The 56,430-nt window shown below is 71.2% G+C and carries 52 protein-coding genes, 3 pseudogenes and 1 riboswitch (2 of these 56 running past the window's edge); of the genes and pseudogenes, 27 read left to right on the top strand and 28 right to left on the bottom strand.

Features of this window, described 5'->3' with window-relative positions; all coding sequences use genetic code 11:
- Together OH809_RS32515 and OH809_RS32510 are read left to right on the top strand one after the other, a co-directional pair.
- Nucleotides 1–329, top strand: the 3' portion of a protein-coding gene (locus OH809_RS32515) for a DUF3099 domain-containing protein (protein WP_406424853.1). Its footprint begins 46 nt before the window's first position; the window shows 329 of its 375 coding nt (coding positions 47–375); the start codon falls outside the window, past its left edge; the stop codon is at nucleotides 327–329.
- Between the two features lie 200 nt (nucleotides 330–529).
- A complete protein-coding gene (locus tag OH809_RS32510) occupies nucleotides 530–778 on the top strand; it encodes a hypothetical protein (RefSeq protein ID WP_406418211.1) in 249 nt (82 codons plus the stop codon).
- Between the two features lie 34 nt (nucleotides 779–812).
- Here the strand turns inward: OH809_RS32510 and moaA are convergent, their stop codons facing one another.
- The 3 genes from moaA to OH809_RS32495 all read right to left on the bottom strand — a co-directional run bounded on the left by moaA (nucleotide 813) and on the right by OH809_RS32495 (nucleotide 3,984).
- Nucleotides 813–1,802: a GTP 3',8-cyclase MoaA gene (gene moaA, locus OH809_RS32505; RefSeq protein ID WP_406418213.1), complete on the bottom strand. Its 990-nt coding sequence runs from the start codon at nucleotides 1,800–1,802 to the stop codon at nucleotides 813–815.
- Between the two features lie 179 nt (nucleotides 1,803–1,981).
- On the bottom strand, nucleotides 1,982–3,622 hold the full coding sequence (locus OH809_RS32500; RefSeq protein ID WP_406418215.1) for a cation acetate symporter: 1,641 nt from the start codon (nucleotides 3,620–3,622) through the stop codon (nucleotides 1,982–1,984).
- A complete protein-coding gene (locus OH809_RS32495; protein WP_393303414.1) occupies nucleotides 3,619–3,984 on the bottom strand; it encodes a DUF485 domain-containing protein in 366 nt (121 codons plus the stop codon). The genes OH809_RS32500 and OH809_RS32495 overlap by 4 nt, the downstream gene beginning before the upstream one ends.
- 288 nt (nucleotides 3,985–4,272) lie before the next feature.
- Here OH809_RS32495 and OH809_RS32490 point away from each other — a divergent pair, with 288 nt between their 5' ends.
- Both OH809_RS32490 and OH809_RS32485 read left to right on the top strand, forming a co-directional pair.
- Nucleotides 4,273–5,802, top strand: a complete 1,530-nt coding sequence (locus OH809_RS32490) for a S8 family peptidase (protein WP_406418217.1) — start codon at nucleotides 4,273–4,275, stop codon at nucleotides 5,800–5,802.
- Nucleotides 5,803–5,973: 171 nt separating this feature from the next.
- Nucleotides 5,974–7,413 (top strand): CoA transferase, encoded by a 1,440-nt coding sequence (locus tag OH809_RS32485; RefSeq protein ID WP_406418219.1) that lies wholly within the window; start codon nucleotides 5,974–5,976, stop codon nucleotides 7,411–7,413.
- Between the two features lie 63 nt (nucleotides 7,414–7,476).
- Here the strand turns inward: OH809_RS32485 and OH809_RS32480 are convergent, their stop codons facing one another.
- From OH809_RS32480 to OH809_RS32455, 6 genes and pseudogenes are all read right to left on the bottom strand, one after another.
- Entirely contained in the window at nucleotides 7,477–8,520 is a 1,044-nt protein-coding gene (locus OH809_RS32480) for a zinc-dependent alcohol dehydrogenase family protein (RefSeq protein ID WP_406418221.1), read from the bottom strand.
- A gap of 21 nt (nucleotides 8,521–8,541) precedes the next feature.
- Complete coding sequence (locus tag OH809_RS32475; RefSeq protein WP_406418223.1) at nucleotides 8,542–9,231, bottom strand: lysoplasmalogenase; 690 nt, start codon at nucleotides 9,229–9,231, stop codon at nucleotides 8,542–8,544.
- Entirely contained in the window at nucleotides 9,228–10,106 is an 879-nt protein-coding gene (locus OH809_RS32470; protein WP_406418225.1) for a sterol desaturase family protein, read from the bottom strand. The genes OH809_RS32475 and OH809_RS32470 overlap by 4 nt, the downstream gene beginning before the upstream one ends.
- A gap of 119 nt (nucleotides 10,107–10,225) precedes the next feature.
- On the bottom strand, nucleotides 10,226–10,612 hold the full coding sequence (locus OH809_RS32465; RefSeq protein ID WP_406418227.1) for a DUF4440 domain-containing protein: 387 nt from the start codon (nucleotides 10,610–10,612) through the stop codon (nucleotides 10,226–10,228).
- A 214-nt stretch (nucleotides 10,613–10,826) separates the two neighbouring features.
- Nucleotides 10,827–11,540, bottom strand: a complete 714-nt coding sequence (locus OH809_RS32460) for a VIT family protein (RefSeq protein WP_406418229.1) — start codon at nucleotides 11,538–11,540, stop codon at nucleotides 10,827–10,829.
- Between the two features lie 25 nt (nucleotides 11,541–11,565).
- Nucleotides 11,566–12,336: pseudogene (locus OH809_RS32455) on the bottom strand (amidohydrolase family protein); the annotation flags it as partial.
- A gap of 105 nt (nucleotides 12,337–12,441) precedes the next feature.
- Here OH809_RS32455 and OH809_RS32450 point away from each other — a divergent pair.
- The 6 genes from OH809_RS32450 to OH809_RS32425 all read left to right on the top strand — a co-directional run bounded on the left by OH809_RS32450 (nucleotide 12,442) and on the right by OH809_RS32425 (nucleotide 17,529).
- On the top strand, nucleotides 12,442–12,567 hold the full coding sequence (locus OH809_RS32450; protein ID WP_406418231.1) for a hypothetical protein: 126 nt from the start codon (nucleotides 12,442–12,444) through the stop codon (nucleotides 12,565–12,567).
- 72 nt (nucleotides 12,568–12,639) lie between these two features.
- Nucleotides 12,640–13,665: a DEDDh family exonuclease gene (locus tag OH809_RS32445; protein ID WP_406418233.1), complete on the top strand. Its 1,026-nt coding sequence runs from the start codon at nucleotides 12,640–12,642 to the stop codon at nucleotides 13,663–13,665.
- 64 nt (nucleotides 13,666–13,729) lie between these two features.
- Nucleotides 13,730–13,963 (top strand): hypothetical protein, encoded by a 234-nt coding sequence (locus OH809_RS32440; RefSeq protein WP_384949146.1) that lies wholly within the window; start codon nucleotides 13,730–13,732, stop codon nucleotides 13,961–13,963.
- Between the two features lie 71 nt (nucleotides 13,964–14,034).
- Entirely contained in the window at nucleotides 14,035–14,853 is an 819-nt protein-coding gene (locus tag OH809_RS32435; RefSeq protein ID WP_406424855.1) for an SURF1 family protein, read from the top strand.
- 115 nt (nucleotides 14,854–14,968) lie between these two features.
- On the top strand, nucleotides 14,969–16,768 hold the full coding sequence (locus OH809_RS32430; RefSeq protein ID WP_406418235.1) for a glycoside hydrolase family 15 protein: 1,800 nt from the start codon (nucleotides 14,969–14,971) through the stop codon (nucleotides 16,766–16,768).
- Between the two features lie 5 nt (nucleotides 16,769–16,773).
- Nucleotides 16,774–17,529, top strand: coding sequence for an SDR family oxidoreductase (locus tag OH809_RS32425; RefSeq protein ID WP_406418237.1), 756 nt, complete (start codon nucleotides 16,774–16,776; stop codon nucleotides 17,527–17,529).
- A gap of 121 nt (nucleotides 17,530–17,650) precedes the next feature.
- Here OH809_RS32425 and amaP read toward each other — a convergent pair whose 3' ends face one another.
- From amaP to OH809_RS32400, 5 genes are read right to left on the bottom strand one after another with little or no spacing between them, the layout of a single operon-like run.
- A complete protein-coding gene (gene amaP, locus OH809_RS32420) occupies nucleotides 17,651–18,238 on the bottom strand; it encodes an alkaline shock response membrane anchor protein AmaP (protein WP_406418239.1) in 588 nt (195 codons plus the stop codon).
- Nucleotides 18,235–18,921: a DUF6286 domain-containing protein gene (locus OH809_RS32415; protein ID WP_406418241.1), complete on the bottom strand. Its 687-nt coding sequence runs from the start codon at nucleotides 18,919–18,921 to the stop codon at nucleotides 18,235–18,237. Before OH809_RS32415 ends, amaP begins: the two co-directional genes overlap by 4 nt.
- Nucleotides 18,918–19,271 carry an Asp23/Gls24 family envelope stress response protein gene (locus tag OH809_RS32410; RefSeq protein ID WP_406424857.1) on the bottom strand — a complete coding sequence of 118 codons (354 nt, stop codon included), beginning with the start codon at nucleotides 19,269–19,271 and terminating at the stop codon, nucleotides 18,918–18,920. The genes OH809_RS32415 and OH809_RS32410 overlap by 4 nt, the downstream gene beginning before the upstream one ends.
- Before the next feature lie 5 nt (nucleotides 19,272–19,276).
- On the bottom strand, nucleotides 19,277–19,468 hold the full coding sequence (locus OH809_RS32405; RefSeq protein ID WP_406418243.1) for a hypothetical protein: 192 nt from the start codon (nucleotides 19,466–19,468) through the stop codon (nucleotides 19,277–19,279).
- A gap of 32 nt (nucleotides 19,469–19,500) precedes the next feature.
- Nucleotides 19,501–19,989 carry an Asp23/Gls24 family envelope stress response protein gene (locus OH809_RS32400; RefSeq protein ID WP_406418244.1) on the bottom strand — a complete coding sequence of 163 codons (489 nt, stop codon included), beginning with the start codon at nucleotides 19,987–19,989 and terminating at the stop codon, nucleotides 19,501–19,503.
- Nucleotides 19,990–20,082: 93 nt separating this feature from the next.
- Here OH809_RS32400 and OH809_RS32395 point away from each other — a divergent pair, with 93 nt between their 5' ends.
- Nucleotides 20,083–20,784, top strand: coding sequence for a hypothetical protein (locus OH809_RS32395; protein ID WP_406418246.1), 702 nt, complete (start codon nucleotides 20,083–20,085; stop codon nucleotides 20,782–20,784).
- Nucleotides 20,785–21,130: 346 nt separating this feature from the next.
- Here OH809_RS32395 and OH809_RS32390 read toward each other — a convergent pair whose 3' ends face one another.
- The 3 genes from OH809_RS32390 to OH809_RS32380 form a co-directional block, all read right to left on the bottom strand.
- Entirely contained in the window at nucleotides 21,131–21,922 is a 792-nt protein-coding gene (locus OH809_RS32390; protein WP_406418248.1) for an enoyl-CoA hydratase/isomerase family protein, read from the bottom strand.
- Between the two features lie 225 nt (nucleotides 21,923–22,147).
- Nucleotides 22,148–22,369 (bottom strand): helix-turn-helix domain-containing protein, encoded by a 222-nt coding sequence (locus OH809_RS32385; RefSeq protein ID WP_037691626.1) that lies wholly within the window; start codon nucleotides 22,367–22,369, stop codon nucleotides 22,148–22,150.
- A 361-nt stretch (nucleotides 22,370–22,730) separates the two neighbouring features.
- Nucleotides 22,731–24,329 (bottom strand): ABC-F family ATP-binding cassette domain-containing protein, encoded by a 1,599-nt coding sequence (locus OH809_RS32380; protein ID WP_406418250.1) that lies wholly within the window; start codon nucleotides 24,327–24,329, stop codon nucleotides 22,731–22,733.
- A 389-nt stretch (nucleotides 24,330–24,718) separates the two neighbouring features.
- Between OH809_RS32380 and OH809_RS32375 the strand changes: the two are divergent.
- Nucleotides 24,719–25,131, top strand: a pseudogene (locus OH809_RS32375) (VOC family protein).
- A gap of 30 nt (nucleotides 25,132–25,161) precedes the next feature.
- Here the strand turns inward: OH809_RS32375 and OH809_RS32370 are convergent.
- From OH809_RS32370 to OH809_RS32360, 3 genes are all read right to left on the bottom strand, one after another.
- Nucleotides 25,162–26,472: a hypothetical protein gene (locus tag OH809_RS32370; protein WP_406424859.1), complete on the bottom strand. Its 1,311-nt coding sequence runs from the start codon at nucleotides 26,470–26,472 to the stop codon at nucleotides 25,162–25,164.
- Between the two features lie 185 nt (nucleotides 26,473–26,657).
- The gene (locus OH809_RS32365) at nucleotides 26,658–27,785 is read right to left on the bottom strand and encodes an alpha/beta hydrolase (RefSeq protein ID WP_406418252.1); all 1,128 of its coding nucleotides are present in this window, start codon (nucleotides 27,783–27,785) and stop codon (nucleotides 26,658–26,660) included.
- A 74-nt stretch (nucleotides 27,786–27,859) separates the two neighbouring features.
- Nucleotides 27,860–28,564 carry a class II aldolase/adducin family protein gene (locus OH809_RS32360; protein ID WP_406418254.1) on the bottom strand — a complete coding sequence of 235 codons (705 nt, stop codon included), beginning with the start codon at nucleotides 28,562–28,564 and terminating at the stop codon, nucleotides 27,860–27,862.
- A gap of 282 nt (nucleotides 28,565–28,846) precedes the next feature.
- On the opposite strand from OH809_RS32360, the gene OH809_RS32355 reads away from it, so the two are divergent.
- From OH809_RS32355 to cobC, 8 genes and pseudogenes are all read left to right on the top strand, one after another.
- Complete coding sequence (locus OH809_RS32355; protein ID WP_406418256.1) at nucleotides 28,847–30,196, top strand: anion permease; 1,350 nt, start codon at nucleotides 28,847–28,849, stop codon at nucleotides 30,194–30,196.
- A gap of 12 nt (nucleotides 30,197–30,208) precedes the next feature.
- Nucleotides 30,209–30,442: a hypothetical protein gene (locus OH809_RS32350; RefSeq protein WP_406418258.1), complete on the top strand. Its 234-nt coding sequence runs from the start codon at nucleotides 30,209–30,211 to the stop codon at nucleotides 30,440–30,442.
- Nucleotides 30,443–30,594: 152 nt separating this feature from the next.
- Nucleotides 30,595–30,726: riboswitch (cobalamin riboswitch) on the top strand.
- Between the two features lie 147 nt (nucleotides 30,727–30,873).
- Complete coding sequence (locus OH809_RS32345; protein ID WP_406418260.1) at nucleotides 30,874–31,854, top strand: cobalamin biosynthesis protein; 981 nt, start codon at nucleotides 30,874–30,876, stop codon at nucleotides 31,852–31,854.
- Nucleotides 31,851–33,410 (top strand): cobyric acid synthase, encoded by a 1,560-nt coding sequence (locus OH809_RS32340; RefSeq protein ID WP_406418261.1) that lies wholly within the window; start codon nucleotides 31,851–31,853, stop codon nucleotides 33,408–33,410. Before OH809_RS32345 ends, OH809_RS32340 begins: the two co-directional genes overlap by 4 nt.
- A gap of 196 nt (nucleotides 33,411–33,606) precedes the next feature.
- Nucleotides 33,607–35,622 (top strand): putative cobaltochelatase, encoded by a 2,016-nt coding sequence (locus OH809_RS32335; protein ID WP_406418263.1) that lies wholly within the window; start codon nucleotides 33,607–33,609, stop codon nucleotides 35,620–35,622.
- On the top strand, nucleotides 35,622–36,230 hold the full coding sequence (cobO, locus tag OH809_RS32330; protein ID WP_030920034.1) for a cob(I)yrinic acid a,c-diamide adenosyltransferase: 609 nt from the start codon (nucleotides 35,622–35,624) through the stop codon (nucleotides 36,228–36,230). The genes OH809_RS32335 and cobO overlap by 1 nt, the downstream gene beginning before the upstream one ends.
- Entirely contained in the window at nucleotides 36,224–37,678 is a 1,455-nt protein-coding gene (locus OH809_RS32325) for a cobyrinate a,c-diamide synthase (RefSeq protein ID WP_406418265.1), read from the top strand. The genes cobO and OH809_RS32325 overlap by 7 nt, the downstream gene beginning before the upstream one ends.
- A gap of 17 nt (nucleotides 37,679–37,695) precedes the next feature.
- Nucleotides 37,696–39,278 (top strand): annotated as a pseudogene (gene cobC / locus OH809_RS32320) (Rv2231c family pyridoxal phosphate-dependent protein CobC); the annotation flags it as partial.
- Nucleotides 39,279–39,364: 86 nt separating this feature from the next.
- Here the strand turns inward: cobC and OH809_RS32315 are convergent.
- Nucleotides 39,365–40,318 (bottom strand): SCO1860 family LAETG-anchored protein, encoded by a 954-nt coding sequence (locus tag OH809_RS32315; RefSeq protein ID WP_406418266.1) that lies wholly within the window; start codon nucleotides 40,316–40,318, stop codon nucleotides 39,365–39,367.
- A gap of 313 nt (nucleotides 40,319–40,631) precedes the next feature.
- Nucleotides 40,632–41,708: an amidohydrolase family protein gene (locus tag OH809_RS32310; RefSeq protein ID WP_406424861.1), complete on the bottom strand. Its 1,077-nt coding sequence runs from the start codon at nucleotides 41,706–41,708 to the stop codon at nucleotides 40,632–40,634.
- A 127-nt stretch (nucleotides 41,709–41,835) separates the two neighbouring features.
- Here OH809_RS32310 and OH809_RS32305 point away from each other — a divergent pair, with 127 nt between their 5' ends.
- The 6 genes from OH809_RS32305 (at nucleotide 41,836) to OH809_RS32280 (ending at nucleotide 47,624) form a co-directional block, all read left to right on the top strand.
- Complete coding sequence (locus OH809_RS32305; protein WP_406424863.1) at nucleotides 41,836–42,942, top strand: pyridoxal-phosphate-dependent aminotransferase family protein; 1,107 nt, start codon at nucleotides 41,836–41,838, stop codon at nucleotides 42,940–42,942.
- 354 nt (nucleotides 42,943–43,296) lie between these two features.
- Nucleotides 43,297–43,827: a diaminobutyrate acetyltransferase gene (gene ectA / locus OH809_RS32300; RefSeq protein WP_406418268.1), complete on the top strand. Its 531-nt coding sequence runs from the start codon at nucleotides 43,297–43,299 to the stop codon at nucleotides 43,825–43,827.
- 54 nt (nucleotides 43,828–43,881) lie between these two features.
- Nucleotides 43,882–45,150, top strand: a complete 1,269-nt coding sequence (gene ectB, locus OH809_RS32295) for a diaminobutyrate--2-oxoglutarate transaminase (protein WP_406515990.1) — start codon at nucleotides 43,882–43,884, stop codon at nucleotides 45,148–45,150.
- Nucleotides 45,151–45,205: 55 nt separating this feature from the next.
- Nucleotides 45,206–45,604 carry an ectoine synthase gene (locus OH809_RS32290; RefSeq protein WP_037691652.1) on the top strand — a complete coding sequence of 133 codons (399 nt, stop codon included), beginning with the start codon at nucleotides 45,206–45,208 and terminating at the stop codon, nucleotides 45,602–45,604.
- A 3-nt stretch (nucleotides 45,605–45,607) separates the two neighbouring features.
- A complete protein-coding gene (gene thpD / locus OH809_RS32285) occupies nucleotides 45,608–46,501 on the top strand; it encodes an ectoine hydroxylase (RefSeq protein ID WP_406418272.1) in 894 nt (297 codons plus the stop codon).
- A 94-nt stretch (nucleotides 46,502–46,595) separates the two neighbouring features.
- Nucleotides 46,596–47,624: a VOC family protein gene (locus tag OH809_RS32280; RefSeq protein WP_406418274.1), complete on the top strand. Its 1,029-nt coding sequence runs from the start codon at nucleotides 46,596–46,598 to the stop codon at nucleotides 47,622–47,624.
- 164 nt (nucleotides 47,625–47,788) lie between these two features.
- Here OH809_RS32280 and OH809_RS32275 read toward each other — a convergent pair whose 3' ends face one another.
- From OH809_RS32275 to OH809_RS32265, 3 genes are all read right to left on the bottom strand, one after another.
- On the bottom strand, nucleotides 47,789–50,524 hold the full coding sequence (locus OH809_RS32275; RefSeq protein ID WP_406418276.1) for a SpoIIE family protein phosphatase: 2,736 nt from the start codon (nucleotides 50,522–50,524) through the stop codon (nucleotides 47,789–47,791).
- 123 nt (nucleotides 50,525–50,647) lie between these two features.
- Nucleotides 50,648–51,709 (bottom strand): aminotransferase class V-fold PLP-dependent enzyme, encoded by a 1,062-nt coding sequence (locus tag OH809_RS32270; protein WP_406418278.1) that lies wholly within the window; start codon nucleotides 51,707–51,709, stop codon nucleotides 50,648–50,650.
- Nucleotides 51,710–51,809: 100 nt separating this feature from the next.
- A complete protein-coding gene (locus OH809_RS32265) occupies nucleotides 51,810–52,529 on the bottom strand; it encodes a DsbA family oxidoreductase (protein WP_406418280.1) in 720 nt (239 codons plus the stop codon).
- A gap of 233 nt (nucleotides 52,530–52,762) precedes the next feature.
- Between OH809_RS32265 and OH809_RS32260 the strand changes: the two genes are divergently transcribed.
- A complete protein-coding gene (locus OH809_RS32260; protein ID WP_406515989.1) occupies nucleotides 52,763–53,917 on the top strand; it encodes a type II toxin-antitoxin system HipA family toxin in 1,155 nt (384 codons plus the stop codon).
- Between the two features lie 80 nt (nucleotides 53,918–53,997).
- On the opposite strand, the gene OH809_RS32255 is transcribed toward OH809_RS32260, so the two are convergent.
- The 3 genes from OH809_RS32255 to OH809_RS32245 form a co-directional block, all read right to left on the bottom strand.
- A complete protein-coding gene (locus OH809_RS32255; protein WP_406418283.1) occupies nucleotides 53,998–54,708 on the bottom strand; it encodes an Imm52 family immunity protein in 711 nt (236 codons plus the stop codon).
- A 71-nt stretch (nucleotides 54,709–54,779) separates the two neighbouring features.
- A complete protein-coding gene (locus tag OH809_RS32250; protein WP_406418285.1) occupies nucleotides 54,780–55,253 on the bottom strand; it encodes a GNAT family N-acetyltransferase in 474 nt (157 codons plus the stop codon).
- Nucleotides 55,254–55,796: 543 nt separating this feature from the next.
- On the bottom strand, nucleotides 55,797–56,430 hold the final stretch of the coding sequence (locus OH809_RS32245) for an aldehyde dehydrogenase (NADP(+)) (protein ID WP_406418286.1). Its footprint extends 887 nt past the window's final position; the window shows 634 of its 1,521 coding nt (coding positions 888–1,521); its start codon lies beyond the right edge, outside the window — the gene reads right to left on this strand; the stop codon is at nucleotides 55,797–55,799.

Genomic DNA, 56,430 nt, shown 5'->3' with positions numbered 1-56,430 from the left:
GGCAGAGCCTCGCGGACGATGTGCGCGGCAGGCAGCGCCGTTATGTGATCTCGATGTCCGTACGGACGGTCTCGGTGATCCTGGCCGCAGTGCTGTGGAACATCGAGAAACCTGTGGCCATCGTGGCGCTCGCCCTGGGTGCGCTGCTTCCGTACGTCGCCGTCGTCATCGCCAACGCGGGCCGGGAAACGCCCCCTTCGCTGCCCTCGACCTTCGTTTCGCCGCCCGCGCGGCCGATGCTCGACGCCGCCCCGGTGGCCGGTCCCGCGGAATCCGGACCGGCGGCCGACCGGGCCCGCGGTGGAGCGGAACCGCAAGAGCACAGTTGAGCGCACGGCACACCCGAAGCCTCAAAAAAAGCATCAGATCAATCATGTAGTTCAGGTGCACCGCACCCCGGTCCGCGTGACATACTGCCTACGCGCTCCGCATCCCCCGTCGGAGCGACAGACCGACGCCGGGCAGCTCCCCCCGTGGCTGCTCGGCGTCGTTTTTTCTCCGGCTCTCGCAGGGCCCTAGGGTTGAGTCCGTGAACTCCCCCGAACATGCCGCCGAGAGCGCCGCCACCGCACCGATCTGTTCCGCCAAGGGCTGCCGTACGGCCGCCGTATGGGTGCTGGCCTGGAACAATCCGAAGCTGCACACTCCCGAGCGCCGTAAGACCTGGCTGGCCTGCGACGAGCACCGGGAGCATCTCTCCTCGTTCCTGGGGGTTCGGGGTTTCCTGAAGGATGTCGTGACGCTGGCGGAGTGGGAGTCCTCGGCCGAGGGGCTCTGAGGCCCGTTCACCGCTGCGGCGGGGCTGGGCGGGGCTAGCCGCCGATCGCCGACATCGGGCGGTCGGGCTGCAGGAACGACGGGTCGTCCAGACCGGATCCGGCCTTTTTTCCCCACATCGCGAGACGCCAGATCCGGGCGATCTCCTCGTCCGGGGCCTCGGACCGCAGCGCGCCGCGCAGATCGGTCTCCTCGCGGGCGAACAGGCAGGTCCGCACCTGGCCGTCCGCGGTGAGCCGGGTGCGGTCGCAGGCCTGGCAGAACGGGCGGGTGACGGAGGCGATGACGCCGACCCGGTGGGGTCCGCCGTCGACGAGCCAGCGCTCGGCGGGGGCGGAGCCGCGCTCGTCCTCGCCCTCGGCGGTGAGGGCGAAGCGGGTGCGCAGCGAGGCGAGGATGTCGTCTGCCGTGATCATGCCGTCGCGCTTCCAGCCGTGCTGGGCGTCGAGCGGCATCTGCTCGATGAAGCGGAGCTCGTATCCGTGCTCCACGGCCCAGGCGAGCAGGTCGGGTGCCTCGTCCTCGTTGAGCCCCGGCATCAGCACGGTGTTGACCTTGACCGGGGTGAGGCCTGCGCCGTGGGCGGCTTCGAGGCCTGCCAGCACGTCGTGGTGGCGGTCGCGGCGGGTGAGGGTCTTGAAGACGTCGGGGCGCAGGGTGTCCAGGGAGACGTTGACCCGGTCCAGTCCGGCGGCCCTGAGGGCGGCTGCCGTGCGCTTCAGCCCGATGCCGTTGGTGGTCAGGGACATCTTGGGGCGGGGGGTCAGCGCCGCGCACTGCTCGACGATGGAGACGAGGCCGGGGCGCAGCAGCGGTTCGCCGCCGGTGAAGCGGACTTCCGTGATCCCCAGCTGGGTCACGGCGATTCGGACGAGCCGGACGATCTCGTCGTCGCTCAGCAGGTCCGGCTTGGCCAGCCACTGCAGTCCCTCTTCGGGCATGCAGTAGGTGCACCGCAGGTTGCAGCGGTCGGTCAGCGAGACACGCAGGTCGGTGGCGACCCGGCCGTAGGTGTCGATGAGCATGATGGGCCCCCTCCCCCGGTGGATCCCGGTTGCGGATCTGACTCCTTCGAGACTACGCGAGACCTGCGACACGCAGGTGGCCCGATTGCTCCGAGGTGCGGCGCGGCCGCGTCGTAGGACTCTACGACGCGGCCGCGGGAACAGCGTGGTGCGTGGCTCGAACTTCTCATTCCTTCTCGTCAGTGGGCGCCGACGCCGGTGAGGGACTTGACCTCCAGCTCGGCGTACTTGCCCTTGTCCGGCTCCTCCTTCGAGAGGAGGGAGCCGAGCCAGCCGAGCAGGAAGCCCAGCGGGATGGAGATCAGGCCCGGGTTCTCCAGCGGGAACCAGGCGAAGTCGACGCCCTTGAACATCGATGTCTTCGCGTTGCCGGAGACGACCGGTGAGAACAGCACCAGGATCACCGCGCTCGTCAGACCGCCGTAGATCGACCAGAGGGCGCCCTGGGTGGTGAACCGCTTCCAGAAGAGGCTGTAGAGGAGGGTCGGGAGGTTGGCGGAGGCGGCGACCGCGAAGGCGAGAGCCACCAGGCCGGCGACGTTCATGTCGCGGGCGAAGGCGCCGAGGATGATCGCGACCGCGCCGATGAGGACGGTGGCCCAGCGGGCGGCCCGCATCTCCTCCTTCTCGGTGGCCTTCCCCTTGCGGATGACGTTGGCGTAGATGTCGTGGGCGAAGGAGGACGAGGAGGCGAGGGTCAGACCCGCGACGACGGCGAGGATCGTGGCGAAGGCGACGGCCGAGATCACGGCGAGCAGCACCGCTCCGCCCGTCGTGCCGACCCCGCCGAGGTATTCGGCGAGCTGCGGAGCCGCGGCGTTGCCGGCCGGGTTCTTCGCCCTGATCTCGTCCGGGCCGATGAGCGCCGCGGCGCCGAATCCGAGCGCGATCGTCATCAGGTAGAAGGCGCCGATGATGCCGATCGCCCAGTTCACCGACTTACGGGCGGCCTTGGCCGTCGGGACGGTGTAGAAGCGGATCAGGATGTGCGGGAGTCCGGCGGTGCCGAGGACCAGGGCGATGCCGAGGGAGAGGAAGTCCAGCTTCGAGGTGCCGGTGGCGCCGTACTTGAGGCCGGGCTCCAGGAACGCCGCTCCGTGGCCGCTCTTCTCGGCGGCTGTGCCCAGCAGGTCGGAGATGTTGAAGTCGAACTTGAGCAGCACCAGGAAGGTCATCAGGAGGGCACCGGCGATGAGCAGGACGGCCTTGACCATCTGCACCCAGGTGGTGCCCTTCATGCCGCCGATGGTGACGTACACGATCATCAGGACGCCGACCAGGGCGACGATGAGGATCTTTCCGGCGTCGCTGGTGATGCCGAGGAGCAGCGAGACGAGCACGCCCGCGCCCGCCATCTGCGCCAGCAGGTAGAAGATCGAGACGACGATGGTGGAGACGCCCGCGGCGGTACGGACCGGACGCTGCCGCATCCGGTAGGCGAGGACGTCACCCATCGTGTAGCGGCCGGAGTTGCGCAGCGGTTCCGCGACCAGCAGCAGGGCCACCAGCCAGGCGACGAGGAAGCCGATCGAGTAGAGGAAGCCGTCGTAGCCGAAGAGGGCGATGGCACCGGCGATACCGAGGAACGAGGCGGCGGACATGTAGTCGCCGGAGACCGCGAGCCCGTTCTGGAAGGCGGTGAACTGGCGGCCGCCCGCATAGAAGTCGGAGGCGCTCCTGGTCTGCCGTCCGGCCCAGACGGTGATGCCCAGGGTCGCGGCGACGAAGACCGCGAACAGCGTGATGATCAGCGGCCGGTGCTCGGCGGTGGACGAGGCGGCGAGCTGGATCGCGGGGTGCGAGTGGTACGCGGCGCTCATGCGTCGGCCTCCATACGGGACTTGATGGCCTCGGCCTTCGGGTCGAGCTTCGTCGCGGCGTGCCGCGCGTAGAACCAGGCGATGAGGAAGGTGGTGACGAACTGGGCGAGACCGAAGACGAAGGCCACGTTGATGTTGCTGTACACCTTGGTGCCCATGAAGCCGCCGGCGTAGTTCGACAGCAGCACGTAGAGCAGGTACCAGAGCACGAACGCGATGGTCAGCGGGAAGGCGAACGAACGGTGCGCGTGGCGCAGTTCGGCGAACTCCGGGCTCTCCTGGACCTCGACGAACCGTTCTGTCGTGGGCTGGGCAGGGCCGGTGTCCGGACCGGCCTTGGGCGGCGATGCATCGGTAGCCACGGATTCTCCTCGCGACGCGGGTGCGGTGGTGGGGGTGGTGGGTTTCACAACAGAACCTCGATGTCGGGGGGTTGGTGGTGCGACTCCCCTGACAACGGCACGTGGGGCGCGGCGAAGCGGTTCACCGCGCGTTGCTGCTCCTCCGCTTCGCCCGATCGGCGGCGCACTTCGAACTGAATGTCGTCAATTCATTGATGTGCAGGATGATCAGCGATAGCTTCACCGTTCATGCACACGTCCGGACACACCTCGTGTCCGGCCGGCTGACACGGATGATGTGGAGACCCCATGGCGCATCTGGGATCCAGGCGGACCCGCGCACTGACGCTGCCCGTCGGATTGGCCCTCACTGCCTCGCTCGGCTTCTTGCCGATGAGTGCCGCATCCGCCGCCCCGTCGGACGGACTGCCCACGGCGGCGGTCTCGACGGACGGCCCGAAGCTGTCGTACGTCGTCAACACCACCCCCGTGCACAGCACGGGTGTGGTGCGCCTAGCGATAGCCGAGGCCGGCGGGACGATCGTGACGTCGTACGACCGTATAGGCGTGATCGTCGTCCACTCCTCGAACCCCGACTTCGCGAAGACCATTCGCAACACCCCGGGTGTCGAGTCGGCCGGTGCCACCCGCACCGCCCCGCTCAAGTCCGTCGCCACGACCGAGGAGGGCAGCACCGAGTTGCTGACCGCCGAGGAGGCCGCGAAGGCCGCCGCGGCCGCGGGCCCGGGCCAGGAGCCGCTGGAGCCCAACCAGTGGGACATGCGCGCCATCCAGGCCGACGAGGCCAGCAAGATCAACGATGGCAGCCCCTCGGTCACCGTCGGCGTGATCGACACCGGTGTCGACGACACCCACGTCGACCTCAAGGCGAACTTCTCCAGGGAGCAGTCGGCCAGCTGCGTCGGCGGCGTGGCGGACACGACGGACGGCGCCTGGCGTCCACAGGCCGGTGAAAGCGACCACGGCACGCACGTCGCCGGTACGATCGCCGCCGCCCGCAACGGCATCGGCGTCACCGGTGTCGCCCCCGGTGTCAAGGTGGCCGGCATCAAGGTCAGCGAGCCCGGCATTGGCTTCTTCTACACCGAGGCGGTCGTCTGTGGCTTCGTCTGGGCCGCCGAGCACGGCATCGAGGTGACCAACAACAGCTACTACGTCGACCCCTGGTACTTCAACTGCCAGGACGACCCGGACCAGAAGGCTCTGCTCGACGCCCTCACCCGCGCCACGAAGTACGCCGAGCGCAAGGGCGTCCTCAATGTCGCCGCGGCGGGCAACGAGAACTACGACCTGAACTCCGACAGCATCGTCGACACCTCCAGCCCGAACGACTCCCCTTCGGGGACGCGCACCATCGACCCCCACAAGTGCTTCGACATCCCGACCCAGCTGCCGGGCGTCGTCACGGTGTCCGCGACCGGCACGCAGGGCTTCAAGTCGTACTACTCCAGCTTCGGTCTGGGCGTCGCCGACGTGTCCGCCCCGGGCGGCGACAGGTGGCAGATCCCGGCCACCCCGGACGCCAACGGCCGTGTGCTCTCGACGGTCGTGAACGGCCAGTACGGCTACAAGCAGGGCACCTCGATGGCCACCCCGCATGTCGCGGGCGTCGCGGCCCTGCTGAAGAGCACGCACCCGAAGGCCACGCCTGCACAGCTGCAGGAGCTGCTGAAGGCCCAGGCCGTCAACCCGGGTTGCCCGTCCAAGGTCTACAACTCGGCCGGCCAGCTGATCGACGCGACGACCTGCAAGGGCGACAGCAAGGTCAACGGCTACTACGGCCACGGCATCGTCAACGCCCTGAACGCCGTCAAGTAGTCGGCTCCGCACCTCTGCGCAACCGGGGCCGGACGGGAAGCACTTCCCGTCCGGCCCCGTCGTCATGGTGTCACGGCTCGACGAGCACCTTCAGCGCCGTACGCTCGTCCATCGCCCGGTAGCCGGCGGCCCTTCCTTCCATCAGGTGGCACTCAGTGCCATAGTGCGGACATGACACGCATACAGAGCTCCGGTACGGAGCAGGCCTGGGCCGCTCTCGGCGGTGACCCCGCGCTTCTCGGCCGTATCGGCTTCGGCGGACCCACCGGTGCGCTGCCCGCGCGGCTGCCCGTCCTGGAGCTGGCCCGCTCCACTGTCGCGGTCTGTTCGCTGGCCGCCGCCGAACTCGCGGCGCGCCGCACACCGGGCGGCGCCGGTCCCGTACCGCGGGTCTGGGTCGACGACGGGGCGGTGGGCACGGCGTTCCTCAGCGAGCGGCATCTGCGGATCGACGGGCGCGCGCCGACGACGTTCGCCCCGCTGTCCCGGTTCTGGCGGACGGCCGACGGCTGGGTCCGCACCCACGCCAACTACCCGCACCACCGCGCCCGGTTGCTCACCGCGCTCGGTCTGACCGACGACACCGGGGTGGACACGGTGGCGGCCGTGCTCGCCGAGCGCCGGTCGGTGGAGATCGAGGAGACGGTGTACGCCGCGGGCGGTCTGGCCGTCGCGCTGCGCACCCCCGAGGAGTGGGCGGCGCACGAGCAGGGCGCCGCGATCGCCGCACGCCCGCTGCTCACGCTCGAACGGACCGAGGGGCCGGGACCGGTGGCGCCGCGCCGCATCTCCCCGCTGCCGGGGTCGCCGCTGCTGCCCGCCGCCGGGCTCCGGGTCCTGGACCTGACCAGGGTCCTCGCCGGTCCGGTCGCCGCCCGCACGCTGGCACTGCTGGGCGCGGACGTGCTGCGGATCGACGCGCCGCAGCTGCCGGAGAGTCAGGACGCCCACAACGACACGGGCTTCGGCAAGCGGTCGGTCAGCCTGGACCTGCGCGACCGGGCCGGGCGGGCGACGTTCGAGGAGCTCCTCGCCGACGCCGATGTGCTGGTCACCGGATACCGGCCGGGTGCGCTGGAGGCGTACGGCCTGACTCCGGAGGCGCTCGCCGTACGCCGTCCCGGTCTGGTCCTCGCGCAGGTGTCCGCGTGGGGCCGGTACGGGCCGTGGCACGAGCGGCGCGGCTTCGACAGCCTGGTGCAGGTGGCCACCGGGATCGCGGCCGTGGAGGGGGAGGCCGGGGCGCCGGGCGCGCTGCCCGCGCAGGCCCTCGACCACGGCACCGGCTATCTGCTGGCGGCGGGGGTGCTGCGGGCACTGTCCGAGCAGCACGACGACGGCGGCTCGCGGCTGCTGCGACTGGCGCTCGGGCAGACGGCGTACTGGTTGTGCAAGGGCCTGTCGGAGCAGCCGGCCGAGGGCGCCGCGGAGACGTACGACCCCGAGAAGTACCTCGGCACCACGGACAGCGAGATGGGACGCCTGCGGTACGCCCTGCCGCCGGTGTCCTTCGCGGGCGGCCCGGCCAACTGGTCGCGCCCGCCGGGCCGGCTGGGCGCGGATTCCCCGGTGTGGAGTGTCACCGCGGCTGCCACCAGCGGCACCCACTGACCGGGACGGGCCCGGCGGACACCTCTCGTGCGCCGGGCCCGCACCGTTCACTGCCGGGGTCCGCTACGGCTTGATGAGGACCTTCAGCGCCGTACGCTCGTCCATCGCCCGGTAGCCGGCGGGGACCTCGTCGAGGCCGATGGTGAGGTCGAAGACGGGCGACGGGTCGATCGTGCCGGCCAGGACGTCGGGGAGCAGTTCCGGAATGTACGCACGCACGGGGGCGACGCCACCGCGCAGGGCGATGTTCCGGTCGAACATGACGCCGAGGTCCAGCCCGGTGCCGCTGCCGTGCGGCACGCCGACGTAGCCGATCGAGCCGCCGTCGCGGGTGATCCCGACCGCCGTACGCATCGACTGCTCGGTGCCGACGGCCTCGATCACGGCATGCGCGCCCGCGCCGCCGGTCAGTTCCCGTACGGCCGCGACGGCCGCCTCGCCGCGCTCGGCGACGACGTCCGTGGCGCCGAAGCCGCGGGCGATGTCCGTACGCGCCTGGTGGCGGCCCAGCGCGATGATCCGCTCGGCGCCGAGCCGCTTGGCGGCCATGACGCCGCACAGGCCGACCGCCCCGTCACCGACGACCGCGACCGTGCAGCCGGGCTTCACGCCCGCGCCGACGGCTGCGTGGTGGCCGGTACCGAGCACGTCGGACAGGGCCAGGAGCGCCGTGAGCAGCCGGTCGTCGGACGCGGCGGCGGCCGGGAGCCTGACCAGCGTGCCGTCGGCGAACGGCACGCGCACCGCCTCGCCCTGGCCGCCGTCGGAGCCGACCGAGCCCCAGAAGCCGCCCTGCGGGCAGGACGTCATCAGGCCTTCGGCGCAGTACTCGCAGGTGCCGTCGGACCAGACGAAGGGGGCGACGACCAGGTCGCCGACCGCGAATCCAGCGACCTCCGAGCCCGCCTCCTCGACGATCCCGAGGAACTCGTGGCCGATCCGCTGGCCGGGCTGCCGGGCGGACTCGCCGCGGTACGCCCACAGGTCGCTGCCGCAGATACAGGCCCGCAGGACCCGCAGCACCACATCGGTGGGCTGCTGGATCGTCGGGTCCGGCACCTCCTGCACGTGTATGTCGTGGGGGGCGTGGATGACGGTGGCGCGCATGCGTGGGGGTCCTTGCTGATCTCAGACGCTGATACTCCGCTCACCGTACGCCCCAGGGGCGACAACGTCCCTTTTCGCACCCGGTGCAAGCACTCCGACGGTCAGCAGGAACTGCGCCGCGATGTAGGTGAGCATGATCCAGAAGTCGGGGGCCGGCAGCTGGGGCAGGTCGGCGATGCCGGTGGCGATCAGCGCGTCGGAGAGCAGGAAGAGCGCCCCGCCGACGGCCGCGTACCGGCCGAAGGTGCTGGACCGGTAGGCCATCGCGGTGAGCAGCAGGCTGTACCCGGCCATCGGGATCCTCAGGTCGGCGGGCAGCCCGCCCCAGAGCAGGACGAGGAAGCCGGCCAGGACGACCGCGTACGCGACGCCGAGCAGCACGGAACTCCGGGCGCGCCCGAAGAGCCACAGATAGCAGACATGACCTGCGGCGAAGGAGCCCATGCCGATGAGGAAGGCGGCGTCGGCGTCCGGCAGCAGGAGTGTGTCGCCGCCCCAGCCGAAGAGCAGCGCGGCGATCAGGGGCCGGGGGCCGCGGCGGGCGGCGGCGTACCCGGCGAGCAGCGGCATGAGCAGCGGCTTGGCGACGAGGTGGGCGATGCCGGCATCGGCGAGGACACCGAAGAGATCGACGGCGGAGGCGACGAGGAAGGCGATGAGCAGGGGGCGTACGAGGCGCGCCCGCGGATCAGCGACCGTGGCGGCGCTCATCCGGTGCGCCCGGGTGCGGGGACGGCGGTGGCGGATACCGTGGACGCCGGCTGCCACCCCGGCCCGCGGAAGACTCGTCCGGCCCGCTCGCGCCAGCTGCCCGCCGCCCGTACGTCCCGGGCGATCGCGGCGTACTCGTGGGTCGCGACGCGCAACGGGTTGTGGGTGGCGATGTTCTTGGTGAGCCCGTAGACCGGCCGCTCGGTCTCGGCGGTGAAGGAACCGAAGATGCGGTCCCACAGGATCAGGATGCCGCCGAAGTTCCGGTCGAGATAGCCGCCCTGGGACGCGTGGTGCACTCGGTGGTGGGAGGGCGTGTTCAGTACGTACTCGAAGGGCCGGGGCAGCTTGTCGATCCGTTCGGTGTGGACCCAGAACTGGTAGACGAGATTGGCCGAGGAGCAGAACGCCAGCGCCGCCGGATGGACCCCGCACGCGACGAGCGGCACATAGAACGGCCAGACGGTCAGCGAGGTCCAGGGCTGGCGCAGCGCGGTGGTGAGGTTGAACTTCCGGCTGGAGTGGTGGACCACATGGCAGGCCCAGAGGATCCGGATGACGTGGTGGCCGCGGTGGGACCAGTAGTAGAGGAAGTCCTGCGCGAGCAGCATCAGCAGGACCGTCCACCACAGGACGGGGACGTGGAGCGGGGTCAGCTCGTAGACCGCGGTGTAGACCGCCACGATGGGCACTTTCCACAGCAGGTCGACGACGAGGCTGCCGAGCCCCATGGTGACGCTGGTGACGGCGTCCTTGGTCTCGTACCCGGCGGCGTCCTCGTCGGGGTGGATGCGGTGGCTGACCATTTCGACAACGGTGAGCAGGACGAAGGCCGGTATGGACCACAGGACGACATCGGGCAGGTTCGGCTCCATGCGAGCACCGTAGAGCTACCAATCGGCCCGGGACCAGACGTTGTTACCAACAAGTATGCGAGACGCGATGTCAGCAACCTTTGGCACCTTCTGCCAACAAGACCGTCGCACGATTCCGCTCATGTGCCCTCGGGCGGGATCGGTGTGGCCTGGTGGTAGTACATCTGCCATGTCGCGCTCGCACTCCGCCTGCGCCAGAGGGAGCTCCGTCGTGCCCGGTTTCCACCGATCACGGTCTCGTAGGTGAGGTGCACCAGCCCGGGGGCCAGCAGGACACCGGTCATGTCCGAGGGCTCGAAGCGCGGGCCGTCCTCTGCCGCACCGTCCAGCTCGGGCAGCTCGGCCAGCATGTCCTCATACGTCCACCGCCGGCCCGAGGCGCCGACCTCCACGAAGTCCGGATCCAGCAGCTGCCGGGCCTGCGACCGTGACGTGCGCACGTCGGGGTCCATCAGCCGCAGCTCGCCCGCGATGGCTTCGCGTACCTCGTCCGTCTCTCTGCTCATGCGGCATCTTCGCCCAGGTGACCTGCCCCTTCGCAACCGAGTTGCCCCCGCGGAGCGGGCTCGGCCTCGGTTCCGGGGAGCCGAACGGTGGGCCGTCGGGCAGAGCCGAGCCGCCTCGGAACAGCTCCGACAGCGCGCTCGCCGACGGCTCCGCAGGCGTCGGGTCGCCCGTGCCGGTGCGGTCAGCATGGTCCAGCCCTCCACACGAGAGGTCCTAGACCCCCACCGCCCCCAGCAACGCCCCCGCCCCATAGGTCACCGCCATCGCCACCGCTCCCCCGCCCATGTTCCGCAGTATCGCGCGCCCCACCATCGCGTCGCCCAGCCGTGCGCTCCACCACCCCGTGAGCGCCAGCGCGGCCAGGACCGCCAGGACCGTGACGATCAGGCGTACGGACGACGGCGGCAGCACGATCGCCAGCAGGGGCAGCAGGGCGCCCACCGTGAACGCCAGGAAGCTGGCGCCCGCCGCGTGCCAGGGGTTTGTCAGGGCGTCCGGGTTGATGCCCAGCTCGACCTCCGCGTGGGCGCGCAGCGCGTCGCGGTCGGTGAGCTGGAGGGCGGCCTCGCGGGCGACTTCACGGCTGAGGCCCTTGCCCTCCAACAGGCCGGTCAGTTCCACGAGTTCCGCCTCCGGGGTCTCCTTCAGCTCCCGTTTCTCCGTGGCCAGTGCAGCCTGTTCCGAGTCGCGCTGGGTGGAGACCGATACGTATTCGCCCGCCGCCATCGACATCGAACCGGCCAGCAGCCCGGCCAGGCCCGCTGTCAGCAGGACGCCGCGGTCGTCGGTGGCTCCGGCGACACCGACGACGAGGCCCGCGGTGGAGACCACGCCGTCGTTGGCGCCGAGGACCGCGGCGCGCAGCCAGTTCAGCCGCGCGCCCAGGCCGTTGCCGTGGGGCTCGTCATGCGCCCGGGTATCCGTCACCCGGGGATGGTCTCACTCCGCCCCGTCACCGGACGCGGACCGACCCGCCCGGTGCGAAGGCCGGGCTGGTCGCGTCGGCCGGGACCTCCGTCAGGGGCTCGGCGATCTCCTCGACCGTCGGGCCGACGGTCGAGGCGATACGGTCGAGGGCGGCCAGGTCGAAGCCGTAGACGCGGGCCGCGTTGCCGCCGACCATCGCCGCGATCTCGTCGGACGGGAGTCCGGCGTACGCGATCCGCAGGCCCTCCCGTGAGTAGGGGGCGGTGCCCTCGTCGTGCGGGTAGTCGCTGCCCCACATGATCTTGTCGAGGCCGATCCGGTCGCGCAGCGGCACCTCGTGGGGACGCATGAAGCTGGCGCCGACGAAGCAGTTGTCGCGCCAGACCTCGCCGGGGGTCGCTCCCATCGAAGCGGCAAGCCCCGCACCGAACTTGGACTCGGCGGTCGCTGCCCGGCCGGCCGCCGCGACCAGGCGGCCGTGGTAGTAGTCGAGCATCTCGACGACGCCCGGGATCCAGCCGGAGCCCTGTTCGGTGAGGACCAGTTTCAGCCCGGGGTGGCGGCGGAATGCCCCGCCGAAGATCAGATGCCACAGTGCGCGGTGGGAGAACCACGTCGTCTCCACCATGAAGACGGCGCGCGCCGCCGGTTCGTCTCCGAGCGGTGGGGAGGCCGACCCTCCGTGGTGGTTCACCGGTACGTCCAGTTCCTCGCAGACCGTCCAGAGCGGGTCGTACACCTGGGAGTACAGCTCCGGGATGCCGCAGCCGGGCGGGGTGCCGGGCAGCAGGATGCCGACGCGGTGCGGGCGGTGCAGTTCCAGACGGTCGGCTTCCTGCTGGTCGAACGCAACCGGGAACGCTCCCCCGTCCAGTCCCCCGGTGAGGGTGATCCATGGGGCGTGGCCACCGCGGAGCACGACCCGGCGCTGGCCCGGGCACTGGCCGGGCCCGCCGACCAGGACCGGCTGTTCACGGCGTCCGTGCGGGCGCTGGTGAACGGGCTGCTGGCGGCCGGCGGGACATAGGAGCCGCGGCCCCGGACCGGTCGAACAGAGGGCTCCCGGATAGGGGACTGTCAGTACCGGCCCGTATTCTCTGTGACCATGCTCGACGACCGCCAGACCGCAGCACCGTGGCCGACCGCCTACCCGCAGGGGTACGCGGTCGTCGACGTGGAGACCACCGGACTCGCCCGCGACGACCGGATAATCTCCGCTGCCGTCTACCGGCTGGACGCGCAGGGCGATGTCGAGGACCACTGGTACACCCTCGTCAACCCGGAGCGGGACCCCGGCCCCGTCTGGATCCACGGGCTGACCAGCGATGTCCTGGAGGGAGCCCCGCTCTTCCCGGAGGTCGCCGCCGCCCTGTCGGAGCGTCTCGCGGGCCGGGTCCTGGTCGCGCACAACGCCGCCTTCGACTGGTCGATGCTGGCCCGGGAGTACGCCCGCGCGGCGGTCGTCGCCCCGGTCGAGCAGCGGCTCTGCACGATCGCGCTCTCCAAGGAGCTGCGGCTGCCGCTGCCCAACCACAAGCTGGAGTCGCTGGCCGCGCATTTCGGAGTCGTGCAGCAGCGTGCGCACCACGCGCTGGACGACGCCCGGGTGCTGGCCGAGGCGTTCCGGCCGAGCCTGCACGCGGCGGCGCGCGACGGGGTTCGGCTGCCACTGCTGGAATGCCGCCCGCTGACCGAGTGGTCGGACTCCCCGGTGACCCCGAGGGTCGGCTATCAGCCCTCGTACGGCAGCCAGAACAGCTGGCGCCCTTCCCGCAAGCGGCCCGCCTGCCCGTATCCGAACCCCGGGCGGTACGACAAGGACAAACCGCTCATGCAGGGCATGCGCGTGGCGTTCTCCGGGGACACGTCCATCGACCGTGAGCTGCTGGAGGACCGGGCGGTCGAGGCCGGGCTGCATGTGGCGACCAGCGTTTCCCGGCTGACCAGCCTGCTGGTCACCAATGACCCGGACGCGGCGACGTCGAAGACGGTGAAGGCCAAGGCGTTCGGCACGCCGATCGTGGACGAGAGCGCCTTCACCCACTTGCTGCGGGATGTGGCCGCGGTGCCGGCGACGACCGGGGCGCCCGTGACGCCTGCCCTGCCGACGCCGTCATCGGAGTGAACCGGGGGCGACTCGCCCGTCCGCCGCTCGCCGCCCGGCGTCCCCGCGTCCCACCCTGTGGCGCATGGCACGTTGTGAGGTTTGCGGAAACGACTACGGCATGTCGTTCGAGGTGCACGCGCAGGGGGCGGTGCATGTCTTCGACTGCTTCGCCTGCGCCATTCACCGGATGGCACCCATCTGTGAGCACTGCCGGGTCCAGGTCATCGGCCAGGGTGTCGAGGTCGACGGGCACTGGTTCTGCGGCGGGCACTGCGCCCGCGCCGAGGGGAAGGTGGGCATCATCGACAAAGTCTGAGCCCCGGGCGCGCGACACCGTCCGCCACCCCCTCCGCGATGCACCCCATGACGCAGTTGTACCGTCGTGGGGTGTACCGCTTCCTGTTGACCCGGCAGTGGCTGATCCTCGCCCTCCTCGCCCTCGTCCTCATTCCCACGATGGTCGAGCTGGGCTTCTGGCAGCTCCACCGGCATGAGCACCGGGTGGCGCAGAACTCCCTGATCTCGCACAACCTGAAGGCGAAGCCGGTTCCGGTCGCCGCGCTCACCTCCCCCGGTCACACGGTCCCGCGCTCCGACTACTGGCGTGCGGTGACGGCCACGGGGACGTACGACACGAAGCACGAGGTCGTCGTGCGCCGCCGGACCTCCACCGACGGCAGCGTCGGCTTCCACGTACTGATCCCGCTCGATCTCAAGGGCGGCGGTACGGTCCTGGTCAACCGGGGCTGGATCCCCACCGCCGACGACCAGCGCGCCTTCCCGGACATCCCGGCCGTGCCCACGGGCGAGGTGACCGTCATGGGACGGCTCAAGGCCGATGAGACGACGGGCACCAGCGGCATCAAGGACCTGTCGGACCTGCCGGACCGCCAGGTGATGCTGATCAACAGCGCCCAGCAGGCCAAGGCGCTCTCCCGGCCGGTCCTCGGCGGCTACATCGAGCAGACCGCCCCCGAACCGTCCGGCGCCGTTCCGGAGCTGATCGAGGCGCCGGACGACAGCTCCATCGGTCCGCACATGGCGTACGCGGTCCAGTGGTGGCTGTTCGCCGCCGGTGTCCCTGCCGGATACGTGGTGCTGGCCCGGCGCGAGAAGCGCGACCGGGAGGAGGCCGCGGCCAAGGCCGCGGCAGCAGGTGATCCGGAACCGGAACAGCCGGAGAAGCCCGCGCCCGCAACTGCCTGAGCAGCTGCCCGGCGACGGCCCGCCACCGTGCCCACGAGCCGGTGATGTCGGGCATGCGGCCGCCTGTGGGACATCGGCTGCTTAGCGGGGCCCTGGTGCGGGAACACGGCAGAACGTGACCCCACGCATCGAGGACTACGCCCTCATCGGCGATCTGCAGACAGCCGCCCTGGTCGGCAGGAACGGTTCTGTGGACTGGCTCTGTCTGCCCCGCTTCGACTCGGGCGCCTGTTTCGCCGCCCTGCTCGGCGACGAGGACAACGGCCACTGGCGCATCGCCCCGAAGGGCGCGGACACCTGCACCCGGCGCGGCTACGTGGGCGACTCCCTCGTCCTGGAGACGTTCTGGGAGACCCGCACCGGAACCGTCAAGGTCATCGACTTCATGCCGCAGCGCGATCAGGAACCCGATGTCATGCGGATCGTCGAGGGGGTCAGCGGCACCGTCGACATGGCCTCCGTGATCCGGCTGCGCTTCGACTTCGGTTCCATCGTGCCGTGGGTGCGCCGCTCGCAGGGCCACCGGGTGGCGGTCGCCGGACCCGACTCGGCCTGGCTGCGCAGCGAGCCGCCGGTCAAGACGTGGGGCCAGGAGTTCTCCACCTGCTCGTCGTTCACCGTCTCCGCGGGCGAGCAGGTGGCGTTCGTACTGACCTGGCATCCCTCGCACTCGCCGCGCCCCGATCTCGTCGATCCGCACGAGGCTCTGAAGAACACCCTGTCCGACTGGGCCGAGTGGTCGGCCCGCTGCAAGTACCGGGGCCCGTACCGGGAGGCCGTGATCCGCTCGCTGATCACCCTCAAGGCACTCACCTTCGCTCCGACCGGCGGCATCGTGGCAGCCCCCACCACCTCGCTGCCGGAGGAGATCGGCGGCGTACGGAACTGGGACTACCGCTTCTGCTGGCTGCGGGACTCCACCCTGGCCCTCAACGCGCTGCTCTCGGCCGGCTATGTCGAGGAGGCCGCCGCCTGGCGGAACTGGCTGCTGCGCGCCGTCGCCGGGGACCCGGCCGACCTGCAGATCATGTACGGCCTGTCGGGCGAACGACGGCTGCCCGAGGCGGAGCTGCCGTGGCTGCGCGGATACGGGAACTCCAGCCCGGTCCGGATCGGCAACGCGGCGGTCCGACAGCGGCAGCTCGATGTGTACGGAGAGGTCATGGACTCGCTCCGGCTGGCGCGCGAGGCGGGCCTGGCCGACCAACCGCACGCCTGGAGCCTGCAGCTCAGCCTGCTCGGCTTCCTGGAGTCCACCTGGCGCGAGCCGGACGAGGGGCTGTGGGAGATCCGCGGCCAGCGCCGCCACTTCGTGCACTCGAAGGTGATGGCCTGGGTCGCCGCCGACCGCGCGGTGCGCACCCTGGAGGCCAACTCGTCGCTGGCCGGGGACGCCGACCGGTGGCGGGCGATGCGCGACGCCGTGCACCGGGAGGTGTGCGAGAAGGGGTACGACCCGGTGCGGAACACCTTCACGCAGTCGTACGGCTCCCGGGAGCTGGACGCCGCGACGCTGCTGATCGCCCGGACCGGCTTCCTGCCGCCGGACGATCCGCGGATCGTCGGGACGGTCGACGCGGTCCGGGCGGAGCTGGGCAGCGACGGGCTGGTCCGCCGCTACAGCACGGAGGGCAACTCGATCGACGGGCTGCCGGGCGGCGAAGGGGCGTTCCTGGCATGCTCGTTCTGGCTGGCGGACGCGTTGCGCCTGACCGGGCGCGCCGAGGAAGCCACGGAACTCTTCGAGCGGCTCCTCGCGCTGCGCAACGATGTCGGGCTGCTCGCCGAGGAGTACGACACCGTGGCACGGCGGCAACTGGGCAATTTCCCGCAGGCGTTCAGCCACATCGGACTGGTGGGGACCGCCGTTGCCCTGGCCGGGTGCGACATGCTGGAACCCGACGCGGCAGGATAGGGCCCATGGATCTTGGGCTGAAGGACCGTGTGTACATTGTGACCGGCGCGACCCGGGGGCTGGGCCATGCCACCGCGCGGGAGCTGGCGGCGGACGGCGCGAAGGTGATCATCACCGGGCGGGACGGGAAGCGGGCGGAGGCGGCCGCTGCCGAACTGGGACCGGACGTGGTCGGCGTGGCCGCCGACAACGGGGAGCCCGGCGCGGCGCAGCGTCTGGTGGACGGCGCCCATGAGCGGTTCGGGCGGCTCGACGGCATCCTGATCAGCGTCGGCGGACCTGCGCCCGGTTTCGTCGCCGACAACACGGACGAGCAGTGGCAGTCTGCGTTCGACTCGGTGTTCCTGGGCGCGGTACGGCTGGCGCGCACGGCGGCCGCGGCGCTCGGCGAGGGCGGGGTCATCGGCTTCGTGCTCTCCGGCTCGGTCCACGAGCCGATCGCCGGGCTGACCATTTCGAATGGTCTGCGTCCGGGACTGGCCGGGTTCGCCAAGTCCCTGGCCGACGAGTTCGGCCCACGGGGCATCCGTGTGGTGGGCGTGCTGCCGTCCCGGATCGACACGGACCGGGTGCGGGAGCTGGACGCGCTGTCCGGCGACGCCGAGGTTTCGCGTACGGCGGCCGAGGCGCGGATTCCGTTGCGCCGGTACGGTACGCCGGAGGAGTTCGGGCGGACGGCGGCGTTCCTGCTGTCGCCGGCGGCGTCGTATCTGACGGGGATCATGGTGCCGGTGGACGGCGGGTCGCGGCACGGGTTCTGAGCGGGACCGGAGGTACCGGGGCCGTCCGGCGGCCGTTCTTGTCCTCGGCCTCCCGATGCCAGGAGGGCAGAGGAGGGACCCCTCGTCGGGCTCGATTCTGCCGCTGCCGGACGCCCCGCCCTCAACTCACGCGTTCCGCACGGTGCTTGACGGCCCTCAGCCGCACTTCCGCCGGCAGTTCCGCCAGGCCCGCCGAGTCCCTCGCGTGAGCCAGGGCCTCGTCCGTGAGGCGGCCGAGGGCCTCGTCCGGTGCCGCGTGCGGTTCCATCAGCAGCCGGATCCGCGCCCGTGGCGTGCTGCGCCGGCCGACCAGCATCACCTGGGCGCGGGCCACCCCGTCCAGCGTCCCCGCCTCCGCGGCGAGCACGCCCTCCAGGGCCCGGCCGCGCAGCAGCGCCCCCTCGCCGTCGCCGCTGTCGACCAGCACCTCGGCGAGGCGGGCGCGGCGGAGCTGGGCGAGGAACCACCACAACGCGAGGACGACGAGGACCGCGAGGACCACGAGGACGGTCGGCCACCACCAGCCGTCGGCACGCCAGCGGTCCCGGGCGGCCCTGCTGAGCAGCACATCGGTCCTGCCGTCCCACGGCCACCAGGACGGCACGGAAAGGCCGAGCCCGGCGGCGAGCACCGCGCCGCCGCCGCAGATCAGCACCAGTCCGGCCAGTGCGAGCAGTACCCGGTTGACGGTCCTGAGCACCGCGGTCACCCCTTCTTCGCCGGACGGCGGACATGCACGGACAGGCTCGGCGGCTTCGCCAGGCCCAGTTCCTCGATCCCCGTGCCCAGTACGGTGTCCAAGTCGGCCCGTACATCGTCGAGTTCGCGGAAGTGCGACACGGCACGCACCGCGACCTTGGCGCGCCCCATCCGGACCCGCACCGACTGCACGCCGGACACCTCCACGGCCCGGTCGCGCAGGACCAGGGCGGCGGCGGTCCGGTCGAGCCCGGCCCGTACCCCCGGATAGTCGCGGCGCATCGGCAGCACGTCGCGCAGACCGGGTGTGGCGGCGAGCACGATCAGCCACACACCGATCGCCATGGCGAGCGCGGCACCGGCCACCACCCACACATTGTCCAGCGGCCGCTCCGCCAGCTCGTCGGCGAGCGCGCGGCGCCAGTGCATGGCCGGGTGATGGGCCCGTACCGCCGCCACGTCGTACAGCAGCAGGCCGGATCCGCCGAGGATCACCAGCGCGAGGAGCCCGGCCGGGATGCGGCGCGCGGACCAGAAGCGGCCGGCGCTGCCGCCGCTGCGCTCCTTCACCGGCGCCGGGTCGTACGCCGCGGCGGAGGCGGACTGGTCGAGAGCCAGTCCGCCACCGCGTTCCACGGGGTCGCCGGTGGGCAGGCGCCGCGTGCTGTTCTCCGGCTCCTGGGGCTCGGTCATCGGATCCTCCCCTGTGTCGCGGCGCTCGCTCCCGCAGGGTGCAGACGCTCGACCTGTACGGCCACTTCGGGCACTTCCATCCCCGCCAACGCCTTTACCCGTTCGATGACGTGCCGACGCACGGCACCGCACTGGCGGCCGATGTCGGTGGGATATCCGAGCTCCAGACTGACCCGTACCCGGGCGGTGTCACGGTGCACCGTGACAGTGGCGCGCGGCGAGGCACCCTCCCGCGGCGGCTCGATGACAGCCTCCTTCGCCGCCTGTGCGGCGATCTTCGCGACGACCCGGTCGGCGATCCGGGTCTCGCCCCGTTCCGCGGCAGGGACCCGGCCGAGCACCCCCGACAACGCCGTCACCGCCGTCTGTCGCCGCGCCCGCGACTCCGGAAGAAGTCGCCGGGCTCCAGATCGCCGTCCAGGAAGCGACCGGCGACGTAGCCGATCGCTCCCAATGCGGCGACAAGCAGAAAGGCCCCGAATCCGCCGAAGTACCCGGCGAATGCGAGCGCCATGCCGGCCACCATGCCGACCACGGCCATGCTCATCGTGCGCTCCTCAACTGCCTCGGGTGGGAGGCCTACTGGAGACGTGGCTCGGAATGGTCCTCGCCCTCTTCGTCGGGCAGCTTCACATCGCTGACCGCGATATTGACCTCGACGACATCGAGGCCCGTCATCCGCTCGACCGCCGCGATGACGTTCTCCCGTACGTCACGGGCGACATCGACGATCGACACGCCGTAGTCGACGACGATCTCCAGGTCGAGGGCGGTCTGCGACTCGCCGACCTCCGCCTTGACGCCACGGGTGACCGATTTGCCGCCGCCGGGGACCCGGTCGCGCACCGCACCGAAGGTACGGGACAGGCCGCTGCCCATCGCGTTGACACCGACCACGTCGCGCGCCGCCATACCGGCGATCTTCTCGACCACACCGTCCGCGATGGTGGTACGGCCGCGGGTGGCGGGATCTCCTCCGCCGCGCTTGGTCAGCGGACTCTTCGTGCTGTCGTCCCCTGTCGCGCTGTCGGGGTTCTCGGGCCGGTTCCGCTGCGGGGTATCGGTCATCGCCACTCTTCCCTTCGGGGCAGGGTTGGACTTCCTTGCCCACATTAGGTGCGCTTGCCCCGTCTCGCGCCGTGGATGCGGCAGGCTGGTGCAATGACGACGGCTGACAGCCCGCACAGGGCCGACGGATGGGCGGCGGCGGTACGGCAGAGGCTCGGACTGGGCAGACTGCTCCCCCTGGGTGGTCCGGCGGACGGTGCGTGGATCGCGGAGCGGGCCGTCATCTCGGTGCTGCGGCGCTCGGTGGGCGCATCGGGGACCGGCCCGGTGCTCGGGGACGTACGGATCACCGTGGCGGACCCCGACGCGGCCCCGGACCCGGCACTGCCGTCGCCGCCGAGCGCGCTGCCACCCGGGCCGCTGCGGATCGAGGCGACGATGTCGGCGACGGCCGACCGGCCGCTGCCCGCCGCCGCGGCCGCCCTGCGCTCGGCCCTGCTGACGGCGGCCACGCAACGGCTCGGCCTGGTGGTCGGCGAGGTGGATCTACAGGTGACGGAGCTGCTGGACACGGTCCCCGACCGGGCGTCCCCGGAGCCTGCCGCGGTGCGCGGGGCGGAGCCGGAGGGCGCGGCGGGGACGGCGGCGGCCGCTGTCCCCGGTGTCGCGACGCTGACCCGTGTGCTGGGCAGCGCGGTGCATACGGCCGCGGACCATGTGCGGGTCGAGCTGGCGACGGACGCGAACCACCGGGCGCTCGATGTGGCACGGGCGGTGCGAACGGCGGTGGCGGACGCCGTGGACGGACATCCGCCGGTGACCGTGCTGGTCACCGCGGTGGTGGACGCGGGATGAACGGACCGGCCGCCGCGGTGGTGGACGCGGAGCCACCGGGACCGTCACGGCCCTGGGGCACACGAAGTGACCCTGAGGCCGACCGGCAATTGGGGGGTGGGTGAAGGAGCGGGGCTGGGGTGCGTGCATCGCAAGGCGGAGGATTGAGCCATGGCGAATGGGGCCTCCCCTGCTCGAGCGAAGCCGAGAGCTCGGGGAACATGGTGATTGACGACAACGCCGCGAGGTGCGTGCCCCAGCCCCGTGACGCCGCCCCCCAATTGCCGGCCGGCCTGAATCGTCGCCACCGCGACGCACGCGGAGTGACCGGGCGGCTCCCGCTGCGGAGACGCCCGGTGCCGTGTTCTCAGTCGGTGAGACCCGCGAGGTCGCGGAGGCGGCGGCCCTGGGCCGCGCGCTCGGCGGTGCGCTGGTCCTCGTACGTACGCGAGACCGCACCGCTCAGCAGCGCCTTGGTCTCGACGACGGCGTCACGCGGGGCCGCCAGCAGCAGCGCGGACAGGTCACGGGTCGCCGCGTCGAGCTCGTCGGCGGGGACCACGAGGTTGGCGAGACCGGTGCGCTCGGCCTCCTCCGCGTGGACGAAGCGGCCGGTGGCGCAGATTTCGAGCGCGCGGGCATATCCGACCAGGTGCACCAGGCGGTGCGTGCCGGTGAGGTCGGGGACCAGGCCGAGGCTGGTCTCACGCATGGCGAACTGCACGTCCTCGGCGACGATCCGCAGATCGCAGGCGAGAGTGAGCTGGAAGCCGGCACCGATCGCATGCCCCTGGACCGCCGCGACCGACACGATGTCGTTGCGGCGCCACCAGGTGAACGCCTCCTGGTACTCGGCGATGGTCGCGTCGAGCTCGGACTCCTTGCCGCGCGCCAGGTCGAGGAAGGACGGCTCACCGTCGAACCCCTCGGGGCTGAACGCCTGCCGGTCGAGCCCCGCGGAGAAGGACTTACCCTCGCCACGGAGCACGACGACCCGCACGCTGCCGGGCAGCGCCCGTCCGGCCTCTGTCAACGCCCGCCACAGAGCGGGAGACTGAGCGTTGCGCTTGGCCGGATTGGTGAGGGTCACCGTGGCAACCGCGTCATCGACGGTGAGTCGTACGCCGTCCTGGTCGAGCACAGAGTCGAGCGAGGTCATGGGGCGCCTCCGGGTCGGGTGCAGTCAGCATGTCCAACTAAGTGACTGAACAGTAACCACCCGGTCGGCCGCATGGTCGACCGGGCGGCCACCGCCCGAAACCGGTGAGCCCTCGGGGCATGTCCGTCCTGCGACGTGCCCCGATCCGCCCAGGTCCCCCTCGTCGAGCTGCCGTACTCGCCCCAAGGGCGGCAGACGGCAGTTCGCCGACAGGGCCTGAGGCCGTCAGGCCGTGGCAGCCTTCTTGCCCCGTGTCGCTCCGCCGCGTCCCCGCAGCGTGACTCCGGACTCGCTGAGCATCCGGTGGACGAATCCGTAGGAGCGGCCGGTCTCTTCGGCCAACGCCCGGATGCTCGCACCGGAGTCGTACTTCTTCTTCAGGTCTGCCGCGAGCTTGTCGCGCGCGGTGCCGGTCACCCGGCTGCCCTTCTTCAGAGTCTCGGCCACCCGTGCCTCCTCATGGGAAGTGCGCTCTGGATTCTCATGATCACCCCTCGGGGGCTTCCTGGCCACCCATTCGGCAAGGTCTGTACAACCGGTTTCGCACCCCGGGAATACGCCTTCACGATCGGAATCTCGCATTCCGCCAGGCTTCGGGGGCATTCCGGCACGGAGTTGAGACGAAGAGCCAGGTCAGGGCCGTATGAGGGGGAACGGCTCCACATGGGTGCGCCCGGCAGGTATCTGCCGGGCGCCGCGCCGAGATACGAGAGGTCCTCACGCAGATGATGGATCACGCGTAGGCCGAATGATCCAGTCGGCGTGGATCAGCCGACAGCGGGCAAGGAAACCGCCCGGACCGCGGGAATCAGGCCAGGGCGACCAGGTCCCGGTAATCCGCACCCCACAGGTCCTCGACGCCGTCCGGCAGCAGGATGATCCGCTCCGGCTGGAGCGCCTCGACCGCACCCTCGTCGTGCGTGACGAGGACGACCGCGCCCTTGTACGTGCGCAGCGCGCCGAGGATCTCCTCGCGGCTGGCCGGGTCGAGGTTGTTCGTCGGCTCGTCGAGAAGCAGCACATTGGCGGAGGAGACCACCAGGGTCGCGAGCGCCAGACGGGTCTTCTCACCGCCGGAGAGCACGCCGGCCGGCTTGTCGACGTCGTCGCCGGAGAAGAGGAACGAGCCCAGCGTCTTGCGGACCTCGACGAGGTCGAGATCCGGGGCGGCGGAGCGCATGTTCTCCAGGACCGTGCGCTCCGGGTCGAGGGTCTCGTGCTCCTGGGCGTAGTAGCCGAGCTTGAGCCCGTGGCCCTCGATGACCTCGCCGGTGTCGGGCTTCTCGGCACCGCCGAGGAGCCTGAGCAGGGTGGTCTTGCCCGCACCGTTGAGGCCGAGGATGACGACGCGGGAGCCCTTGTCGATGGCGAGGTCCACGTCGGTGAAGATTTCGAGCGAACCGTAGGACTTGGACAGTCCCTCCGCCATCAGAGGGGTCTTGCCGCACGGCGAGGGCTCGGGAAAGCGCAGCTTGGCAACCTTGTCGGAGACCCGGACGGCCTCCAGGCCGGAGAGCAGCCGCTCTGCGCGCTTGGCCATGTTCTGCGCGGCGACGGTCTTGGTCGCCTTGGCGCGCATCTTGTCGGCCTGCGAGTTGAGCGCAGCCGCCTTCTTCTCGGCGTTCTGGCGCTCACGCTTGCGGCGCTTCTCGTCGGCCTCGCGCTGCTGTTGGTAGAGCTTCCAGCCCATGTTGTAGATGTCGATCTGCGAGCGGTTGGCGTCGAGGTAGAAGACCTTGTTGACGACCGTCTCGACGAGGTCGACATCGTGGGAGATCACGACGAAGCCGCCGCGGTAGCTCTTCAGGTAGTCGCGCAGCCAGACGATGGAGTCGGCGTCGAGGTGGTTCGTCGGCTCGTCGAGGAGCAGGGTGTCTGCGTCCGAGAACAGGATGCGGGCCAGCTCGACACGGCGGCGCTGACCGCCGGAGAGCGTGTGGAGCGGCTGTCCGAGCACCCGGTCGGGCAGGCTGAGCGCGGCGGCGATGGTGGCGGCCTCGGCCTCGGCGGCGTAACCGCCCTTGGTGAGGAACTCCGTCTCCAGCCGCTCGTACTTCTTCATCGCCTTCTCGCGGGTGGCGCCCTTGCCGTTCGCCATCCGGTCCTCGTTCTCACGCATCTTGCGCAGGATCTCGTCGAGACCACGGGCGGACAGGATGCGGTCGCGGGCGAGGACGTCGAGATCACCGGTGCGCGGGTCCTGCGGGAGGTAGCCGACCTCACCGGAGCGGGCGATGGTGCCGCCGGCCGGTGTGCCCTCGCCGGCGAGGCACTTGGTGAGGGTGGTCTTGCCCGCTCCGTTGCGGCCGACGAGGCCGATGCGGTCACCCTTGGCGATACGGAAGTTGGCGGACTCGATGAGGATGCGGGCGCCGGCACGCAGCTCGATACCGGAAGCGGTGATCACGGAAAAACTCCAGGGCGGTGATGGACGGCGGACGGGACGACTTCAGAGTCTCGACTCGACGCCGCTACTCATGCACAAGGAGAATTGCCATACGGGCCATTCTACTGGCGGTGTGCAACTGCTTTTCCGCATGCTCCTACGGCATTTGCCGATCACTCGCCCAGGACGCCCTCCGGCGCCGCCACCCTGCCTCCATCCGGCAACCAGAACAGGCATAGCGGTGTGAACCATCCGATACTCGGCGCAGTGCGGTGAGGCAGCCGCGGCCGGACCGGAGAGTGGTGACCCATGCAGTTCGACGACGGCCGCGCGGCCGAACCGGCCACTGCCGGTGGCCGACGGAAGACTGAGACGCAGATCACAACGGAGAGCGAAAAGAGGTGAGCGCCATGGCAGGCGCACCGGCCGGGGTTCCGACGATCTATCCGACGATTCTGTACGACGACGCGAAGGCCGCGATCAGGACGCTGACGGAGGGGCTGGGGTTCACCGAGGAAGCGGTGTACGAGGGCGAGAACGGCACGGTGCTGCACGCGGAGCTGTCCTGCGGCAACGGCAGGGTGATGCTGGGCTCCAAGGGGCGCGGGGGATCTTCGCCAAGGCGATGACGGATGCCGGACCGAGCGGGGTGTACGTCGTGGTGGACGAGGTCGATGCGCACCATGCGCGGGCCGTGGAGTACGGGGTGGAGATCCTGATGCCGCCCACGGATCAGGACTACGGGTCGCGCGACTACATGGCGCGTGACGCGGAGGGCAATGTGTGGAGCTTCGGGACGTACGCCCCGGGGTCCGCGGACTGACCGCGTCCGCGTCCCCGGTCGGTCTTATTCCTACGCGCCGCCGGTGTGCACCTGGAAGGCGGCCCGGCGGAGGGCCTTGGCCAGCGCGGGGTCCGGATGGGCGGCGGCCAGCGCCACCAGCACCTGGACGGTGCGCGGGTGGCCGACGGCCCGGACCTCGTCCAGCAGCGCCGGGACCGTGCCCTGGACGGCGGAGTCGAGATGACGGACCAGCAGTGCCGTCTCGCCGTGGTCGGCGACGGCCGCCGCGGTGTCGACCCAGAGCCAGGTGGCTTCCTCGCGACTGAGGACCTCCTGGGCATCCTCGGGGTCGGCTCCGTCGTACTCGGCCAGCCAGAGCAGCGCGTACGGGCGCAGCGACGGGTCGGTGACGACGGAGCGCACCACCGGCTCGGCCGGGGCGCCGACGACCCGGAGTGCCTCGAAGGCTAGTCCGCGCAGCAGCGCGTCCTCGCCGCGGGCAACGGCGAGCAGTTCGGCGACGGCGCTGCCGACGGGGCGGGCGGCCAGCCAGGCGCGGTATTCGGCGCGGGCCGGTCCGGGGGTGAGCCGGGCACAGCCGAGCAGCATGTCGGCGGCGGACTGCTCGATGTTCCCGGCCGGGCTCTGGGCGGCGACGCAGATCTGTTCCAGCTTGACCCAGACGGCCCAGTTGCCGAGCGGGGTGAGGGTGGCATGACCGGCGCCGAGCGTGAGTGCGCCGACGGCGGCCAGTCCCTCCAGTGCCCAGTCGAGGAGCAGCGCGACCAGGGCGGCGGGGTGCGCGGTGGGAGCGGGTTCCGCCGGTCCGGCCGACGCCTCCGGTCCGTACGGCACCTCGCACCGCTCCTCGTGGAGTTCGGCGACGCGCTGGCCGAGGAGATCGAGGAGGGCGGGCACGGTGACCGGGCCCGCCGAGAGCTGCAGGAGGGAGAGCACCTGGGGTACGGCCTCGACGGCTTCGGCGACCGCGGTGGACTCGATGTCCTCGGGCGCCGGGTGGACGAGCGACCAGGCGTCGAAGAGCGCCACCCAGCCACGGAGCACGGCGGAGTCGTCGCGGTCCCAGGCGCGCAGCCGCCAGCCGGGTCGTGCGGTCTCGCCGTGGAGTTCGACGAGGCCGGCCAGGCGGGCCCGGTCCCAGCCGGAGCGGACCTGCGCCGGGGACAATTCCAGTGCGGTCGCAGCCCGTTCGAGAGCGTGGGCGGCGAGCGGGGCCGTGCCGGGGCTCGCGCCGTCGGCGGCCCAGCGGGCGATCCGTACGGCGTCGGCGAGCGCGGCCCTTGCCTGGCGGGCCAGTTCCGCACGGGGCGGGGTGCCCTCGGGCGGGCGGGGGGCCGGCCTGGTGCGCCGGGTGGTCACGGCCTTGCGGGCGGTGGCAAGGGGTCGCGGGCGGACAAGTCGCAGCCTGGAGTCGCGCGGGGTACGGGACGTCACGGGGAGCAGTCTTGCCTCTGACGGCCCGAAAGCCCAAACGGAACCCGGATTCGCGGCGGAAGGGGGCTGCAGGCCCGGACGGTACCGACCGGCCGATCCCTCGTATCAGCTCACATCAGGGGCGTGAGGAAGCGCCGCAGGGCCTCTTCGTAGCGGGCCGGATCGGCATTCCACATCGCCGCATGCGGAGCCTGCGGTACGGGATGCAGGGCGACCAGGTCGGGACGGCGCTCGGCGAGCTCCCGGCTCGGCTGCCAGGGGGCCAGGGTGTCGTCGGGGCCGTGGAAGATCAGCGTCGGGACGTGCAGGGCCTGCGGAAGGGAGGTGTCGAGGAGCCGGGAGCCGCGCAGACCGGTCTGGCCCTGGGCGGCGCGCAGGGCGAGCGGCAGCAGCGGGGACGGGACGCCGCGGGCGGTGGCCAGGGCGCGCAGGGTGGTGGCCCAGTCGAGCACCGGGGAGTCCAGGACGAGGCCGCAGATCCGCGTGCGGAGCGCGGAGTTGACGGCCGCGTGCAGGGCCATGGAGGCGCCGGTGGACCAGCCGTGCAGGACGACCTTCTCGGCACCGTACCGCACGGCGAAGCGGACGGCCGCGTCCAGGTCGCGCCATTCGGACTCGCCGAGGTGGGCGAGTCCGTCCGGGGAGCGCGGGGCTCCGGGGTCGCCGCGGTAGGCCAGGCCGAGGACCGGCAGCCGCAGCCCGTGCAGGAACTCCATGATGTTCATGGGGTGTTCGCGGGTGGTGCCGAGGCCGTGCACGGCGATGACCCAGGTGTCCCGGGGACCGGGCACGAACCAGGCGGGCAGGATGCCGAGCTCACCGGGGATCTCGACGTCCTCGTGGTCGAGGCCGAGGGCCGTGCCTGGGTCGCCGCTGTACAGCGCGGGGGTGATCCGGACCTGGGTGCCTGGTTCCAGGGTGCCGTCGTTGACGCGTTCCAGTCTGCGTACGACGGCGTCGGCGGCGTGCGGTGCCTGCTCGATCACCGGGCCGACGACGGCCTGGACGCCGTCGCCCACCAGTCCGTACCTACCGGGCCGGAGCGCGGCGAAGGAGCGGGTCAGTGTGACCTGCCCGGCCGCCGTGGCGTGCACGGTGAGTTTCCGGTCGGCGGGGAGCGGACGTCCGGACGGCGCCCTCAGGGCGGCGTCGCTGGCGTACCGGCCGGCCACGACCGCTGCCGCGCCGACGCCGAGGATGGTGGTGACGGCTGCTGCCGCCGCTGTTGCCGGGCGCACTGCTTCAGTGTCCGGGGGTGTGCCGCGCCCTGCCAGTGGACGGGGGCTGTCCGGTGGCTCGCCGGGACTCCCGGTCAGCCGGGTTGTCCGTACCTCTTCAGGGCGTCCTGCACGTCGCGCAGCTGGGCGAGGGAGAGCAGGGACGGGGTGTGGCCGGGTACGGAGCTCGCGGTGAGCCAGAGCCTGCACATCCATTCCAGCTGGGCGGTGCGGTCGTAGGCCTGGTCGAGGGTGGATCCGTAGGTGACGGTTCCGTGGTTGCGGAGCAGACAGCCCGTGCGGTCGCGCAGGGCGGCCAGCATGTGCTCGGCCAGCTCCTGTGTTCCGTAGCGCGCGTAGGCCGCGGTACGGACGGGGCCGCCGAGCATGGCGGCGGCGTAGTGCACCAGCGGGACCTCGGGGACGAGGGTGGAGACGGCCGTGGCGTGCACGGCGTGCGTGTGCACGACGGCGGCGGCGTCGGTGTTGCGGTAGACCGCCAGGTGGAGCGGGAGTTCGCTGGTCGGGGCGAGGGCGCCGAGTACCTGGTTGCCGTGGAGGTCGACGGCCACGGTGTCGCCGGGGCCGAGCCGGTCGTACGGCACACCGCTCGGCGTGACCAGGACGAGGTCGCCGACCCGCGCCGACACATTGCCCGAGGTGCCGACGACCAGGCCCTCCGTCGCGGTCCTGCGGGCGGTGGCGACGACACCGTTCCAGGCCTGCTCGATCGCGTCGCGTGCGTCGTTCGCATCGCGCCCGTTGTGCCCGTTGTGTGCGTCCTCGTGGTGATCGATCATGGGGGAATCCTGTCAGCGGGGCCGACGCGGCAGGAGACCTCGGGTGACCCACGTCTCTTTTCGGAGGTTTCCGGGCCTCGGATCGCGGGGCGTGAAGCGGGGCGGGAGGGGCGAAATCCGGCCACAGCAGGCGCTGCGTCCCGCATCGACTGTCGGTGGCCCGACAAAGAGAATGACTCAACTCCGTTTGGAGTCACCACAGAGCCCCGCTCAGTTCATCTTCCGTTCACCCAGGTTGCCTACGTTCCACGTGCCAATGACGTCGAACGATTGCCTGGGTAAATGGAACACATCACGCTGCTCCTCGCGATTGTGATCGTGACAGCTCTAGTGTTCGATTTCACGAACGGTTTCCACGACACCGCGAACGCGATGGCGACCACCATCTCGACCGGTGCCCTCAAACCCAAGACAGCGGTGGCCATGTCCGCCGCTCTCAACCTCGTCGGCGCGTTCCTGTCGGTGGAGGTCGCCAAAACGATCTCCGGCGGGATCATCAACGAGGACGGGCTGCGGACAGAAGTCATCTTCGCGGCCCTCGTCGGCGCCATTCTGTGGAATCTGCTGACCTGGCTGGTCGGCCTGCCGTCCAGTTCGTCCCACGCACTCTTCGGCGGCCTGATCGGCGCCGCGGTGATGTCGGCGGGCTGGTCCTCGGTCGACGGCGGCACCGTCGTCACCAAGGTGCTGCTTCCCGCGGTCGCCGCCCCGGTCGTCGCCGGTCTCGCCGCACTGCTGGCGACCAGGCTGACCTACCGGATCGGCGGCGGGATCCGTGACGACGCCCAGGAGAAGGCCACCGCCAAGGGCTACCGGGCCGGCCAGATCGCTTCGGCCGGACTGGTCTCGCTCGCCCACGGCACCAACGACGCGCAGAAGACCATGGGCGTCATCACCCTGGCCCTGGTCACCGGTGGCGTCCTGTCCCCCGGCTCGAACCCGCCGGTCTGGGTGATCGTCTCCGCCGGTCTGGCCATCGCGCTCGGCACCTACCTGGGCGGCTGGCGCATCATCCGCACCATGGGCAGCGGCCTCACCGAGCTCAAGCCGCCGCAGGGCTTCGCCGCCCAGACCAGCGCGGCCACGGTCATCCTGGCCTCCTCGCACCTCGGCTTCTCCCTCTCCACCACCCAGTCCTGCTCCGGCGCCGTGATGGGTGCGGGGCTCGGCCGCCGGGGCGGCGTGGTCCGCTGGTCCACCGCGACCCGGATGTTCGTCGCCTGGGGTCTGACCCTGCCGGCCGCGGGTCTGGTCGGCGCGGGCGCGGAGTTCCTCACCAAGCAGGGCACCTGGGGTGTCGCCGTCGTCGCCGTCCTGCTCGTCGCGGGCTCCGGCGCGATCTGGCTGCTGTCCCGGCGCAAGCCGGTCGGGCACGACGATGTCGCGCCCACCGGCGAGGACGCCGAACCGGCGGGTGTCATCACCACCGCCATCGCGGCCGTCACCCCGCCGCCGCCCGCCGGGGCGGCCGCGGTCGCCACGGCAGTGGCCATCGCGGCCGTCACCCCGCCGCCGCCCGCCGGGGCGGCCGCGGTCGCCACGGCAGTGGCCACGACCACGGACCTCAAGACCACCATCCCGGCCCAGCCCGGAACCGTCGCCGCCGATCCGGCGCGGCCCGCCACGGTGTAAGGACAGATCACCATGAACATCGACTGGGCAGCTCTCGGCTCCGTTTTCGGCGTCTCGCTCGTCGTCACCGTCGCACTGGTGGGCCTCTTCACCCTGGGCATCGTCGGCCTCTCCAAGCAGCCGGAACCGGCCGCACAGGACGGCTCCACCGGAGGCTCCCTGGTGCTCGCCCGCGCGGGCGCGTACCTCTGCTTCGGGCTCTGCGCGGCCGCGGTCGCGTACGGGATCTATCTGATCGTCGCCTGAGCCCCTTCCCGCACTCCCTCATCGGGCCGGACACACCTCGCGTGTGTCCGGCCCGATGTGCGTCTGCGCACACTGCACCGCCGCAGGTCAACGCCAGGTTGACGGGCGTTCGCGGAGCGTGGTGGACTGCCGGAGCCATTTACGGCGACAGCAGAGGAAGCCGGTGCGAATCCGGCGCGGTCCCGCCACTGTCACCGGGGAGCAGTCCCCCACACCGGAAGTCACGGCCCGCGCATGCGGGCTGGAAGGCCGGGGGAACTGCGGATCCGGGAGCCAGGAGACTCTCGCCGCCGGTCACGTCGAACCAGGGCGCGGACCCTGAGTGAGGACATATCGCCATGCCCGGCTGCCGTGCGTCCGCCGTTTCTGTGCCGCTCTCACCAGGAGCCGGCTGTACCGAGGTCCTTCGAGGCAGCGCGGCCGGCTGAGCCGTGCGAGCCGACCGCATCTTCGCGTACGGCGCCGCCGCCGGCCTGATCGGCGATCTGCTGCTCGGTGATCCCCGCCGGGGGCATCCGGTCGCCGCCTTCGGGCGGGCCGCGGCGGGCGTCGAACGGCGTCTGTGGCGCGACCACCGCGGGTGGGGCGCCCTGCACACCCTGGTCTGCGCCGGAGGCGCTGCGGGTGGAGCCGCGCTGGCCGCCCGTGCCGTACGCCGTCATCCCGCCGCCTCCGTCGCCCTGACCGCGGCCGCCACCTGGTCCGTCGTCGGCGGCACCTCGCTGGGTCGCGAGGCGCGCGCCATCGGTGGCGCGCTCGCCGCCGGTGACATCGAGCTGGCCCGGGAGCGGCTCCCCCATCTGTGCGGGCGCGACCCGCACTCCCTCGACGGGCCGCAGATCGCGCGCGCCGTGGTGGAGTCCGTGGCCGAGAACACCTCGGACGCGGTGGTCGGTGCCCTCGTGTGGGGCGCGCTGGGCGGCGTGCCCGGACTCGTCGCCTTCCGCGCCGTCAACACCCTCGACGCGATGGTCGGGCACAAGTCGCCCCGCCATCTGCGCTACGGCTGGGCCTCGGCCCGCCTGGACGACGTCGCGGGCTGGCCCGGCGCCCGGCTCACCGCCGCGCTCGCCATGGTCGCCGGGGGGCAGCCACGGCGAGCATTGCGGGCCTGGCGGGCGGACGCGGGCAGGCATCCGAGCCCCAACGCGGGTCCGGTGGAGGCCTCGTTCGCGGGGGCGCTCGGCGTACGGCTCGGCGGGACCCTCGCGTACGGCGGGCGTGTCGAGCACCGGCCGGTGCTGAACGGCGCGACCGGCCGTGCGGTGGAGACCGGGGACATCGAGCGCGCGGTGCGGCTGTCGCGCCGGGTGGGGGTGCTGGCCCTCGGCGTGTGCGCGGCGGGCCGGCTGATCGCGGGACGGTGGTCACCCTCGGGGCGGCGTCCGGCCGCAGGACGGAGCGGGAAATGAGCGGCGGACTGCTGGTCGCCGGAACCACGTCGGACGCGGGCAAGAGCGTCGTCACGGCAGGCATCTGCCGGTGGCTGGTGCGCCAGGGCGTGAAGGTCGCGCCGTTCAAGGCGCAGAACATGTCGCTGAACTCGTTCGTCACCCGCGAGGGCGCGGAGATCGGACGCGCGCAGGCGATGCAGGCGCAGGCCGCCCGGGTGGAACCGACCGCGCTGATGAACCCGGTGCTGCTCAAGCCCGGCAGCGACCGGTCCAGTCAGGTCGTCCTGATGGGCAGGCCGGTGGGCGAGATGAGCGCGCGCGGTTACCACGGAGGGCGGCAGGAATCCCTGCTCGGTACGGTCGTGGACTGTCTGGAGGAGCTTCGGGGCACCTATGACGCCGTGATCTGCGAGGGGGCGGGCAGCCCGGCCGAGATCAATCTGCGGCGCACCGACATCGTGAACATGGGGATCGCGCGGGCCGCGCGGTTCCCCGTCGTCGTCGTCGGCGACATCGACCGCGGTGGCGTCTTCGCCTCGTTCTTCGGCACGACGGCGCTGCTCGGCGCCGAGGACCAGGCGCTGATCGCCGGCTATCTGGTCAACAAGTTCCGCGGCGACGTGTCGCTCCTGGAGCCGGGTCTCGACATGCTGCACGGACTGACCGGGCGGCGGACGTACGGAGTGCTGCCGTTCGCCCACGGTCTGGGCATCGACGAGGAGGACGGGCTGCGGGTCTCGCTCCGCGGGGCCGTACGCGAGTCGGTCGTCGCACCGCCGCACGGCGAGGACGTGCTGCGGGTCGCGGTGTGCGCCGTACCGCTGATGTCGAACTTCACCGATGTGGACGCGCTGGCCGCCGAACCGGGTGTCGTGGTGCGGTTCGTGGACCGGGCGGAGGAGCTGGCCGACGCGGATCTGGTGATCGTGCCGGGCACGCGCGGGACGGTGAAGGCGCTGGCCTGGCTGCGGGAACGGGGGCTGGCCGACGCGCTGCTGCGACGGGCGGCGCAGGGGCGTCCGGTGCTCGGCATCTGCGGCGGGTTCCAGGTGCTCGCGGAGCAGATCGAGGACGAGGTGGAGTCGCGGGCAGGGCGGGTCGACGGGCTCGGACTGCTGCCGGTACGGATCCGGTTCGACCACGAGAAGACCCTCGCCCGGCCGGCCGGTACGGCGCTCGGGGAGCCGGTGGAGGGGTACGAGATCCACCACGGGGTCGCCGATGTGCGGGGCGGCGAGCCGTTCCTGGACGGGTGCCGGGTCGGCGCGGTGTGGGGGACGCACTGGCACGGGTCGCTGGAGAGCGATGCGTTCCGGCGGCGGTTCCTGGGGGAGGTGGCGCGGGCGGCAGGACGGCGGTTCGTGGCCGCACCCGACACGAGTTTCGGGGCGTTGCGGGAGGAGCAGCTGGATCGGCTGGGGGATCTGATCGAGGAGCACGCGGATACGGGGGCGTTGATGCGGTTGATCGAGGCAGGGGTGCCGGAGGGACTGCCCTTTGTGGGCCCTGGGGCGCCGGAGGTGCCGGCGGCCCGTGGGGGCCGTGGGGCCGGGGTGGCTGGGGGGTTGGCGTGAGGGGGACGCCTGCGGCGGGCTCCGTTCCCCGGCCCGCGCCTTCCCGTGACCGGGTCTCCGCCCCGGGCCCCGGTCCTCAGGCGCCGGACGGGCTGAGCAGTCGCCCGGAAGCGCCGGCCAGCGGGCCGGACGGGCTGAGTGGCGGGCCGGAACGGGTCACCGGTTCTTGGATGGATGACGTCGTCAAGGAGGCTTTGTGAGTACCCCGTATCCGTTTACTGCCATCGTCGGGCAGGACGATCTGCGGCTCGGATTGTTGCTGAACGCCGTATCGCCCGCTGTCGGTGGTGTGCTCGTGCGTGGGGAGAAGGGGACCGCCAAGTCCACCGCCGTGCGGGCGCTCGCCGCGCTCATGCCCGAGGTCGATGTCGTCTCCGGGTGCCGGTTCTCGTGTGACCCGGTGTCGCCCGACCCGGCGTGTCCCGATGGGCCCCACGAGGCCGGGGGCGGCGTGTCGCGGGCGGCGCGGACCGTGGAACTGCCGGTGGGCGCCTCCGAGGACCGGCTCGTCGGGGCGCTCGACATCGAGCGGGCGCTCGCCGAGGGGGTCAAGGCGTTCGAGCCGGGGCTCCTCGCCGATGCGCATCGCGGAATCCTGTACGTCGACGAGGTCAACCTCCTCCATGACCACCTGGTGGATCTGCTGCTGGACGCGGCTGCCATGGGTGCCTCGTACGTGGAACGCGAAGGCGTCTCCGTACGGCATGCCGCGCGGTTCCTGCTCGTCGGAACGATGAACCCCGAAGAGGGCGAGCTGCGGCCGCAGTTGCTCGACCGGTTCGGGCTGACCGTCGAGGTCGCCGCGTCACGCGACACCGATCAGCGGGTCGAGGTCGTACGCCGGCGGCTCGCGTACGACGACGATCCGGCCGGGTTCGCCGCCCGGTGGGCCGAGGAGGAAGGGGAGTTGCGGGAGCGGATCGCCGCCGCGCGGGCGCTCCTTCCCCACGTGGTTCTGGGAGACCCTGCGTTGCGGCAGATCGCCGCCACCTGCGCGGCCTTCGAGGTCGACGGGATGCGCGCCGACATCGTGATGGCCCGCACCGCGACCGCGCTGGCCGCGTGGGCGGGACGTACCGACGTGCTCGCCGAGGACGTCCGGCAGGCCGCCCTGCTCGCGCTCCCCCACCGGCGCCGCCGCAATCCGTTCGACGCGCCCGGTCTCGACGAGGACAAGCTCGACGACACGCTGGAGCAGAACAGCTGTGAAGGGGACGGGGGCGGGGACGAACCCGATCCGGACGGGCCGGGTGGCGGTGGGCAGCCCCCTCAGGGGGACGGGCCCGCCACGCCGCCGCAGCCCGAGGCAGGGAACGGCGACACGCCGGGACTGCCCTCGCAGGGGCGGCCGGCCGACGGCGGCGAGCAGCAGCCCGTACGTGCTGCCGAGCCGTTCCGCACGAAGATGCTGAGCGTGCCGGGGCTCGGCGAGGGCGCGGCGGGGCGGCGGTCCCGGGCGCGTACCGAACACGGGCGTACGACCGGGGCGCGGCGGCCCGAGGGGGCCCTGACCACACTGCATCTCGCCGCGACGGTACAGGCTGCCGCCCCGCACCAGCGTGCGCGCGGACGGTCGGGCCGGGGGCTGGTGGTGCGGCGGGATGATCTGCGGCAGGTGACCAGGGAGGGACGCGAAGGGAACCTCGTTCTTTTCGTCGTGGACGCGTCCGGGTCGATGGCCGCCCGGCAGCGGATGGGCGCCGTGAAGGGTGCGGTGCTGTCACTGCTGCTGGACGCGTACCAGCGGCGGGACAAGGTCGGTCTGATCACCTTCCGCGGCAGGGGCGCCGATGTGGCACTGCCGCCGACCTCGTCCGTGGACGCGGCCGCCGCGCGGCTGGAGACGCTGCCGACCGGTGGGCGCACTCCCCTCGCGGCCGGACTGCTGAAGGCCCATGACGTCCTGCGGGTGGAGCGGCTGCGCGATCCGTCGCGGCGGGCGCTGCTGGTCGTGGTGACGGACGGACGGGCGACCGGAGGCCAGGAGCCGGTGGCCCTGGCGGCGCGGGCCGCGCGGCTGCACGAGGCCGAGGGCACGGCGTCCGTCGTCGTGGACTGCGAGTCGGGGGTCGTACGGCTCGGGCTGGCCGGCTCCTTGGCCCGCGATCTCGGGGGCACCGCCGTCACGCTCGACGAGCTGCGGGCCGACTCGATCGCCGGGCTCGTCAGGGAAGTTCAGGGAACTAACGGATCCAACAGGAGGGCCGCCTAATGCCGCAGGGACAGCCGACCACCGTGCCGGACGACGGGCTGACGACGCGCCAGCGCCGCAACCGTCCGCTGCTCTTCGTCCATACCGGTATCGGCAAGGGCAAGTCGACGGCCGCGTTCGGGCTCGCGCTGCGCGCCTGGAACCAGGGCTGGCCGATCGGGGTGTTCCAGTTCGTCAAGTCGGCGAAGTGGAAGGTCGGGGAGGAGAACGCGCTGAAGGTCCTCGGCGCGAGCGGTGAGGGCGGCACGGTCGCCTGGCACAAGATGGGCGAGGGCTGGTCGTGGGTCCAGCGCGGCCTGCACGGTGACAACGCGGACAACGAGGAGAAGGCCCGCGAGGGCTGGGAACAAGTCAAGCGCGACCTGGCCGCCGAGACGTACAAGCTGTACGTCCTCGACGAGTTCGCGTACCCGATGCACTGGGGCTGGATCGACACCGACGAGGTGGTCGAGGTGATGCGCAACCGTCCGGGGACGCAGCATGTGGTGATCACCGGGCGCAACGCACCGGAGAAGCTCGTCGAGGCCGCCGACCTGGTGACCGACATGTCCAAGGTGAAGCACCCGATGGACGCCGGCCAGAAGGGCCAGAGGGGCATCGAGTGGTGACCATTCCGCGACTGGTGATTGCCGCGCCGGCCTCCGGCAGCGGCAAGACCACCGTGGCGACGGGACTGATGGCGGCCTTCGCGGAGCGCGGTCTCGCCGTGTCGCCGCACAAGGTCGGGCCCGACTACATCGACCCCGGCTATCACTCGCTGGCCACCGGGCGGGCGGGGCGCAACCTCGACGCGTACATGTGCGGGCCGGAGCTGATCGCTCCGTTGTTCGCGCACGGGGCGCACGGGTGCGACCTGGCGATCGTCGAGGGGGTGATGGGGCTGTACGACGGGGCCGGAATCCAGGCAGGGCGCGAAGCGCTCAGGCAGGGTGGTGGCGGGCGACGGGCCGGGCGGGGCGAGCTGGCGTCGACCGCCCATGTCGCGAAGCTGCTGCAGGCACCGGTGGTGCTGGTCGTGGACGCGTCGTCGCAGTCGCGGTCGGTCGCCGCGCTGGTACACGGCTTCGCCTCGTGGGATCCGGAGGTACGGATCAGCGGGGTCATCCTCAACAAGGTCGGCTCGGACCGGCACGAGATGCTGCTGCGGGAGGCGCTGGACGAGTCCGGCGTGCCGGTGATGGGGGTGCTGCGGCGGGCCGAGCAGGTGGCCACGCCCTCGCGCCATCTGGGGCTGGTGCCGGTGGCCGAGCGGCGGGGCGACGCGGTGGCCGCTGTCGCGGCGATGGGGGCGCAGGTACGGAGCGGATGTGACCTGGATGCGCTGATGGCGTTGGCGCGGTCGGCACCGCGGACGCCTGCCGCGTCGGGGGCGTGGGACCCGGTGGAGGCCGTGCGGGAGGCGGGGGGAGGCAGGGACGCCGACGGCGAGGGTGGCCCGGGCGGGCCGCGTCGTGGCCGGCCCGTCGTCGCCGTGGCCGGTGGGCCCGCCTTCACGTTCTCCTACGCCGAGCACAGCGAGCTCCTCGCCGCCGCCGGGGCCGACGTCGTGACGTTCGATCCGTTGCGGGACGAAGCGCTGCCCGAGGGCACCCGTGGGCTCGTCATCGGTGGGGGGTTCCCGGAGGTGTACGCCCCCGAGCTGTCCGCCAACGAACCGCTCCGCAAGGCCGTTGCCGGTCTCGCCGCCGCCGGGGCTCCCCTTGCCGCCGAGTGTGCCGGGCTGCTCTATCTCTCGCGTTCGCTCGACGGACTGCCGATGTGCGGGGTGCTCGACGCCGACGGCCGGATGTCGAAGCGGCTGACACTCGGCTACCGGGAGGCCGTGGCACTCACCGACAGTCCGCTGGCCGCGGTCGGCACACGGCTGCGCGGGCACGAGTTCCACCGCACGGTGCTGGAGCCGGGCGCCGGCGCCTCCCCCGCCTGGGGGATGCATCTGCCGGAGCGGCGCGTGGAGGGCTTCGTGCAGCAGGGCGTCCATGCCAGCTATCTGCATACGCACTGGGCCTCGGCGCCGGGTGTCGCGCGGCGGTTCGCCGACAGGTCCGCGGTGTGACCCACCCCATGGTTCTGCTCGTCGTCGGGGTCGGCGCGGGCTGTGGTGCGCCGGCCGGTGAGGTGTTGGAGCTCGTCTCGTCCGTACTGCACGAGGCGGGGCTGTCGCCCCGCGGCGTCGTGGAGTTGGCGACCCTCGACACGAAGACCGAGGAGCCGGGGATCGTCAAAGCGGCGGCGCGGCTGGGCGTTCCCGTACGCGGGTACAGCGCGGAGGAACTCGCCGCGGTCGCCGTACCGAACCCGTCGGACGCCGTGCTCGCCGCGGTCGGTTCGGCGTCGGTCGCGGAAGCGGCGGCTCTCGTCCGCGCCGACGAACTCCTCGTACCGAAGCGGAAGTCGACCCCCGTGGGGCGGGTGGGGAAGGTGACCTGTGCGGTGGCCCGGCGGGCTTCGCACGCGCATCCGGATCCGACCATTGCGTCGAGTGCGGTGCCGGGCACATAGTCGTCCTGCCGTCGCTCCATCCCACCGTCGTGAACTCACCCCCCACCCCCCTGGAAGTCATGCACACTCCCACTGAGAGACCCGATGCCAACCGCGCGGACGGACAGCACGATCTGCGGCACCACGGCGACGCGGAGGTCCGTGGCCGTGATCTGACCGATCTCGCCGTCAACGTACGTACCGATACGCCCCCGGCCTGGCTGAAGGAGCGAATATCCGCGTCCCTCTCCACGCTCGCCGCCTATCCGGACGGGGGCCGTGCGCGGGCCGCGGTCGCGCAGCGACACGGGCTGCCGGTGGATCGGGTCCTGCTGACGGCGGGTGCGGCGGAGGCGTTCGTGCTGATCGCGCGGGCACTGCCGGCCCGGCGGCCGGTCGTCGTCCATCCCCAGTTCACCGAGCCCGAGGCGGCGTTGCGCGCGGCCGGGCACACGGTGGGGCGGGTGCTGCTGCGCGCGGAGGACGGTTTCCGACTGGATCCGGCGGCCGTGCCCGAGGAGGCGGATCTGGTGGTGGTCGGCAATCCGACCAACCCGACGTCGGTCCTGCATCCGACGGCCGCACTGGAGAAACTGGCGCGCCCCGGGCGGACGTTGGTGGTCGACGAGGCGTTCATGGACGCGGTGCCGGGCGAGCGCGAGGCGCTCTGCGGACGTACGGACGTCCCGGGCCTCGTCGTGCTGCGCAGCCTCACCAAGACATGGGGGCTGGCGGGGCTGCGGATCGGTTACGTGCTGGCTTCCCCGGAGACCATCGGCGCGCTCCAGGAGGCGCAGCCGCTGTGGCCGGTGTCGTCCCCCGCGCTGGCGGCGGCCGAGGCGTGCATGGAGCCGCGGGCGCTGGTGGAGGCGGCCGCGGCGGCGAACCGTATCGCGGTGGACCGGGCTCATCTGATCGCCGGGCTCGTGGAGTTCGCCGAAGTGCGGGTGGCGGAGCCTGCCGAGGGGCCGTTCGTACTGGTGCGGCTGGAGCGGGCGGCGGAGGTGCGGGAGCGGCTGAGGTCGCTGGGGTTCGCGGCGCGGCGTGGCGATACGTTCCCGGGGCTCGGTCCGCAGTGGCTGCGGCTGGCTGTGCGCGACCGCGTGACGACCAACCGTTTTCTGCAGGCGCTCGATCAGGCGCTCCAGGTGCTCGCCTCCCCCAGGAACCGCTGACGGGGAGCGGCGCTCGCCCCTGTGCGAACGCCGCTCCCCCAGGCCCCCTGATTTCCCCCTGTCCCGCCCCTCGGGCCGGGTCGGTGTCAGTCCTGGGCGCGCCTGCGTGCCACGACCGTCGCGCCCGCACCCAGCACCAGCAGGAACGCCGCTCCGCCCACGAGGTACGGCGTCGCGGAGCTGCCACCGGTCTCCGCGAGGTTCGTGTCGACCGCTGCCGGGGCGTGGCCGGTCCCGGTCTGCGGCTTCACCTCGCCGCCGGTGCTGCCGCCGTTGCCTCCGCCGGAGTTGCCCCCCGCGGGCTCGGTGGGCTCGGCGCTCGGAGCAGCCGCCTTCGGGGTCTCACAGGTCGCCTCGGCGAGCGTGACCTCGCCCTGGACGTCGGCGACATTGAGCTTGAGCGGGTTGACCGACACCTTCAGCTGCAGCGCGGTCGCCGCGGCGGTACGTGACGTGGTCTGCGTCTTCGACAGGTCGAGGACGACGTCGCCGACGCCGGGCACCGCCACCCGTGTCGTGCCGCCCGCCGTCAGCGTGACCTTCCGGCCGAGGACCCTGACATGGCCCAGCACATTCGATTCGGCAACGGGCTTGTGACCCACTTCGCAGACCGCCTTGGAGGTGACCTTCTCGACCTCGATGAGCGAGAGCAGCGGCAGTCCGGGCACATGGACGCGGGCCTTCGCGAGGTTGCTGTAGCCCTCGGCCCTGTGCTTGTCGACGGTCGCGTCCGCCGTGGCCACGTCGGCACGCAGCACGTCGACCGGGCGGCCGTGCGACACGCCGTCGAGCCGCACGCTGAGTGCGGTCTCCTCGGCGCTCGCGGGTGCGTGCACCTCGTTGAGCGTGGCCTTCAGCGGCACGTCGACCGTCTTGTTCAGGAGTGAGACGTCGAGTGCGGTGCGGAGCACGACCGCGCTCGCCTTCCCGCCGCCGGTGGTCGTGGTGGACCCGGCGGCGTGCGCCGGGGCGGCAACCAGCAGGGCGACGGGCGCGGCGGCAACCGCCAGTGCGGCAAGGCGGAAGGTGTTGCTGTTCAAGATGGTGGAACCCCCACAAGAGACATGGAGCCACCGGCGCCGTCCAACGGGGGACATCGCGGGCACCGGTGGCCTCGACTCCGTGAATCTTTTCGTACAGAGGGTGAACTGACAGTAGCCTGAGGTGAGTTCACCCCAAAGGGGGGTTTCCGTGTCTGTATTCGAATATCTCGGCGCGTGCGCCCCTCGGTGTCACCCGATCCGCTGAGCGTGTGCGAGGTGCCGGCCGGCTGCGCCGGGGTGTGCGCTGAGGTGCTTCAACGAGCGCGAGCTCCATCCGGTCACTGGCTGTCAACGCGGCGCCGGGGCGGCATCAGCTGATCACATGGCCGTTCAGCACCACATGGCGCGGCGCCGCCAGCACCCGTACATCCGCCCGCGGGTCCTCCTCGTACACCACCAGATCCGCCGGGGCACCCTCCTCGAGACCCGGCCGCCCGAGCCAGGCGCGCGCACCCCAGGCCGTCGCCGAGAGCGCCTCGCGGGGCGGGATGCCCGCCGTGACCAGTTCGGCGACCTCCGCCGCCACCAGACCATGGGCCAGCGAGCCCCCCGCGTCGGTGCCGACGAAGACCGGCACGCCCGCGTCGTACGCCGCGCGCACGGTGTCGTAGCGACGCTCGTACAGCCGCCGCATATGCGCCGACCAGCGCGGGAACTTGGCCTCGCCGCCGGCCGCGAGGTCCGGGAACGTGGCGATGTTGACCAGCGTCGGGACGATCGCGACGCCGCGCTCGGCGAAGAGCGGGATGGTGTCCTCGGTCAGTCCCGTCGCATGCTCGATGCAGTCGATCCCGGCCTCGACGAGATCGACGAGAGCAGCCGCGGCGAAGCAGTGCGCGGTGACCCGGGCACCGAGCCGGTGCGCCTCGGCGATGGCCGCCTCGACCTCGCCGCGCGGCCAGCAGGCGGTCAGGTCACCGGCGTCCCGGTCGATCCAGTCGCCGACCAGCTTGACCCAGCCGTCGCCGCGTCGCGCCTCCTGCGCGACGTAGGCGACGAGGTCGCCGGGCTCGATCTCATGGGCGTAGTTCCGGGTGTACCTGCGGGTCCTGGCGATATGACGTCCGGCCCGGACGATCTTGGGAAGGTCCTCGCGGTCGTCGATCCACCGGGTGTCGGAGGGCGATCCGGCGTCCCTGATGAGCAGCGTGCCGGCCTCCCGGTCGGTGAGCGCCTGCTTCTCGCTCGTGGCGGCGTCGACCGGGCCGTGGTGATCGAGCCCCACATGGCAGTGGGCGTCCACGAGGCCCGGCAGCACCCAGCCGGTGACGGTCTCCGTCGCGTCCGCGCCGGGCGGCCGCTCGTACGAGATCCGCCCGTCGACGGCCCACAGCTCGTCCCGTACGTCGTCGGGACCGACGAGTACCCGCCCCTTCACATGCAGCACCGGCTGCACCGTGTGATCTCTCATGACAGCACTGTACGAGGCGGCCGGTGGCGGCCTCGGTACTCTCGACGGAAGCGCTGTTCGTACGCCGAACCGCAGGCCGACCCGATCCGAAGAGAGCACCACCGTGACGCACCCCTTCCTCGACCTCGCCCCGCTCACCGCCGCGCACTTCGCCGCCATCGAGCGGCGGGTGGCCGGCCTCCTCGCCACCGAGCAGGACGTCGTCATCATGCAGGGCGAGGCACTGCTTCCCCTCGAAGGCTGCATCCGGGGCGGCGCCCGGCCCGGTTCGACCGCACTGAACGTCGTCACGGGGCCGTACGGGCAGACCTTCGGGAACTGGCTGCGCGACTGCGGTGCCAATGTCATCGATCTGGCGGTGCCGTTCCACACGGCGGTCACCGCCGACCAGGTCGCGCAGGCGCTCGCCGCGCACCCGGAGATCGACTTCGTCTCGCTGGTCCACGCGGAGGCTGCGACCGGCAACACCAACCCGGTCGCGGAGATCGGTGAGGTCGTCCGGGCGCACGGGGCGCTGTTCATGCTGGACGCCGTCGCCTCGGTGGGCGCCGAGCCGCTGCTGCCGGACCTGTGGGGCGTCGACCTGTGCGTGATCGGCGCGCAGAAGGCGATGGGCGGCCCGGCCGGGGTGTCGGCGGTGTCGGTGAGCGGGCGCGCCTGGGAGCGGATCGCCGCCAACCCCGAGGCCCCCCGTCACTCGTACCTCTCGCTCCTGGACTGGAAGGAGCGCTGGATCGACGGCGGCCGCAAGGCGCTCCTGCACGCCCCCGCGCAGCTGGAGATGCTGGCGCTGGAGGCGTGCGTGGAGCGGATCGAGACGGAGGGGCTGGAGGCGCTGATGGCCCGGCACGCGGCGGCCGCCGCGGCGACGCGGGCGGGCGCGGTGGCGCTCAGCGGCGGCCTGGCGCCGTACGTGCACGAGGCGCGGGACGCGGCGCCGGTCGCCACGACGCTGCGCGCCCCGGCGGGGATCGACGCCGCCGGGCTGGTCGCCAAGGCACTCGCGGCCGACCCATCGCTGCCGCTGATCGCGGGCGGCGGGGCGCTGTCCAAGGAGATGATCCGGGTCAATCACTACGGTGTGGACGCGACGCGGGGCGCGGTGCAGTCCTCGCTCGCGGCTCTGGGGGCGGCGCTGGCCGACGCGGGCCGGCCGGTCGACTTCGAAGCTGCCCGCAGGGCCGTTTCGGAAACCTGGCCGAGCGAATAAATTCAGGAGGGTCCGCCATTCGGGATCCGGCGGCGGCACGCCACGAATTCATCAATGCGGGGAGCTGTTCCATTCAGAGCAGCTCCCCGCATTCTTTTTCCCGCTTCCCCGGACCCTAAACTCTAAAGTTTCAGCAGCGCCGATCCGCACAATTCGGCCACGCATCCGCGGAGTTACGGCTCTGTGACCGACTCCACACCCGGGGAAGATTTGCCGGATAAGTGGCGGACATATCGGTAGAAATCTTCACCGTTTCGCGCCCGGGCACGCGCCCGCGTGATAGCACACAGGCCCGTTCCGCCCAACCCTCTGCGTCGATGCAATTTCAGAATTTGCTGGGTAAATTCAATTCGCATGACCACCGCACCAGCAGATTTTGCACGTGCCCGAAGCGAATTCCTCACCATCGACACCCCGCGAGTGGAAGACGGAGCCGCGATCTGGCGTATCGCCCGTGACTCCGAGGTCCTGGACCTCAACTCCTCGTACAGCTACCTGCTGTGGTGCCGTGACTTCGCGGCGACCTCCGTGGTCGCCCGCGACGAGACCGGTGAACCGGTCGCCTTCGTGACGGGATACATCCGGCCCGACCGCCCCGGGACGCTCGTCGTCTGGCAGGTGGCCGTCGACCCCGGCCACCGCGGGACCGGACTGGCCGCCAAACTGCTGGACTCGCTGACCGCGCGGGTCGCCGCAGTGCAGGGCCTGGCCTCCGTCGAGACCACCGTCACCCCGGACAACACCGCGTCCGACCGGCTGTTCACCTCCTACGCACTCCGCCATGACGTGGCTCTGGAGCGCGAAGTGCTCTTCGACGGCGGGCTGTTCCCCGAAGGAACGCACCTGCCGGAAGTGCTCTACCGCATCGGTCCGTTCCACACCTGAGCGCGGCGAAGAGCGCACCGCCGCCCTCCCACCCCCTCAAGCAGGAGATCCCCTGTGACCATCACCCCGCCAGCCCTGAGCGTCTTCGAGACCCTGGAGTCGGAGGTACGGAGCTACTGCCGCGGCTGGCCCGCCGTGTTCGACCGTGCGCAGGGCTCCCGGCTTACCGACGAGGACGGCCACACGTACCTCGATTTCTTCGCCGGTGCCGGATCCCTCAACTACGGCCACAACAACCCGGTATTGAAGCGCGCGTTGATCGACTACATCGAGCGCGACGGCATCACCCACGGCCTCGACATGGCGACCACCGCGAAACGCTCCTTCCTGGAGACCTTCCAGAACGTGGTGCTGCGCCCGCGCGACCTTCCGTACAAGGTGATGTTCCCCGGCCCGACCGGCACCAACGCGGTCGAGGCCGCGCTGAAGCTGGCCCGCAAGGTGAAGGGACGCGAGTCGGTCGTCTCGTTCACCAACGCCTTCCACGGCATGTCGCTCGGCTCGCTCGCCGTCACCGGCAACGCCTTCAAGCGGGCCGGGGCCGGTATCCCGCTGGTGCACGGCACGCCGATGCCGTTCGACAACTATCTCGACGGCCGGGTCCCGGACTTCCTCTGGTTCGAGCGGCTCCTCGAGGACCAGGGCTCGGGTCTCAACCAGCCCGCCGCCGTGATCGTCGAGACGGTGCAGGGCGAGGGCGGCATCAATGTCGCGCGGCCCGAGTGGCTGCGGGCGCTGGCCGATCTGTGCCACCGCCGCGACATGCTGCTGATCGTCGACGACATCCAGATGGGCTGCGGCCGTACGGGCGCGTTCTTCTCGTTCGAGGAGGCCGGCATCACGCCGGACATCGTCACCCTGTCGAAGTCCATCAGCGGTTACGGACTGCCCATGTCGCTCTGCCTGTTCCGTCCGGAGCTGGACGTTTGGGGACCGGGCGAGCACAACGGCACCTTCCGCGGCAACAATCCCGCCTTCGTCACCGCCGCCGCCGCTCTCGACGCCTACTGGGCGGACGGCCAGCTGGAGAAGCAGACCCTGGCCCGCGGCGAACAGATCGAGCAGGCACTGCTGGCGATCTGCGACGAACATGCCCGGCTCGGCGCCCGGTTCCGCGGCCGCGGCCTGGTCTGGGGACTGGAGTTCGCCGACGCGTCGCGCGCCGCCGCGGTCTGCGCCCGCGCCTTCGAACTGGGGCTGCTGGTGGAGACCTCCGGTCCGCAGAGCGAGGTCGTGAAGCTGCTGCCGGCCCTGACCGTCACCCCCGAGGAACTGGACGAGGGCCTGCGCACGCTGGCCCGTTGCGTCCGCGAAACCGCCTGACACCCCGGCACGCAGAGAGACAGAAGAGAAAAGAAGAGAAAGGCACCGACTCACCGTGATCGTCCGATCGTTCAGTGACATCGAGAACACCGACCGCCATGTGAAGGCCGCCTCCGGCACCTGGGAGAGCAAGCGCATCGTGCTCGCCAAGGAGAAGGTGGGCTTCTCGCTCCACGAAACCGTGCTGTACGCGGGCACGGAGACGTCGATGTGGTACGCGAACCACATCGAGGCCGTGTTGTGCACCGAGGGCGAGGCCGAGCTCACCAACGACGAGACCGGCGAGAAGCACTGGATCTCCCCCGGCACGATGTACCTGCTGAACGGGCACGAGCACCACACGCTGCGCCCGAAGACCGACTTCCGCTGCGTCTGCGTCTTCAACCCTCCCGTCACCGGACGGGAGGACCACGACGAGAACGGCGTCTATCCCCTGCTGACCGAGGAGGGCTGAACCATGACCACTGATGTACGCGCCGATCTGTATCCCACCCGGGGCTCGGCCGAGCTGATCACACCCCGCCAGGACCCGGTCATCTGGTCGGCGCCCGGCGCCCCCGGTCCGGTCGCCGTGAAGGACCTGCAGGGGTTCGAGCGTGACGGCTTCCTCACCGTCGACGAGCTGATCGCACCCGCCGAGGTCGACGGCTACCGGGCCGAGCTCGACCGGCTGATCGCCGATCCCGCGGTCCGGGCCGACGAACGCTCGATCATCGAGCCCACGTCGCAGGACGTCCGCTCGGTCTTCGAGGTCCACCGGATCAGCGAGGTCTTCGCCCGGCTGGTCAGCGACGAGCGGGTGGTGGGCCGGGCCCGCCAGATCCTCGGTTCGGACGTGTACGTTCACCAGTCGCGGATCAACGTCAAGCCGGGGTTCGGCGCTTCGGGGTTCTACTGGCACTCGGACTTCGAGACCTGGCACGCCGAGGACGGTCTGCCGCATATGCGGGCGGTGTCCGTGTCGATCGCGCTGACCGAGAATCACGACACCAACGGCGGGCTGATGATCATGCCCGGTTCGCACAAGTCGTTCCTCGGGTGCGCGGGCAGGACACCGAAGGACAACTACAAGAAGTCGCTGAGGATGCAGGACGCCGGCACCCCGTCCGACGAGGCGCTGACCAGGATGGCCGACCGGTACGGCATCCGGCTCTTCACGGGGCCGGCCGGTTCGGCGACCTGGTTCGACTGCAACTGCATGCACGGCTCGGGGGACAACATCACCCCGTACCCGCGCAGCAATGTCTTCATCGTCTTCAACAGTGTGGAGAACGCCGCCGAGGAACCGTTCGCGGCGCCGGCCAGGCGCCCGGAGTTCATCGGGTCGCGGGACTTCTCGCCGGTGGGATGAGGCGGTGCGCGGTGGGCGGGGGCGGCTCGGGCCGTCCCCGCCCACCGGCACAATCGGGTGGACCCGGTGGTCCGTCAGCAGCGAGAGTGAGGGCATGACTTCACTCGTACGACACGTCACCATCGACTGCGCCGACGCCTACAAGCTCGGCAGCTTCTGGGCCGAGGTGCTCGGTGCGCAGCTGTCCGACGAGGATCGGCCCGGTGATCCCGAGGCACTCGTCGAGACCCCCGGCGCCGCGCTGCTGTTCATTTCGGTACCCGAGCCCAAGGCCGGCAAGAACCGCGTCCATCTGGACATCCAGCCGCAGGACCGTACCCGTGACGAGGAAGTCGAGCGGCTGCTCGCCCTCGGCGCCACTCTCGTCGGCGACCACCGCAAGCCGAACGGCCGGGGCTGGGCGACGCTCGCCGACCCCGAGGGCAATGAGTTCTGCGTGGAGTGCAGCGCCGCGGAACGGGCCACGCTGACGGCGACCCGGCTGCCGGTCACCGCGGACGACGTGACCACCGCGGTACATCTCTCGCTCGCCGCGCTCCGCGAGGTTCCCGAGGACCACTGGCGGGCGCCCGCCGGGACGTTGGAATGGGACTCCTGGGAGACCGTGGAGCATCTGAACGATGATCTCTTCGCGTACGCAGCCCAGTTGGGCCCGAAGAAGCCGCCGCTGGACCGCGACGTGCCGTACCGCTGGGGAGCCGACCGCAAGGGCGGCCCGGCCAACGCGATCTTCGCCAACCCCGATGCCGGTGCGGTCGGACTGCTGCAGACCCTGGAGGCGAGCGGAGCACTGCTGACGGCGATGGTACGGACGACCCTGGCGGATGTCCGCTCGTTCCACGCGTACGGGATCTCGGACCCGGAGGGCTTCGCCGCGATGGGAATCGTGGAGACCCTGGTGCATACGCACGATGTCGTTCGGGGCCTGGACATCTCCTGGGCACCGCCCGCCGATCTGTGCGACCGCGTACTGGCCCGGCTGTTCCCGGACGCCCCGGACGACGCCGACCGGTGGACCGTACTGCTCTGGTCCACCGGTCGCGCCGAGCTGCCCGGGCGTCCCCGGGTCACTTCGTGGAAGTGGCGCAGTGCGCCGCTGGAGGAGGCCGGCCAGGAGCAGTAAGAAGCTGCTCGGGCGGCCGTCCCGGGGTGGCTGCCCCTGCGGCCCGGCGACGTGATCTCCTTCGATCTCCTGACTGAGATCGCACCATGACGGACATGGGGTCACTGCTCGCGACGCGGGCCCCGGGACGCGGACCCGTCGGTCAGGCTCCACGGGTACCTGCCTCAGAGTTCCGCGTCAAAGATGTTCAAGAACGCTGTGCCGTCCCCGGTCCCGTCGGGTCGGGGCAGGGGAAGCTCTGCCCAGATGACCTTTCCCTGGGGGGTGTAGCGGGTGCCCCAGCGTTCGGCCAGTTGTGCGACGAGGAACAGGCCGCGGCCTCCTTCGTCCATTGCGGTGGCGTACCGCAGGTGGGGTGAGGTGCTGCTGCTGTCGGCGACCTCGCAGGTCAGGGTGCGGTCGTGGATTACTCGTATCGTGACCGGTGCGGAGGCGTGGCGGATGGCGTTGGTGATCAGCTCGCTGAGTACCAGTTCCGTGGCGAACGCGAGCTCGGACAGGCCCCAGTCGTCGAGTTTCTCGGTCACGGCAGCGCGCATCCGCGCCACGGCGGCGGGGTCGAACGGTACGTCCCAGTCGGCGACGTGGTCGGGCGGGATCGCCCGTGTGCGGGCGATGAGCAGCGCCACGTCGTCCTTCGGCCGGCCGGGCAGGAGTTCGTCGAGCACTGCCTGGCAGCTTTCCTCCGGTGACCGGTCGGGGTGGGAGGCCAGTGCCTGGCGCAGCAGCTCCATCCCCACGTCGATGTCCCGGGTGCGGTCCTCGATGAGTCCGTCGGTGTAGAGGACGAGTTGTGTGCGCTCCGTGAGCTCGAGTTCCGCGGTCTCGAACGGCATGCCGCCCAGGCCCAGGGGCGGGCCGGCCGGCAGATCGGGGAAGGACACGCTGCCGTCGGGTTGGACCAGGGCGGGCAGGGGGTGTCCGGCCCGTGCCATTGAGCAGTGGCGGGAGACGGGATCGTAGATCGCGTACAGGCAGGTGGCGCCCGTGATCCCGGCGCCGGGGGTCGTTTCTACTTCTTCCTCTTCCTGGTCGATGCGCCCGACGAGGTCGTCGAGGTGGCCGAGGATCTCGTCGGGTGGCAGGTCAAGTGTGGAGAAGTTGTGCACGGCGGTGCGCAGCCGTCCCATCGTGGCGGCTGCGTGCAGGCCGTGGCCGACGACGTCCCCGACGACCAGGGCCACCCGGCTGCCCGGGAGCGGGATCACGTCGAACCAGTCGCCGCTCACTCCGGAGAGTGCGGGCAGGTAGCGGTGGGCGACCTCGAGGGCGCTCTGTTCGGGCAGGGCTCGTGGGAGCAGGCTGCGCTGCAGGGTCACCGCCATGGCGTGTTCGCGGGTGTAGCGGCGGGCGTTGTCGATGCTGACCGCTGCTCGGGCGGCCAGTTCTTCGGCCAGGGACAGGTCGTCCTCCTCGAACGGCTGGGGTTTCTCCGAGCGCCAGAAGTTGGCCATGCCCAGGATGACGCCCCGTGCCTGGAGGGGGACCGTGATGAGTGAATGGATGCCGTAATCGACGATCATCCGTGACCGCTCCGGGTCCTGGGCGAGCCAGCCGGGTGCGGCGGACAGGTCGGGTACCAATTCCGGCCGGCCGGTGCGGAATGCCTGTGCCTGTGGGGTGGAGGGGAGGAAGCTGATCAGGTGACCGGTTTTGTAGAGGGGGTGGTCGTTACGGATGCCGTGAACGGTGGCGCGGCGCATGTCGGTGTCCGCGCCTGTCGGCTCGTCCCCGTGCATGACCGGGTCGGCCAGATCGACGGTGGCGAAGTCGGCCAGCCGGGGGACCGCGATCTTCGCCAGTTCCTCGGCCGTACTCACGACGTCGAGGGTGGTGCCGATGCCGAGCCCGGCGTCGTACAGCAGCCTCAGGCGCTCGCGGGCGATCTCTGCCCTGCCGGACAGCGCCCGCAGCTCCGTGGTGTCGCGCAGGGTCGCGACCGTCCCCTCGGGGCCACCGTGACGATCCGTGAGCCGCTGGTTCACCGCGAGCAGCCTGTCCCCCGCAGGGTGTACCTCGTCCGTGGCCGGGCGGCCCGAGGTCAGCAGCTCCACCGTGCCGGGATCGAGGCTGGGCAGGTCCGGGATGTGCTGCCCCTCGGCGTCGTGCGGCAGATCCAGCAGCCGTCTGGCCTCGTCGTTCGCCAGGAGCAGTCGGCCGTCGCTGCCGACAATGAGCACGCCTTCGCGCACGGCGTGCAGCACCGCGTCGTGATGCTCGTACATGCGCGTCATCTCGGCGGGGCCCAGACTGTGGGTCTGCCGCTGCAGCCGCCTGGCCACCAGCGCCGTCCCGACCGTGGCCACGGAGAGCGCGACCGCTCCCGCGACGAGGATGATCGGAATCTGCCGGGACACCATGCCGGTCACTTTCTCGACCTGCATGCCCGCAGACACCAGACCCACGACCTTGTGCCCGTGATCGAAGATGGGGACGGTCGCCTGCACCTCGTAGCCGAGCGGGTCCTTGACGCTCTCGACGTACACATGGCCGGCCAGCGGCGGCCCGATGGTGGCGACGGCCTTCTTCCCGATCAGCTCCGGCCGGGGATGCGTGTAGCGGATCCCCTTTGTGTCCGTCACCACGATGAAGTCGACGCCGGCCGTTTTCCGCGCCGCCTCGGTGAGCGGCTGGAGCACCCTGGAGGGATCGGGGGCCTTCAGTGCGGCCACGACGCCCGGTGAGTGCGCGAACGTCTGCGCGACGGCGACCGAACGATGTCTCGCCTCCGCGTTGCTGTCGCGCTGGGACTGCAGTACGAGCGCCAGCACCGCGGCCGCAACGAGCAGCACCACGACAGCCACCTGCAGAGCGAAGACCTGCCCTGCAAGGCTCTGGGGGTACTTGCCCGTGAGTGACCGAACCTGTCCGCTCCGGAATCGGCCGAAAGGTTGCACCATATCGCCCTTTTTACACCGTAAGCACGAAGATGTTCACCAAGGTCGGCGGGGGTCCCTTCGGACTCCCCTGGGCGGCGGCTGATTCTGCGGGCGCCGGGGGATCAGCCGGGCATCCCGGCGGGCTCAGCCGGCGAGCACGTCCAGGGCCCGGTCCACGTCGGCCTGCGTGTTGTAGAGATGGAAAGCCGCGCGCAGACCACCCGCCCGGTTCGAGACCATCACCCCGGCCCGCGCCAGCTCCGGTTCCCGCCCGCCGAGTCCAGGCACGGCCACGATCGCGGACTCCCCCGGCACCGCCTCGTGCCCCAGCCCGGCCAGCCCCGCCCGCATGCGGGCCGCGAGCCCGGTGGCGTGGGTGTGAAGGGCGTCGATGCCGACCTCGCCCAGCAGCGCGAGGGAGTGCTCGGCACCGTGGTACGCGAGGAAGGCGGGCGCCTCGTCAAAGCGGCGCGCGGTGCCGGCGAGTCGGCCGATCGGACCGTAGGTGCTGTTCCAGCGGTCCTCGCCGGCCACCCAGCTCGCAAAGAGGGGCGGCAGGGTCTCCTGTGCCTCCTCGGTGACGGTGAGGAACGACGTACCGCGCGGGCAGAGCAGGAACTTGAAGCCGCCGGTGACGGTGTAGTCGTACGCCCCGGCGTCCAGCGGCAGCCAGCCCGCGGACTGGGTGGCGTCGAGCAGGACCCGGGCTCCGTGCGTGGTGGCCGCGGCCCGGACCGCGTCAAGGTCGGCGAGGCGGCCGTCGGCGGACTGCACGGAGGAGAGGGCGACCAGCGACGTGGTGGGCCGCACCGCCTCGGCCATGCCGTCCAGTGGGACGTACCGCATCCGCAGATCCCCGCGGGCCGCGAGGGGGCCGACGACCGAGCTGAACTCCCCCTCAGGAACGAGCACTTCGGCGCCCGGCGCCAGCGAGGCCGCGATCAGACCGACATGCACGGCGACCGAGCTGCCGGTGGCGACCCGGTCGGGGCCGACGCCGACGAGCCCCGCGAACCGGACCCGTGCGGCGTCCACGGCGTCGAAGCTGCCCGCGCCCGGACCGGTGCCCGCGGCGTTCTCGTCGGCGAGTGCCTTCACCGCCTCGACGGTGCGGCGGGGCAGCAGCCCGCAGCTGGAGGTGTTGAGATACGTGGTCTTGGGCGCAAACTCGGCGCCTACCGCCTGGGTGAGCGAGGAGATCTCCATACGCCCACCCTGGAGCCCCCTCAACTCATCGTCAATCACGAAGGGTTGAGGAGGCTCTCCAAGCAGTGCTTATGTCTGCAGCTGGGCGGGGCAGAGCGGGTCAGCCCTGTCCGCCGGAGTGCGGGACCTCGCACGCCCCGTCGGCGTCGCAGGCCGCCGCTTCCGAGCCGATCGCGGTCAGCGGACGGTCCTTCCACGCCTGCTCCAGCGCCTGCGCGAAGACCTCGGCAGGCTGGCCGCCGGAGATCCCGTACCGCCGGTCGAGCACGAAGAACGGCACGGCGTTGGCACCCAGCTCGGACGCCTCCTGCTCATCGGCCCGCACCTCGGCCGCGTACGCCTGCGGGTCGGCGAGCACGGCACGCGCCTCGTCGGCGTCGAGCCCGGCCTCGACAGCCAGCTCGACCAGCACGTCACCGTCGAAGACGGAACGCTCCTCGGCGAAGTTCGCCCGGTAGGCGAGGCCCAGCAACTCGTCCTGGCGGCCGCGGGCCTTGGCCAGATGGAGCAGGCGGTGGATGTCGAAGGTGTTGCCGTGGTCGCGGCCCTCGGTGAGGTAACCGAGCCCCTCGGCCTGCGCGTTGGCCGCGACGTTCGCCTCCATGGCCTGCGCTTCCTCACGCGTACGCCCATACTTCTGCGCCAGCATGTCGATCACCTGCGCGGTGTCGCCCTTGGCCCGGCCCGGGTCGAGCTCGAAGGACCGGTGCACGACCTCGACCTCATCGCGATGGGCGAACCCCGCCAGGCCCTTCTCGAACCTGGCCTTCCCGATGTAGCACCAGGGGCAGGCGATGTCGCTCCAGATCTCGACGCGCATGACTCTTCTTCTCTCCAGGGTCTCGGGCAGTGTAAAGAAATCCCCCGCACGCCAGATCGAACACAGCGGCGGACCTGCTCATTCCCGAGGGTAGGCACGGCACCATCCATGGAGCACGCACGGCCGTCCCGGGTCAGCAGGCAGTTCGGCGCGGCGAACGCCGATCCAGCGTTACGCTATCGACTGTCACAAATGTTTCAGCTAGAGCGGAAGTCGAATGAGTCGAACGATCCGTGTGGACGAGGACGGGCCCCGCGAACACTGGCTTCCCGTCTGGGTCGCCCAGGACAACCGTCGCGGAACACCCGGTGCTGGGGCAGGGATTCGAGCGGGATCCACGTAAACGCCGCTCGGGGAGCGGAAGCGTCCCGGAATGGTTCGCCAACCTGCTACCGGAACCCGGCAGCGGTCTGCGGCACATGGTTGCCACAGAACTCAGTAAAAAGAAGCTCCACGATTTTGTACTGCTCAGCCACCTGGGTGAGGACCTGCCGGGCGCGGTCCGGGTGGTTCCTGACGTCCCGCTCGACGGGCTCCCGGACCACGAACCCACCGGCGTGTGTGAGCACGAGCATGCTCTGCGTTTCTCACTGGCCGGAGTCCAGCCGAAGTTCTCCATGCGATACGAGGGAAAGGCCCTCGTGCTCCCTGCCACGGGCAGCGGTGGCGACTGGATCGTAAAACTTCCCGACCAGCGTTTTCCCGCTGTCCCGGAGAATGAATTCGCCATGCTTCAGTGGGCCGGAAGAGCCGGCATCGACGTTCCCGAGTCCCGTCTCGTACCAGGCACCCACATTCGGAATCTGCCCGAGGGCACGATCGAGCCGGATGAACACGCTCTCGCGATCCGGCGCTTCGACCGGACGGACAACGGGCGTGTGCATCAGGAAGACTTCGCCCAGGTACGCGAGGTATCCGCTGAGGCAAAGTACGACAAAGCCAACTACGAAGGCATCGGACGTGTCGTCAGCGCCGTGTGCCCTGTTGAGGATGCCATCGAATACCTTCGCCGTCTCGTCGCTTTCACCCTCATGGGCAACGCCGACGCACACCTCAAGAACTGGACTCTGCGCTACCCCACCGGTCGTCAGGCACGGCTGTCTCCGGCGTACGACCTGGTGTGTGTCACTGCGTACCCGAAGGCCGACCACAAGCTCGCGTTCCCACTCGGTGGCACCACGAACACCGAGCTGATCACCACGGAGAGTTTCCGGGGGCTCTCTCCGGCACTCAGGCTGGCGCCCGAGCTGATCACGGATACCGTGCGGGAGACGGTGGAAGCCCTGACCACCTCATGGGCCGACATCAAACACAGCTTCGAGGTACCGGAGTTCGTGGCTGTGACCATCGACAGACGTCTCGCCTCGCTGCCACTGGTGCGCAGCTGAGCAGTGAAAGGCGCGAGCAACGCCTCAATGTCGGAGACCGCCCGGCGTGTAGGTCCGGGGTATCTCGCCGGTCCGGCCGGTCACAGGGCGGTCCGGCCCATCGGGCGGGGCAGCGGCTCCAGCGCACCGGCGTACCGCAACCGCAGATTGGCCTGGAGTACGTCCTTCACGTTGCCGTGCGGAGCGATGTCGAGGAGTACGCCTCCGGCGCTGAGCTCCTTGCGCCCGGCCTTCGTGCCCTCCGGCAGCAGCGCCGCGCGCGCCCGGGAAAGATAGCCGACCCAGCCGACGCAAGGCTCACCGCCAGCGAAACCCGCATCGTCCTCCAAGACGTCGAGCACGTCGCCGTCGGTGACATCGCCGCAGTCGGGCTCCCACGCCTCGGCGACAACCGTAAGGAGATCCCCGTCGGGGATCTCGGCGGTGTCCGGCGATTTGATACCGATCACCATCGACTGGAGGAGGTACTCCGAGGTGCCGCCCGCGTTCCCACTGACCTCAATCTTCCAGTCCGGCTCGCCCGCGAGGAGGAGTCGCAGCCCGAACCCGACACGGTCCGACCAGCCGTCGGCTTCCCGGGCCGCGCGCAGAGCGGTGAGGAGGGAATCCTCGTTCGGCAGGAGATCCGTGGCGGGCCCGGACGAGTGGATCTGCCACCACGTCCACACCGCACCCGAGCCGCCCGCCGGAAGGATCTCGGCAAGCTGGTCCAGGGTGAGCTTCCATCGCCGGGTCAGCTCCTCGGCCGTCTCCTGCCGTGGACCCCAGAAGCCCCGCACCACACGTCGCATGAACCGCCTCCGTCGCACCTCGTCCGTCGGCCAGGTCGTCGCGGGCCAAGGCTAGTTGAAGGACCTCCGGGTCAGGGGCCGACCGCGAGGCGCAGCGCCAGATGGGTGCCGTGGCGCGGGTGCGCGGGGTCGGAGGTCCAGCCGTGCCGGACGTAGAAGGCCTGGGCGCGGGTGTTGTGCACGAAGACCTCCAGACGGGCGCTGTCCACTCCGGCCCGCTGCCAGGCGTCGACGCAGGCGGTGTGGAGTGCGGTGCCGATTCCCGTACGCCAGTGGGCCGGCGCGACATGGAGCTGAGTGAGCGTCATGTCGCCGTCGCGTAGGGCGTAGGCGGCGATGCCGGCGAGGGTGCCGTCCCGCTCGGCGCAGAGCACGGTGGCGTCGGGGCGGTCTATCGCCCGGGACCAGCCGGCGCGGCTGCGCCCGACCTCCGCGGCGCCCGCGTACTCCTCCTCCGGAAGGTGCCCCCGGTAGTAGGTGGCGCGGGCCTCGGTGTGCAGCTGGACGATGGCGTCGAGATCGGCGGGCGCGGCAGTTCTGATCATGCGGGGAGGGACGTCTCCGGGCGGCCCGTGGTTGCGCCGGCCCGCGCCGGACGGGCTTGGGATGTGTTGCCCGGCAACGGGGTGGGCCCGCCTCCGCCTGGCGGTGGGGTGGGCGGGGCCCCTCCGGGGCGTCTCCTCAGGACTGGCGCGGAAGCCGGCAATTCCAGGGAGCCCGGCACGTGCGCCGGCCCCTGCGGGGACTCCCCTGCACGGTCCCACCCAGGCATCACTCGCGGCCGCGACCCGGCGGTCGTGACAGGAGCGCCTACCGGGCCGCTTACGCGCGACGGCCGGTCCGGGGGCGTGCAGGGGAGTCCCCGCAGGGCGACGAACAAAGACCCGGGCTCCCCTCGCGTGCCCGCCGAACGTTCGTTGCCCGAGGAGACGCCCCGGAGGGGCTCCGGACCACCCCACCCGACAAGGCGACGGCACCACCAGGGACCAGACGCACACATCAAGCCCGTCCGGCGCTTGAGGACAAAACCCCCGCCCCGGGGGCTGGGCGCCGCAACGGCGCCCCCCGGAGTTCGGGAAGGCTCACCGTCACGCACGACGCCCGTCGACGCGGCGCGGCAGGCCCAGCGGGTTGTCCTCGCGCAGCTCCGGCGGCAGCAGGGACTCCGGCGTCGTCTGGTAGCTGACCGGGCGCAGCCAGCGCTCGATCGCGGTGGCGCCGACCGACGTGGAGGTGGAGGTGGTGGCCGGGTAGGGACCGCCGTGGTGCTGGGCGGGGGCGACGGCGACTCCGGTCGGCCAGCCGTTGACGAGGACCCGGCCGGCCAGCGGGGTGAGGGCCGCAAGGAGTCCGGGGGCGTCGGTGTCGGCGGCCTCCGTGGCGATCTGGAGGGTGGCAGTGAGGTTGCCCGGGAGCCGGGAGAGGACGGCGGCGATCTCGTCCTCGGAGGCGTAGCGGGCGACGACGGTGACCGGGCCGAAGCATTCCTCCAGGAGCGCGTCGTGCGGCCCTTCGGTGGCGAGCAGCTGTGCCGGAACGGTCAGGAAGCCGGCGGAGACGGTGTGGTCGCCGCCCGCGCCGGGGGTGACCGGGGCGTCCACGTCGGGGAGTTCGACCCGTTCGCGTACGCCTGCGACGAAGGCGTCCCGCATCCGGTGGTCGAGCAGGACCGCGGCCTCGGTGTCGCTGACCGCCTCGGTCAGCGCCTTCAGCAGCCGGTCG

Source organism: Streptomyces sp. NBC_00873, from assembly GCF_045207415.1.
Lineage (GTDB): Bacteria > Actinomycetota > Actinomycetes > Streptomycetales > Streptomycetaceae > Streptomyces.
This window is presented reverse-complemented; position numbering and strand designations above follow the sequence as displayed.

Bases quoted from the DNA above. Each gene is read 5' to 3' on its own strand.
- ectA (WP_406418268.1), top strand. From the start codon at position 43,297: ATGACCACCGCACCAGCAGATTTTGCACGTGCCCGAAGCGAATTCCTC.
- OH809_RS32280 (WP_406418274.1), top strand. From the start codon at position 46,596: ATGACTTCACTCGTACGACACGTCACCATCGACTGCGCCGACGCCTAC.
- OH809_RS32275 (WP_406418276.1), bottom strand. From the start codon at position 50,524: ATGGTGCAACCTTTCGGCCGATTCCGGAGCGGACAGGTTCGGTCACTC.
- OH809_RS32425 (WP_406418237.1), top strand. From the start codon at position 16,774: ATGGATCTTGGGCTGAAGGACCGTGTGTACATTGTGACCGGCGCGACC.
- OH809_RS32355 (WP_406418256.1), top strand. From the start codon at position 28,847: ATGGAACACATCACGCTGCTCCTCGCGATTGTGATCGTGACAGCTCTA.
- OH809_RS32440 (WP_384949146.1), top strand. From the start codon at position 13,730: ATGGCACGTTGTGAGGTTTGCGGAAACGACTACGGCATGTCGTTCGAG.
- OH809_RS32475 (WP_406418223.1), bottom strand. From the start codon at position 9,231: ATGAGCGCCGCCACGGTCGCTGATCCGCGGGCGCGCCTCGTACGCCCC.
- OH809_RS32480 (WP_406418221.1), bottom strand. From the start codon at position 8,520: ATGCGCGCCACCGTCATCCACGCCCCCCACGACATACACGTGCAGGAG.
- OH809_RS32255 (WP_406418283.1), bottom strand. From the start codon at position 54,708: ATGCGACGTGTGGTGCGGGGCTTCTGGGGTCCACGGCAGGAGACGGCC.
- OH809_RS32340 (WP_406418261.1), top strand. From the start codon at position 31,851: ATGAGCGGCGGACTGCTGGTCGCCGGAACCACGTCGGACGCGGGCAAG.
- OH809_RS32390 (WP_406418248.1), bottom strand. From the start codon at position 21,922: ATGACCTCGCTCGACTCTGTGCTCGACCAGGACGGCGTACGACTCACC.
- OH809_RS32395 (WP_406418246.1), top strand. From the start codon at position 20,083: ATGACGACGGCTGACAGCCCGCACAGGGCCGACGGATGGGCGGCGGCG.
- OH809_RS32250 (WP_406418285.1), bottom strand. From the start codon at position 55,253: ATGATCAGAACTGCCGCGCCCGCCGATCTCGACGCCATCGTCCAGCTG.
- OH809_RS32465 (WP_406418227.1), bottom strand. From the start codon at position 10,612: ATGAGCAGAGAGACGGACGAGGTACGCGAAGCCATCGCGGGCGAGCTG.
- cobO (WP_030920034.1), top strand. From the start codon at position 35,622: ATGCCGCAGGGACAGCCGACCACCGTGCCGGACGACGGGCTGACGACG.
- OH809_RS32405 (WP_406418243.1), bottom strand. From the start codon at position 19,468: ATGAGCATGGCCGTGGTCGGCATGGTGGCCGGCATGGCGCTCGCATTC.
- OH809_RS32485 (WP_406418219.1), top strand. From the start codon at position 5,974: ATGACACGCATACAGAGCTCCGGTACGGAGCAGGCCTGGGCCGCTCTC.
- thpD (WP_406418272.1), top strand. From the start codon at position 45,608: ATGACCACTGATGTACGCGCCGATCTGTATCCCACCCGGGGCTCGGCC.
- OH809_RS32350 (WP_406418258.1), top strand. From the start codon at position 30,209: ATGAACATCGACTGGGCAGCTCTCGGCTCCGTTTTCGGCGTCTCGCTC.
- OH809_RS32265 (WP_406418280.1), bottom strand. From the start codon at position 52,529: ATGCGCGTCGAGATCTGGAGCGACATCGCCTGCCCCTGGTGCTACATC.
- OH809_RS32470 (WP_406418225.1), bottom strand. From the start codon at position 10,106: ATGGAGCCGAACCTGCCCGATGTCGTCCTGTGGTCCATACCGGCCTTC.
- OH809_RS32400 (WP_406418244.1), bottom strand. From the start codon at position 19,989: ATGACCGATACCCCGCAGCGGAACCGGCCCGAGAACCCCGACAGCGCG.
- OH809_RS32270 (WP_406418278.1), bottom strand. From the start codon at position 51,709: ATGGAGATCTCCTCGCTCACCCAGGCGGTAGGCGCCGAGTTTGCGCCC.
- OH809_RS32415 (WP_406418241.1), bottom strand. From the start codon at position 18,921: ATGACCGAGCCCCAGGAGCCGGAGAACAGCACGCGGCGCCTGCCCACC.
- OH809_RS32360 (WP_406418254.1), bottom strand. From the start codon at position 28,564: ATGATCGATCACCACGAGGACGCACACAACGGGCACAACGGGCGCGAT.
- OH809_RS32490 (WP_406418217.1), top strand. From the start codon at position 4,273: ATGGCGCATCTGGGATCCAGGCGGACCCGCGCACTGACGCTGCCCGTC.
- moaA (WP_406418213.1), bottom strand. From the start codon at position 1,802: ATGCTCATCGACACCTACGGCCGGGTCGCCACCGACCTGCGTGTCTCG.
- OH809_RS32500 (WP_406418215.1), bottom strand. From the start codon at position 3,622: ATGAGCGCCGCGTACCACTCGCACCCCGCGATCCAGCTCGCCGCCTCG.